The sequence below is a fragment of the Bacteroides caecigallinarum genome (assembly GCF_021531075.1).
Taxonomy (GTDB): Bacteria; Bacteroidota; Bacteroidia; order Bacteroidales; family Bacteroidaceae; genus Phocaeicola; species Phocaeicola caecigallinarum_B.
Genome location: NZ_JADYTJ010000017.1, coordinates 1 through 54,769, shown reverse-complemented (window position 1 = coordinate 54,769; position 54,769 = coordinate 1). Strand labels below are relative to the sequence as shown.

General features: G+C 41.5%; 54 protein-coding genes and 1 pseudogene. 27 read left to right on the top strand and 28 right to left on the bottom strand.

Features of this window, described 5'->3' with window-relative positions; translation table 11 throughout:
• Nucleotides 1–96 precede the first annotated feature (96 nt).
• The 3 genes from I6E11_RS06615 to rfbA all read left to right on the top strand — a co-directional run bounded on the left by I6E11_RS06615 (nucleotide 97) and on the right by rfbA (nucleotide 1,884).
• The gene (locus I6E11_RS06615; RefSeq protein ID WP_235337203.1) at nucleotides 97–252 is read left to right on the top strand and encodes a hypothetical protein; all 156 of its coding nucleotides are present in this window, start codon (nucleotides 97–99) and stop codon (nucleotides 250–252) included.
• A 187-nt stretch (nucleotides 253–439) separates the two neighbouring features.
• Entirely contained in the window at nucleotides 440–982 is a 543-nt protein-coding gene (gene rfbC / locus I6E11_RS06610; protein WP_235337200.1) for a dTDP-4-dehydrorhamnose 3,5-epimerase, read from the top strand.
• A 23-nt stretch (nucleotides 983–1,005) separates the two neighbouring features.
• A complete protein-coding gene (gene rfbA / locus I6E11_RS06605; protein ID WP_235337197.1) occupies nucleotides 1,006–1,884 on the top strand; it encodes a glucose-1-phosphate thymidylyltransferase RfbA in 879 nt (292 codons plus the stop codon).
• A gap of 50 nt (nucleotides 1,885–1,934) precedes the next feature.
• Here the strand turns inward: rfbA and I6E11_RS06600 are convergent, their stop codons facing one another.
• The gene (locus I6E11_RS06600) at nucleotides 1,935–2,354 is read right to left on the bottom strand and encodes a 2-amino-4-hydroxy-6-hydroxymethyldihydropteridine diphosphokinase (protein WP_235337195.1); all 420 of its coding nucleotides are present in this window, start codon (nucleotides 2,352–2,354) and stop codon (nucleotides 1,935–1,937) included.
• Between the two features lie 84 nt (nucleotides 2,355–2,438).
• Between I6E11_RS06600 and I6E11_RS06595 the strand changes: the two genes are divergently transcribed.
• The 7 genes from I6E11_RS06595 (at nucleotide 2,439) to I6E11_RS06565 (ending at nucleotide 11,662) form a co-directional block, all read left to right on the top strand.
• Entirely contained in the window at nucleotides 2,439–3,713 is a 1,275-nt protein-coding gene (locus tag I6E11_RS06595; protein ID WP_262911682.1) for a M16 family metallopeptidase, read from the top strand.
• Nucleotides 3,714–3,739: 26 nt separating this feature from the next.
• Nucleotides 3,740–4,864, top strand: coding sequence for an MORN repeat-containing protein (locus I6E11_RS06590; RefSeq protein WP_235337191.1), 1,125 nt, complete (start codon nucleotides 3,740–3,742; stop codon nucleotides 4,862–4,864).
• 144 nt (nucleotides 4,865–5,008) lie between these two features.
• Complete coding sequence (locus I6E11_RS06585) at nucleotides 5,009–7,033, top strand: alpha amylase C-terminal domain-containing protein (RefSeq protein ID WP_235337190.1); 2,025 nt, start codon at nucleotides 5,009–5,011, stop codon at nucleotides 7,031–7,033.
• A gap of 2 nt (nucleotides 7,034–7,035) precedes the next feature.
• On the top strand, nucleotides 7,036–8,208 hold the full coding sequence (locus I6E11_RS06580) for a DUF6057 family protein (RefSeq protein WP_235337189.1): 1,173 nt from the start codon (nucleotides 7,036–7,038) through the stop codon (nucleotides 8,206–8,208).
• Between the two features lie 79 nt (nucleotides 8,209–8,287).
• Nucleotides 8,288–9,778, top strand: coding sequence for a proline--tRNA ligase (gene proS, locus I6E11_RS06575; protein WP_235337187.1), 1,491 nt, complete (start codon nucleotides 8,288–8,290; stop codon nucleotides 9,776–9,778).
• 212 nt (nucleotides 9,779–9,990) lie between these two features.
• The gene (locus I6E11_RS06570; protein WP_235337186.1) at nucleotides 9,991–10,830 is read left to right on the top strand and encodes a Nif3-like dinuclear metal center hexameric protein; all 840 of its coding nucleotides are present in this window, start codon (nucleotides 9,991–9,993) and stop codon (nucleotides 10,828–10,830) included.
• A gap of 4 nt (nucleotides 10,831–10,834) precedes the next feature.
• Nucleotides 10,835–11,662, top strand: coding sequence for a zinc ribbon domain-containing protein (locus tag I6E11_RS06565; protein ID WP_235337185.1), 828 nt, complete (start codon nucleotides 10,835–10,837; stop codon nucleotides 11,660–11,662).
• An 83-nt stretch (nucleotides 11,663–11,745) separates the two neighbouring features.
• Here I6E11_RS06565 and I6E11_RS06560 read toward each other — a convergent pair whose 3' ends face one another.
• Nucleotides 11,746–12,195, bottom strand: a complete 450-nt coding sequence (locus I6E11_RS06560) for a type I restriction enzyme HsdR N-terminal domain-containing protein (RefSeq protein ID WP_235337184.1) — start codon at nucleotides 12,193–12,195, stop codon at nucleotides 11,746–11,748.
• Nucleotides 12,196–12,310: 115 nt separating this feature from the next.
• On the opposite strand from I6E11_RS06560, the gene holA reads away from it, so the two are divergent.
• The 4 genes from holA (at nucleotide 12,311) to I6E11_RS06540 (ending at nucleotide 16,328) form a co-directional block, all read left to right on the top strand.
• Nucleotides 12,311–13,315, top strand: coding sequence for a DNA polymerase III subunit delta (gene holA / locus I6E11_RS06555; protein WP_235337183.1), 1,005 nt, complete (start codon nucleotides 12,311–12,313; stop codon nucleotides 13,313–13,315).
• Between the two features lie 682 nt (nucleotides 13,316–13,997).
• Entirely contained in the window at nucleotides 13,998–14,459 is a 462-nt protein-coding gene (locus tag I6E11_RS06550) for a helix-turn-helix domain-containing protein (protein WP_235337181.1), read from the top strand.
• 193 nt (nucleotides 14,460–14,652) lie between these two features.
• Entirely contained in the window at nucleotides 14,653–15,429 is a 777-nt protein-coding gene (locus I6E11_RS06545) for a dihydroorotate dehydrogenase electron transfer subunit (protein WP_235337180.1), read from the top strand.
• On the top strand, nucleotides 15,417–16,328 hold the full coding sequence (locus I6E11_RS06540) for a dihydroorotate dehydrogenase (protein WP_235337179.1): 912 nt from the start codon (nucleotides 15,417–15,419) through the stop codon (nucleotides 16,326–16,328). Before I6E11_RS06545 ends, I6E11_RS06540 begins: the two co-directional genes overlap by 13 nt.
• Before the next feature lie 101 nt (nucleotides 16,329–16,429).
• Here the strand turns inward: I6E11_RS06540 and trmD are convergent, their stop codons facing one another.
• Nucleotides 16,430–17,107 (bottom strand): tRNA (guanosine(37)-N1)-methyltransferase TrmD, encoded by a 678-nt coding sequence (gene trmD, locus I6E11_RS06535; RefSeq protein WP_235337178.1) that lies wholly within the window; start codon nucleotides 17,105–17,107, stop codon nucleotides 16,430–16,432.
• A gap of 124 nt (nucleotides 17,108–17,231) precedes the next feature.
• On the opposite strand from trmD, the pseudogene ligA reads away from it, so the two are divergent.
• Nucleotides 17,232–19,229 (top strand): annotated as a pseudogene (ligA, locus tag I6E11_RS06530) (NAD-dependent DNA ligase LigA); the annotation flags it as partial.
• A gap of 230 nt (nucleotides 19,230–19,459) precedes the next feature.
• Entirely contained in the window at nucleotides 19,460–20,353 is an 894-nt protein-coding gene (gene dapA / locus I6E11_RS06525; protein WP_235337175.1) for a 4-hydroxy-tetrahydrodipicolinate synthase, read from the top strand.
• A 379-nt stretch (nucleotides 20,354–20,732) separates the two neighbouring features.
• Here dapA and I6E11_RS06520 read toward each other — a convergent pair whose 3' ends face one another.
• From I6E11_RS06520 to I6E11_RS06465, 12 genes are all read right to left on the bottom strand, one after another.
• Nucleotides 20,733–21,407 (bottom strand): MgtC/SapB family protein, encoded by a 675-nt coding sequence (locus tag I6E11_RS06520; protein WP_235337173.1) that lies wholly within the window; start codon nucleotides 21,405–21,407, stop codon nucleotides 20,733–20,735.
• A 73-nt stretch (nucleotides 21,408–21,480) separates the two neighbouring features.
• Nucleotides 21,481–23,472: a DUF4954 family protein gene (locus I6E11_RS06515; RefSeq protein WP_235337172.1), complete on the bottom strand. Its 1,992-nt coding sequence runs from the start codon at nucleotides 23,470–23,472 to the stop codon at nucleotides 21,481–21,483.
• Nucleotides 23,473–23,594: 122 nt separating this feature from the next.
• The gene (locus I6E11_RS06510) at nucleotides 23,595–24,050 is read right to left on the bottom strand and encodes an arsenate reductase ArsC (RefSeq protein ID WP_235337171.1); all 456 of its coding nucleotides are present in this window, start codon (nucleotides 24,048–24,050) and stop codon (nucleotides 23,595–23,597) included.
• Between the two features lie 43 nt (nucleotides 24,051–24,093).
• Nucleotides 24,094–25,062: a permease gene (locus I6E11_RS06505; protein WP_235337169.1), complete on the bottom strand. Its 969-nt coding sequence runs from the start codon at nucleotides 25,060–25,062 to the stop codon at nucleotides 24,094–24,096.
• A 4-nt stretch (nucleotides 25,063–25,066) separates the two neighbouring features.
• Nucleotides 25,067–25,300, bottom strand: a complete 234-nt coding sequence (locus I6E11_RS06500) for a thioredoxin family protein (RefSeq protein WP_235337167.1) — start codon at nucleotides 25,298–25,300, stop codon at nucleotides 25,067–25,069.
• Between the two features lie 12 nt (nucleotides 25,301–25,312).
• Nucleotides 25,313–26,026, bottom strand: coding sequence for an aromatic aminobenezylarsenical efflux permease ArsG family transporter (locus I6E11_RS06495; RefSeq protein ID WP_235337164.1), 714 nt, complete (start codon nucleotides 26,024–26,026; stop codon nucleotides 25,313–25,315).
• 9 nt (nucleotides 26,027–26,035) lie between these two features.
• Nucleotides 26,036–26,479, bottom strand: coding sequence for a nitrophenyl compound nitroreductase subunit ArsF family protein (locus tag I6E11_RS06490; protein ID WP_235337162.1), 444 nt, complete (start codon nucleotides 26,477–26,479; stop codon nucleotides 26,036–26,038).
• A 74-nt stretch (nucleotides 26,480–26,553) separates the two neighbouring features.
• A complete protein-coding gene (locus tag I6E11_RS06485; protein ID WP_235337159.1) occupies nucleotides 26,554–26,880 on the bottom strand; it encodes an ArsR/SmtB family transcription factor in 327 nt (108 codons plus the stop codon).
• A 108-nt stretch (nucleotides 26,881–26,988) separates the two neighbouring features.
• Complete coding sequence (locus I6E11_RS06480; RefSeq protein WP_235337157.1) at nucleotides 26,989–28,461, bottom strand: PepSY domain-containing protein; 1,473 nt, start codon at nucleotides 28,459–28,461, stop codon at nucleotides 26,989–26,991.
• Nucleotides 28,462–28,599: 138 nt separating this feature from the next.
• A complete protein-coding gene (locus I6E11_RS06475) occupies nucleotides 28,600–30,156 on the bottom strand; it encodes a sulfatase-like hydrolase/transferase (protein ID WP_235337155.1) in 1,557 nt (518 codons plus the stop codon).
• Nucleotides 30,157–30,370: 214 nt separating this feature from the next.
• Complete coding sequence (locus I6E11_RS06470; protein WP_235337153.1) at nucleotides 30,371–30,910, bottom strand: flavodoxin family protein; 540 nt, start codon at nucleotides 30,908–30,910, stop codon at nucleotides 30,371–30,373.
• A 2-nt stretch (nucleotides 30,911–30,912) separates the two neighbouring features.
• On the bottom strand, nucleotides 30,913–31,305 hold the full coding sequence (locus tag I6E11_RS06465; protein WP_204507368.1) for a nuclear transport factor 2 family protein: 393 nt from the start codon (nucleotides 31,303–31,305) through the stop codon (nucleotides 30,913–30,915).
• Between the two features lie 169 nt (nucleotides 31,306–31,474).
• On the opposite strand from I6E11_RS06465, the gene I6E11_RS06460 reads away from it, so the two are divergent.
• Entirely contained in the window at nucleotides 31,475–31,849 is a 375-nt protein-coding gene (locus I6E11_RS06460) for a winged helix-turn-helix transcriptional regulator (RefSeq protein WP_204507369.1), read from the top strand.
• Nucleotides 31,850–32,024: 175 nt separating this feature from the next.
• Here the strand turns inward: I6E11_RS06460 and I6E11_RS06455 are convergent, their stop codons facing one another.
• A complete protein-coding gene (locus tag I6E11_RS06455; protein WP_235337152.1) occupies nucleotides 32,025–32,804 on the bottom strand; it encodes a Cof-type HAD-IIB family hydrolase in 780 nt (259 codons plus the stop codon).
• 14 nt (nucleotides 32,805–32,818) lie between these two features.
• Nucleotides 32,819–34,753 (bottom strand): heavy metal translocating P-type ATPase, encoded by a 1,935-nt coding sequence (locus I6E11_RS06450; protein ID WP_394800107.1) that lies wholly within the window; start codon nucleotides 34,751–34,753, stop codon nucleotides 32,819–32,821.
• Between the two features lie 174 nt (nucleotides 34,754–34,927).
• Here I6E11_RS06450 and I6E11_RS06445 point away from each other — a divergent pair, with 174 nt between their 5' ends.
• Both I6E11_RS06445 and I6E11_RS06440 read left to right on the top strand, forming a co-directional pair.
• Nucleotides 34,928–35,362: a Fur family transcriptional regulator gene (locus I6E11_RS06445; protein WP_235337151.1), complete on the top strand. Its 435-nt coding sequence runs from the start codon at nucleotides 34,928–34,930 to the stop codon at nucleotides 35,360–35,362.
• Nucleotides 35,363–35,396: 34 nt separating this feature from the next.
• Nucleotides 35,397–36,311 carry a helix-turn-helix domain-containing protein gene (locus I6E11_RS06440; RefSeq protein ID WP_235337149.1) on the top strand — a complete coding sequence of 305 codons (915 nt, stop codon included), beginning with the start codon at nucleotides 35,397–35,399 and terminating at the stop codon, nucleotides 36,309–36,311.
• Nucleotides 36,312–36,317: 6 nt separating this feature from the next.
• Here the strand turns inward: I6E11_RS06440 and I6E11_RS06435 are convergent, their stop codons facing one another.
• The 3 genes from I6E11_RS06435 to I6E11_RS06425 all read right to left on the bottom strand — a co-directional run bounded on the left by I6E11_RS06435 (nucleotide 36,318) and on the right by I6E11_RS06425 (nucleotide 38,485).
• Complete coding sequence (locus I6E11_RS06435) at nucleotides 36,318–37,193, bottom strand: radical SAM mobile pair protein B (RefSeq protein ID WP_235337147.1); 876 nt, start codon at nucleotides 37,191–37,193, stop codon at nucleotides 36,318–36,320.
• Nucleotides 37,166–37,855 carry a radical SAM mobile pair protein A gene (locus I6E11_RS06430; protein WP_262911681.1) on the bottom strand — a complete coding sequence of 230 codons (690 nt, stop codon included), beginning with the start codon at nucleotides 37,853–37,855 and terminating at the stop codon, nucleotides 37,166–37,168. Before I6E11_RS06430 ends, I6E11_RS06435 begins: the two co-directional genes overlap by 28 nt.
• A gap of 186 nt (nucleotides 37,856–38,041) precedes the next feature.
• Complete coding sequence (locus I6E11_RS06425) at nucleotides 38,042–38,485, bottom strand: NanQ anomerase/TabA/YiaL family protein (RefSeq protein WP_235337143.1); 444 nt, start codon at nucleotides 38,483–38,485, stop codon at nucleotides 38,042–38,044.
• Between the two features lie 199 nt (nucleotides 38,486–38,684).
• On the opposite strand from I6E11_RS06425, the gene I6E11_RS06420 reads away from it, so the two are divergent.
• From I6E11_RS06420 to I6E11_RS06395, 6 genes are all read left to right on the top strand, one after another.
• A complete protein-coding gene (locus I6E11_RS06420; RefSeq protein ID WP_235337141.1) occupies nucleotides 38,685–39,659 on the top strand; it encodes a PGN_0703 family putative restriction endonuclease in 975 nt (324 codons plus the stop codon).
• 150 nt (nucleotides 39,660–39,809) lie between these two features.
• A complete protein-coding gene (locus I6E11_RS06415) occupies nucleotides 39,810–40,022 on the top strand; it encodes a DUF3791 domain-containing protein (protein WP_235337139.1) in 213 nt (70 codons plus the stop codon).
• Between the two features lie 2 nt (nucleotides 40,023–40,024).
• Nucleotides 40,025–40,495, top strand: a complete 471-nt coding sequence (locus I6E11_RS06410; RefSeq protein ID WP_235337138.1) for a DUF3990 domain-containing protein — start codon at nucleotides 40,025–40,027, stop codon at nucleotides 40,493–40,495.
• On the top strand, nucleotides 40,492–40,716 hold the full coding sequence (locus I6E11_RS06405; protein ID WP_154042759.1) for a DUF3791 domain-containing protein: 225 nt from the start codon (nucleotides 40,492–40,494) through the stop codon (nucleotides 40,714–40,716). Before I6E11_RS06410 ends, I6E11_RS06405 begins: the two co-directional genes overlap by 4 nt.
• 79 nt (nucleotides 40,717–40,795) lie before the next feature.
• Complete coding sequence (locus tag I6E11_RS06400) at nucleotides 40,796–41,230, top strand: NfeD family protein (RefSeq protein ID WP_235337137.1); 435 nt, start codon at nucleotides 40,796–40,798, stop codon at nucleotides 41,228–41,230.
• A gap of 41 nt (nucleotides 41,231–41,271) precedes the next feature.
• Nucleotides 41,272–42,249: an SPFH domain-containing protein gene (locus tag I6E11_RS06395; RefSeq protein ID WP_235337136.1), complete on the top strand. Its 978-nt coding sequence runs from the start codon at nucleotides 41,272–41,274 to the stop codon at nucleotides 42,247–42,249.
• Nucleotides 42,250–42,350: 101 nt separating this feature from the next.
• On the opposite strand, the gene I6E11_RS06390 is transcribed toward I6E11_RS06395, so the two are convergent.
• A complete protein-coding gene (locus tag I6E11_RS06390) occupies nucleotides 42,351–43,691 on the bottom strand; it encodes a cobyrinic acid a,c-diamide synthase CobB (protein ID WP_235337135.1) in 1,341 nt (446 codons plus the stop codon).
• Nucleotides 43,692–43,877: 186 nt separating this feature from the next.
• Here I6E11_RS06390 and I6E11_RS06385 point away from each other — a divergent pair, with 186 nt between their 5' ends.
• Nucleotides 43,878–44,681 carry an MBL fold metallo-hydrolase gene (locus tag I6E11_RS06385; protein WP_235337134.1) on the top strand — a complete coding sequence of 268 codons (804 nt, stop codon included), beginning with the start codon at nucleotides 43,878–43,880 and terminating at the stop codon, nucleotides 44,679–44,681.
• Nucleotides 44,682–44,685: 4 nt separating this feature from the next.
• On the opposite strand, the gene I6E11_RS06380 is transcribed toward I6E11_RS06385, so the two are convergent.
• Genes I6E11_RS06380 through I6E11_RS06370 form a run of 3 tightly spaced genes read right to left on the bottom strand, consistent with a single transcriptional unit; the run spans nucleotide 44,686 to nucleotide 48,006 of the window.
• On the bottom strand, nucleotides 44,686–45,099 hold the full coding sequence (locus I6E11_RS06380) for a DUF1893 domain-containing protein (RefSeq protein WP_394800109.1): 414 nt from the start codon (nucleotides 45,097–45,099) through the stop codon (nucleotides 44,686–44,688).
• A 20-nt stretch (nucleotides 45,100–45,119) separates the two neighbouring features.
• A complete protein-coding gene (locus I6E11_RS06375; protein ID WP_235337132.1) occupies nucleotides 45,120–46,496 on the bottom strand; it encodes an aldo/keto reductase in 1,377 nt (458 codons plus the stop codon).
• Nucleotides 46,497–46,512: 16 nt separating this feature from the next.
• On the bottom strand, nucleotides 46,513–48,006 hold the full coding sequence (locus I6E11_RS06370) for a 4Fe-4S binding protein (RefSeq protein ID WP_235337129.1): 1,494 nt from the start codon (nucleotides 48,004–48,006) through the stop codon (nucleotides 46,513–46,515).
• A gap of 195 nt (nucleotides 48,007–48,201) precedes the next feature.
• Between I6E11_RS06370 and I6E11_RS06365 the strand changes: the two genes are divergently transcribed.
• Entirely contained in the window at nucleotides 48,202–48,993 is a 792-nt protein-coding gene (locus I6E11_RS06365) for a M48 family metallopeptidase (RefSeq protein ID WP_235337127.1), read from the top strand.
• 372 nt (nucleotides 48,994–49,365) lie between these two features.
• Here I6E11_RS06365 and xylE read toward each other — a convergent pair whose 3' ends face one another.
• From xylE to I6E11_RS06345, 4 genes are all read right to left on the bottom strand, one after another.
• Complete coding sequence (gene xylE, locus I6E11_RS06360; RefSeq protein WP_235337124.1) at nucleotides 49,366–50,844, bottom strand: D-xylose transporter XylE; 1,479 nt, start codon at nucleotides 50,842–50,844, stop codon at nucleotides 49,366–49,368.
• Nucleotides 50,845–50,960: 116 nt separating this feature from the next.
• On the bottom strand, nucleotides 50,961–52,277 hold the full coding sequence (gene xylA, locus I6E11_RS06355; protein WP_235337122.1) for a xylose isomerase: 1,317 nt from the start codon (nucleotides 52,275–52,277) through the stop codon (nucleotides 50,961–50,963).
• A 65-nt stretch (nucleotides 52,278–52,342) separates the two neighbouring features.
• A complete protein-coding gene (locus tag I6E11_RS06350) occupies nucleotides 52,343–53,824 on the bottom strand; it encodes a xylulokinase (RefSeq protein ID WP_235337120.1) in 1,482 nt (493 codons plus the stop codon).
• A 17-nt stretch (nucleotides 53,825–53,841) separates the two neighbouring features.
• Nucleotides 53,842–54,564, bottom strand: coding sequence for an NUDIX hydrolase (locus I6E11_RS06345; RefSeq protein ID WP_235337118.1), 723 nt, complete (start codon nucleotides 54,562–54,564; stop codon nucleotides 53,842–53,844).
• Nucleotides 54,565–54,769 lie beyond the last annotated feature (205 nt).

Genomic DNA, 54,769 nt, shown 5'->3' with positions numbered 1-54,769 from the left:
TGTACTTTTGCTCATGGTTAAACTTTTAGTGTGGTGACTCAAAGATAACCAAAATAGGGCTGACTTCCAAAATCGGAGGACGGCCCTATCATTATAATGATGTATGAACTTTTAGCGGACAGTAATATAAAGAAATCGAGAATCCTGTTCAGAGGCGGCGAAACACTGAAGAATATGCAGAGCACGCTGAAGTTTGAAAAGGTGGAACAGAAACCGAAGAAGGAAGCTGAAGATGTGCAGGTGGGAGCGTAAGTATGGAGTGAAGTTAGAGAAGTTAATGGAGTTAATGAGGTCCATTTAACAGTACAATGAGAAAGACGGCCGGAGTCCTGATATCTCCTGAATGGGGATAGGGACTCCGGCTTTTTTGTGATATAAATTAGGTGTTTAATATTATTTTGCTAAATTTGCATTTGAATTTTTCATAAGAATACTGACAATGAATATTATTAAAACTGATATAGATGGTGTGGTGATTATAGAACCACGGATTTTCGAGGATGCGAGGGGGTATTTCTTCGAATCGTTCTCGGAAAGGGTGTTCTGCAAGGAAGTGTGTGACACAAGATTCGTACAGGACAACGAAAGCAAATCGCAATATGGTGTGGTGAGGGGACTGCATTTCCAGAAACCGCCTTACAGCCAGAGCAAACTGGTGAGGGTGATAAAAGGAGCGGTGCTGGATGTGGCTGTGGACATCAGGAAAGGCTCGCCCACATTCGGTAAGCATGTGGCTGTGGAACTGACTGAGGATAACCACAGGCAGCTGTTCATCCCAAGAGGATTTGCACATGGGTTTGCCGTACTGTCCGAAGAGGTGATTTTCCAGTATAAATGCGACAATTTCTATGCTCCTGAAGCGGAAGGGGCCATAGCATGGGATGATCCGGACTTGGGTATAGACTGGAGGATACCGGCTGATAAGGTTATCCTGTCGGACAAGGACAAGAAGCATCCAAGACTGAAGGAGATGGATATTTAAAACCAACAACTTAAAAAAATCATATGAAAGGAATCGTACTGGCAGGTGGTAGCGGAACAAGACTTTATCCCATCACCAAGGGAGTGAGCAAGCAGATGCTCCCTATCTTCGACAAACCGATGATTTATTATCCTATCTCCGTGCTTATGCTGGCAGGTATACGGGAGATACTGATTATATCGACTCCGCATGATCTTCCGGGGTTCAAGCGTCTGCTGGGTGACGGAACGGAATTCGGCGTGAGGTTCGAATATGCAGAACAGCCTTCGCCGGACGGACTGGCACAGGCTTTCATCATAGGCGAGGAGTTTATAGGCGATGACTCGGCCTGTCTGGTGCTGGGCGACAACATCTTCCACGGGGCTGGTTTCAGCGGAATGCTGAAGGAGGCTGTACGCATGGCAGAAGAGGAGAAGAAGGCTACGGTGTTCGGCTACTGGGTGAGCGACCCGGAACGTTACGGTGTGGCTGAATTCGACAAGCAGGGCAACTGCCTGAGCATAGAGGAGAAACCGGAGAATCCGAAGTCGAACTATGCTGTGGTGGGACTGTATTTCTATCCTAACAAGGTGGTGGAAGTGGCGAAGAACATCAAGCCGTCGGCACGTGGGGAGCTGGAAATAACGACTGTGAACCAGAAGTTCCTGGAGGACGGTGAGCTGAAGGTGCAGACGCTGGGACGTGGTTTCGCATGGCTGGATACGGGTACGCATGACTCGCTGAGCGAGGCTTCGACATATATAGAGGTGCTGGAAAAGCGTACTGGACTGAAAATAGCGTGTCTGGAAGGTATTGCCTATCGCAAGGGATGGATAGACGAGGAGCAGATGAGGAAGAATGCGCAGCCGATGCTGAAGAACCAGTACGGACAGTATCTGATGCAAATGATAAATAAGAGTTAAGAATTAAAAATTAAGAATTAGGAAGCGACGGAGAGGGGCGTTGGTTCCTATTACTTTATAAGTGAGGAAAGTGCCTGCCTGACGTGGGCGGTATTCATATCTTCGGGTTTAAGTATGGTTCCGTCGTATTGCAACAAGTCGATATCGATGGGAATCAGGCCTGTGGATTTGGATTCCGGTGTGCGTCCGCAGGCTTTTTCTGTTTCCTTGAGCAATGACCTGAGAGCAGGCAATGACATGGTGGTGGTGAATATGGCTGCCAGATTGTGATAGTCGGGGACAGGACGGGATACTCCGGTGGCCGGGGTGACAATGGTCTTGCCCCAACGTATGTGGGGAAAAGATGAAGTGAGAAGCCTGACAGCAAGGCTTATATTATGCTCGGGACAATAGTTGGACCCGAGACAGATGATGCAGGTGACTGATGACATAGTGTTGCTGAATAATCTTTGTATTGTATTCTTTTGCATTCTTTTGCATACAAAATTATGAATTTATTCGTATTTTTGCATATCAATGATTAATTTATATATAAAAGCGTGGACAGAAAGATAATGCCGGCCATAGAACATATAGCCGAAATCAAGATAAATAGACCTATAAGAAAAATCCTTCCAAACGGAATTGTACTGAATATCCTTGACCTGGGAAAAGAGGATGTGGTGAGAATGGACATTGTGACCGGAAGCGGACAGCTGGACCAGAAATATCCACTACAGGCCATGATGACAAACAGAATGCTGAGAGAGGGTACAAGGAATATGACATCGGCTGTAATAGCAGAGAAACTGGATTTCTACGGGGCATGGCTCGACCTGTCGTCGTCAGTGAAAAACGGATTCATAACTCTTTATTCGCTGAACAAATTCTTCGGGCAGACTATAGAGGTGCTGGAAGATATGGTAAAAAATCCTGTATTCCCGGAAAGGGAACTGAAGATTGTGACCGAATCGAACAAGCAGGTGTATATGGTGAACAGACAAAGAGTGGAAGTGATGGCCAGGAAAAGGCTGAACAAGGAACTGTTCGGAGAAAATCATCCGCTGGGGAGATTTGCTGAAGCACAGGATTACGACAACATGAACAGGGAGATGCTGGAAAGTTTCTACCAGGAGAACTACTATGCCGAAAACTGTACGATTTTCGTGGCAGGAAAGGTGACCGAAGAGGTGCTGAAAAAGATTGAAGAGTGTTTCGGCAAGGAAAAATGGGGCAGAAACAGGAGCAAAGGCATTATATGTATGCCGGAACCGGAAAAAGGAAACAGAAAAAGGGTGACGGTGGAGAAAAAGGATGCCCTGCAAAGCTCGGTAAAAATAGGATGCTTCATGCCGGACTGTCTGCACGATGACTTTATGGACAGCAAAGTGATGAATACCATACTGGGCGGATACTTCGGAAGCAGACTGATGAAGAATATCAGGGAGGACAAGGGGTATACGTACGGAATAGGTTCGGGTATAGTGACATATCCGGGAAAAAGCATCATGATTATAAGCACCGAGACTGCCAACGAGTATGTGGAGAATGTGGTGAAGGAAGTGAAGTATGAAATAGACAGACTGAAGAACGTGGAACCGCAGGAAGAAGAGATGGTGATGGTGAGAAACTATATGATGGGTGACATATGCAGGGCTTATGAAAACTCGCTGTCGATTTCGGAAGCATGGATTTATGTGTTGACGGCTGGGGTGGAAGATGATTTCTTCGACCGCTCGGTGGACTCGATAAGAAATATTTCAGGAAAGAGAATTATGGAACTGGCCAACAAATACCTGAACTGGGATGATATGGTGGAGGTTGTGGCCGGAAATGTGGAACATTCTTAAATTGACAAATAACGATTATAATGGATATGAGAAAATATGGCATAGCACTGGGCGTGATGATGATATGTGCAGCCACGGAAATGGAGGCGCAGCTCTCAGTGGGATATTACAAGTTTAAAAACGGGGCAGAATACTCCGGACAGCTGAAAAGGAGAAGACCTAACGGAATGGGGAGGACTGTATATCCTAACGGAGACATGTACGAAGGAGAGTACCTGAAAGGCAAAAGAGACGGTGAGGGTACAATGATGCTGAACATAGGAGAAAGGTACATAGGTGAGTGGAAGGATGATATGAAACAGGGTGAAGGAACATATTACTTCACAAACAACAATATGTACAAGGGAGAATGGAAATGGGACCGCCAGGAGGGTAAAGGAACTATGGAATACTTTAACGGCGACTGGTACTCGGGAGAATGGAGCGAAAACAAGAGAAACGGAAACGGAAAATATATATGGAAAGGTGGAGCTGTGTATGACGGAACATGGAAAGACGACCTGAAAGAAGGACAGGGAAAGATGACATGGGAAGACGGCTCGTACTACGAAGGTGAATGGAAAAAAGGTTTCAGACACGGAAAAGGTACATTCGTTTATACAAACGGTGACAAGTATACAGGTGAATGGAAGAACGATGTACAGGACGGAAAGGGTGTATATGCATTCCATAACGGAGAAAGGTATGAAGGTGAATATTCCAACAGCGAAAGAACCGGGAAAGGGGTATATATGTATCCTAACGGTGATGTGTACAAAGGGGAGTTCAAGAACGGTAAGCAGCACGGCAAAGGAGAATTCGTATGGGCCAACGGAGCATCGTATACGGGAGACTGGAAAGACAATGTGAGAAACGGATACGGAAAATACGTATGGGCCAACGGGGATATTTACGAGGGTGAATGGAAGAACAACATGGCAGAAGGAAAAGGGAAACTGGTCATGGCAAGCGGGGATGTGTATGAAGGAGAATTCGTGAAAGGAAAAGAGCATGGAAAAGGAACCCTTACGGACAAAGACGGAACAATATTTGAAGGAGAATTCAAGAACGGAAAGAAAGACGGAGAATTCGTGGAGAAAGACGCTTCGGGAAAGATTATAAGAAAAGGGAATTTTAAGAATGGAAGACTTCTTGATGACAAAAAAATGTGAAACGATATAAAATAACAACCTTGCACGGTTTTTTTTTATATCAATATTTCCTTTTCTAAAAAAAATAATCTATTTTTGTCTTAGACAGTCATTTATTGAGTGTCATAATTGATAACTTTTGAACTTAATAACTTGCTTAATAACATGAACGAAGTTTTGAACATTATTAAAAATGACCCCTGGTTGGAGCCATATGCAAATGCCATTAACGGAAGACACGAAATGGTAATCAACAAAGAAAAGGAACTGACTAAAAGATGCTCGCTGGAAGACTTTGCATCAGGGTACCTGTACTTCGGATTGCATAAAATCAAAGAGGGTAAAGAAACCAAATGGGTTCTGAGAGAATGGGCTCCTAATGCTACCGCCATATATCTGGTGGGAGACTTTAACGGATGGAAAGAAACTCCGGAATTTAAGCTTGAAAGAGTTAAAAGAACCGAAAACTGGGAGATACAACTGCCGGCTAAAGCCATAAAACACGGAGACCTGTACAAACTGAAAGTGTACTGGAGCAACGGATGCGGCGAACGTATACCGGCATGGGCCACAAGAGTGGTTCAGGATGAAAATACAAAAATATTCAGCGCACAGGTTTGGGATCCTGCCAAACCGTATAAGTTCAAAAAGAAAGTGTTTATCCCTAATGTGGGACCTCTGATGATATATGAATGTCATATCGGTATGGCCCAGGATGAGGAAAAGGTGGGTACGTACAACGAATTCAGGGAAAAGATACTTCCCAGAATTGCAGAGGACGGATATAACTGCATACAGATTATGGCTATTCAGGAGCATCCGTATTACGGAAGCTTCGGATATCATGTGTCGAGCTTCTTCGCCCCATCGTCAAGATTCGGTACTCCGGACGAACTGAAACAGCTGATTGACACTGCACACCAGATGGGTATAGCGGTGATAATGGATATAGTACACTCGCACGCAGTGAAAAACGAGGTGGAAGGTCTGGGCAACTTTGCGGGCGACCCGAACCAATATTTCTATCAGGGAGACAGAAGAGAACATCCGGCATGGGACTCGCTGTGCTTTGACTACGGAAAGAATCAGGTGCTGCACTTCCTGCTATCGAACTGTAAATACTGGATGGAAGAATTCAAATTCGACGGATTCAGATTCGACGGAGTGACTTCGATGCTGTACTACAGCCACGGACTGGGAGAGGCTTTCTGCAACTATGGAGATTATTATAACGGACACCAGGACGATAATGCTATATGCTATCTGACACTTGCCAACAAACTGATTCATACAGTAAATCCGAGGGCTATCACCATAGCGGAAGAGGTGTCGGGTATGCCGGGACTGGCTGCTCCGATACAGGATGGCGGTTACGGATTCGACTACAGAATGGCAATGAACATCCCTGACTACTGGATTAAGATAATAAAGGAAAGAAGGGATGAGGACTGGAAACCGTCGAGCCTGTTCTGGGAAGTGACAAACAGAAGAAAGGATGAAAAAACCATTTCGTACTGCGAAAGTCATGACCAGGCTCTGGTGGGAGACAAGACAATTATATTCAGACTGTGTGACGCCGATATGTACTGGCACTTCAAAAAAGGTGACGAAAACGGAGTGGTACAGAGAGGTATGGCACTGCACAAGATGATAAGACTTCTAACTGCATCGACTATCAACGGCGGTTACCTGAACTTCATGGGTAATGAATTCGGACATCCGGAATGGATAGACTTCCCAAGAGAAGGCAACGGATGGTCGCACAAATATGCAAGAAGACAATGGAACCTGGTGGATAACAAAGAATTGTGTTACCATTATCTAGGCGACTTCGACCAAAAGATGGTAGAGACAATAAAAAGCGTGAAAAACATCCAGAAAACGGATGTGGTGGAAATATGGCACAATGATGGCGACCAAGTACTGGCATACAGACGAAAAGATCTGGTATTTGTGTTCAACTTCAACCCGACAAGATCGTTTACAGACTACGGATTCCTTGTTCCTAAGGGAGCATATCAGGTGGTACTGAATACCGACAGCAAGGATTTCGGTGGATTTGGATTCAACGACGACTCTATTACCCACTATACATGTGCTGACCCACTGTATGCCAAAGAAAGAAAAGAATGGCTTAAACTTTACTTACCGGCAAGGACTGCGGTGGTACTGAAAAGGGTAATGAAATAATTATGGGCTGGAACAACTATAAGGACTATAGCAGATATAACAGATATAACAATGCAGCTGCACGCCTAAGTATCATGGTGTGCAGCCTGATGTTTATAATATTTTCAGCCGTATATCTGGCTGTGATGCAGAAGGACCTGCTGGGAGCCATGCATATGTCGATGTCGAAAGGGACTTCGGAATTCCATGTGGTGCCTGCTACGATTATCATTATCGTGATTCTGATGATTCTGAAATGGAGCCTGAACCTGATAATGAGACTTAAAGGGGCTGCTCACGGACTGGCTTATGTGCCTTCGTTCATGGGACTGATAACCATGACGGCATTCGAAAGGGATGTGTACATGAACGGGGCAAGTTACGCATGGTGGTGGATTATGCCTACCGTTACTGCACTGTATGTGACAATAGTGGCCTTGATAAGGAAAAACACGAGGAGAACCGCACAGAAACCTGATATGATGGGGACCTTGATGTGGAACGTAGGCACAATGCTTATCCTCTCTGTGGCAACTGTGTGTCTGGGCAACACAAACAGATATCTGCACAATGAACTGAGAATGGAGACCCTGATGGACAAGGGCAACTATAACGAGGTGCTGAAGGTGGCGGAAAAATCGCTTAGAACGACAAAAACCATGACCGCACTGAGAATGATGGCCATGACGAAAGAGGGGATAGCCGGGGAGATGATTTTCAGATATCCACAGTATTATAAGGAAAACGGACTGTTCTTTGATTATGACTCTACAAAAACACTGAGGTATACGAACGACTCTGTGTATGCAATGCTGGGAGAAAAGCCTGAGCCGGGGGAAACGAAAATGGATTATCTGAAACGACTGGCCGGGAAAAACGACAGCTGCAGCTTTGTGAAAGACTATTACATGGCCGGACTGATGCTTGATAAGAATCTGAAAACACTGGCCGCAGAGATAGAAAAGACAAAGAACGATTCGCTGCAAAGATATCTGAAAGAAGCTGCCATAATGTATAAAGAGATGTGTCCGGAATGGAAATTCGAAATACATGACACTGACAGCATCTGCACAAAACGAAGAATGGAGTACGTGAAGAGGCAAAAGGAAACGTACAAAAGCCCAAATGAGGAAAGAAACAAAATGAGACTGGAGTTCGGAGATACTTTTTGGTGGTATTACGACTATCAGGAATAACTTTTTTAGCGTACAGCATACTACTGTACGCTTTTTTTATTACTTTTGCGCACTAATAAAAAACAAATTTAAAATAGCTATGGCTAAAGAACTTAAAGAACTTACCAAAAGAAGTGAAAACTATTCACAATGGTATAACGACCTAGTGGTAAAGGCTGACTTGGCTGAACAGTCGCCTGTAAGAGGATGTATGGTGATTAAACCTTACGGATATGCTATATGGGAGAAAATGCAGAGACAACTGGATGACATGTTCAAAGCTACAGGACATGTGAACGCATACTTCCCATTGCTAATCCCAAAATCATACCTGAGCCGTGAAGCTGAACACGTGGAAGGTTTTGCCAAGGAATGTGCAGTAGTGACTCACTACAGACTGAAAAACGCAGAAGACGGTTCGGGAGTAATTGTGGACCCTAACGCAAAACTGGAAGAGGAACTTATAATCAGACCTACTTCGGAAACTATCATATGGAGTACATACAAGAACTGGATAAACTCATACAGAGACCTGCCTATCCTGTGTAACCAGTGGGCCAACGTAATGAGATGGGAAATGCGTACACGCCTGTTCCTGCGTACTGCAGAGTTCCTGTGGCAGGAAGGTCACACAGCTCACGCTACCAGAGAAGAAGCTGAAGCTGAAGCTCAGAAGATGCTGCACGTGTATGGCGAATTTGCTGAAAAATATATGGCTGTACCTGTAGTGAAGGGTGTGAAATCGGCTAACGAACGTTTTGCCGGTGCACTGGACACTTACACTATTGAAGGATTGATGCAGGACGGTAAGGCACTGCAGTGCGGTACTTCACACTTCCTGGGACAGAACTTCGCAAAGGCATTCAACGTACAGTTCGTAGACAAGAACAACAAGCTGGATTATGTATGGGCTACTTCATGGGGTGTCTCTACACGTCTGATGGGTGCACTTATCATGACTCACTCTGATGATAACGGATTGGTACTTCCTCCACACTTGGCTCCTATACAGGTGGTTATCGTGCCTATCTACAAGAACGAAGAACAGTTGAACCAGATTAACGAGAAGGTGGACGGCATAGTGAACAAGCTGCGCAGCATGGGTATCTCCGTGAAATATGACAATGCTGACAACAAGCGTCCGGGATTCAAATTTGCCGACTACGAGCTGAAGGGTGTACCTGTGAGACTAGTAATGGGTGGACGCGATCTGGAAAACAATACAATGGAAATCATGCGCCGTGACACTCTGGAAAAAGAGACACGCTCTTGCGACGGCATAGAAGAATATGTAAAGAATCTGCTTGAAGAAATTCAGGAAAATATCTACCAGAAGGCTCTGAAGTACAGAAACGAGCACATCGTGAAAGTGGATACATACGATGAATTCAAGGAACAGATAGAAAAGGGTGGTTTCATCCTGGCTCACTGGGACGGTACTACTGAAACTGAAGAAAGAATCAAGGAAGAAACAAAGGCTACCATCAGATGTCTGCCTTTCGAAGCTGACGAAGAGAGTCTGACTCCGGGCGTGGATATGGTGACAGGCAAACCTTCGGCAAGAAGAGTATTGTTTGCAAGAGCATATTGATTCTTTGGGTAGCAAAAAAAAGAAGGTAAAATAATAAAGGAGGTAAAGGAGGTGAGTAAGTTATTGCCTGCTTTACCTTCTCTATATTATAATACTTTCTCTCTAACTTCGCAACGCATTCCAATCTCTGTGAAAAAATCCTAATTTTTCACTCTCCATTACGCCTACAAGCTTCTTTGTTTTTATTTTTGCACAGAATTTTATTCGCAAATATGAAAATTAAGGAAATTATTGATGCCCTTGAGATATTCGCGCCTCTGCCCCTGCAAGACGGATTTGACAATGCCGGACTGCAAGTGGGATTGACAGACGTGGAAGCTACAGGGGCTTTGTTGTGTCTGGACGTCACTGAAGATGTGGTGGAAGAGGCTATAAATCAGGGAATAAACCTGATTATATCGCATCACCCGCTTATGTTCAGAGGGTATAAATCGATTACAGGAAAGGATTATACTGAAAGATGTATAATGACTGCCATAAAAAACGAAATCGCCATATACTCGATGCATACCAATCTGGATAATGCTCCTAACGGCGTGAACTACAAGATAGCTGAAAAAATAGGGCTGACTAATGTAAGGGTGATAGACCCGAAAGAGTACATGACGCAGGATGTGGAGGAAAACGTAAAGGCGGAAGATATAAAGGGAATGCCTAAATGGCTTACTGCAGGCGCAGGAGCCATAGGAGAACTGGAAGAACCTATGACGGAAACCGAATTCCTGAAACATGTGAAGAAAACGTTCGAAGCAGGCTGCGTAAAGCACACCAGACTGACGGGAAGACTGATACAGAAAGTTGCCGTGTGTGGCGGAGCAGGTGCTTTCCTAATGGAAAAGGCTGTAAAAGAACATGCTGACGCATTCGTGACAGGTGAAATAAAATATCATGACTATTTCTACTATGAAGACAGTATTCTGGCTACGGAAATAGGACATTACGAAAGCGAACAATTCACAAAGGAAATACTAAGGGATGTGCTGAACAGAAAATTCCCTACATTGAGAACTGAAATAACAAGAATAAATACAAACCCAATAAAATATTTGTAAAACTATGGCTAAAGATATCAAGAAAGACAACGCGGAAGTAAGCGTTGAGCAGAAACTTACAACTCTGTATAAACTGCAGACTATTCTTTCTGAAATGGACAAAATCAAAACTCTTAGAGGAGAGTTGCCACTTGAAGTAAGAGATCTTGAAGATGAAATTACAGGATTGAATACACGTATAGAAAAAATCAAAAACGAGATAGAAGAACTGAAGCAGAACGTTGCAACAAGAAAAATAGACATCGAATCGGCTAAGGCTTCTATCGAAAAATATAAGGCTCAGCAGGACAACGTAAGAAACAACAGAGAGTATGACGTGCTGACAAAGGAAATAGAATTCCAGTCGCTGGAAGTAGAATTGAACGAAAAGAGAATCAAGGAAGCTAACGCTTCAATCAAAGCTAAAGAAGAGGAAATAGTTAAAAGCCAGAACGTACTGGAAGAAAGAAGCAAGGACCTTGAGGACAAGAAAAACGAACTGAACGAAATTGTAGCCGAAACAAAACAGGAAGAAGAAAAACTGAGAGAAAGTGCAAAAGCACTGGAAAGCGGTATCGAACCAAGATTGCTTCAGGCTTTCAAACGTATCAGAAGCAATTCCAGAAACGGATTGGGAATTACATACGTGCAAAGAGGTGCTTGCGGTGGTTGCTTTAACAAAATACCGGCTCAGAGACAGCTTGACATCAGAATGAGAAAGAAAATCATCGTGTGCGAGTATTGCGGTAGAATCATGGTGGACCCTGAACTGGCAGGTGTAGTACCGGCTGAAACTGAAGTTAAGGAAACCAAGCCAAGAAGATCAAGACTATCGGCATCATCGGCTGAATAAAGAGACTCATTCTATATTTTCATTCTATTTAAAGGCAGTAGCGTAAAAATGTTTGACAAAAACATTATGGCTATTGCCTTTTTTCATAATGCCTGGTAAGGGGGAACGGATGAGAGATAATGACACTGGCCCGTGGAATAATCTACCTTACAGCAATAATGGGTGATACCGTTGGTGACGATGAGATAGTCTACACGGAGAACTATATTGTAACGGCTTATCTGCTCGAACACCTTTGAGGTGATTCTGACATCGGGCGCCTTGTATTCCACAATCATGCGGGGAGACAGTGACTGGGAATAGAGAACTGTGTCGCAACGCTTGGATGTGCCATTAAGGGAGATGCTCACTTCATTTGCCAACAGACCGGTGGGATAGCCAAGATGACCGGTAAGGAAATGAACAAAATGCTGACGGACCCATTCCTCGGGAGTGAGAGCCACGTATTTCTTCCTGAGAACATCGAATATATACTTCTTGCCATTCCTGTCGGCAATTTTAAGAGGCGCTGAAGGGAGGTTTAATGATAACATTTCGTATATTTGCATTTAAAAGTAAGGTTCCGACAACAATTTGTAACGGAAATTTATCAGTACAAAAGTAGTAAAACGACCTGAAAAGCTGAAATCATAACATAAGAAAATAAAGATGACGTACGAAGATATTGCCAAGAACATAAAAAACGGAAAGTTTGAACCGGTATACCTGCTGATGGGCGAGGAAGATTACTATATAGACAGGATTGCTGACTATATAGCCGACAATGCCCTGGACGAAAACGAGAAGGAATTCAACCTGACAGTGGTGTATGGCATGGATACGGACATGGCCAGCATAGTGAACAATGCAAAGAGATATCCGATGATGTCGGAAAGGCAGGTGGTGATGGTGAAGGAAGCACAGAACCTGAGATCGTGGGACGAACTGGGATTCTACCTGCAGAAGCCTTTAAATTCGACTGTACTGGTGTTCTGCTATAAGCATGGTGCAATGGACAAGAGAAAGAAAATCGTGGCGGAAATAGAAAAAAACGGCGTGGTTTTTGAATCGAAAAAACTAAAGGAGAATATGCTGCCGGGATTTATCTCGTCGTACCTGAAAAGAAGAAAGATGGAAATTGAAGACAAGGCAGCCGAGATGATGGCCGACTTTGTGGGCAATGACCTGAACAGAATGGCAGGGGAACTGGAAAAACTAATCATAACAATGCCTAAAGGCAAAAACAGAATAACTCCTGACGAGATTGAAAGAAACATAGGAATAAGCAAGGATTATAACAACTTCGAACTGAAAAGTGCACTGATAGCAAAGGATACACTGAAGGCTAACAAAATAGTGAAATACTTCAACGATAACCCGAAGAACAATCCGCTACAACCGACTCTGGCAATTCTTTTCAACTATTTCTCGAACCTTATGGTGGCATATTATGCTCCTGAAAGATCGGAGAATGGTGTAGCTGCATATCTGGGGCTGAAATCGCCGTGGCTGGCAAAAGAATATCTGGAAGGTATGAGAAGATATTCAGGAGTAAAGGTGATGAACATAATAACGCAAATAAGGCTCTGTGACGCACGTTCTAAAGGAATAGGTAATGTATCACTATCGGCAGGAGAACTGCTGAGAGAGCTCGTCTATTTCATTCTACACTGATATTACACACATATATCACATGAAGGAAGCTTTATCCGATGAGGGTAAGGCTTTTTTTATGCACAAATGTATGATGGTGCGAGATTTTAAAATTTACAGCCATCTGTACATTTGGACGAAAATTTTCAATTCTCAGCGATTTGTGTGTAGAACAGGAAATCTGTTTATATATGTATGGAAAAATCTGATTTAGTTTTGTAAATTACAATTGTAATAAGATTACATGTGTATTATCAAGAGACAAAAAATATCCATTTATAAACAGATATACAATTGTAATAGGGTAGAGGGGACAACTGTAATACAACACTTATGTATCTATTTATTTCTGTAAATGTATATATTTTCATTGCATATAATAATAAATAATCTGCTGTTTACCAAGGTATTAAAATACTTAACCTAGAATATACTAGAATATTTATGCGGACAAATGCTGATAAAGGCAGCAAAACGAGCAATACAGGCATATATGATATGATAATATACACATAATCAAATATTTACGCAATATTTACAAAGTTAATATTTAAACGAGATACAGATGTAAATTACAGAATCGTTCTACAGTTGACAACTGTAATTACATTTGTATACTTTACATTTATTCTTGTAAGTTTGTTTTTGTAAAATCTATTGATTACTTTTGTAACGTCATATAAAACAGTAAATACATTTGTAAATGAAGGACAGAATAATCCAAATCATGCGTTCGGCAGGCTTAAGCAATGCTGAGTTTGCCGATAAGATAGGAATTTCTACGTCATCGCTATCGCATATATTCAGCGGAAGGAATAACCCAAGCCTTGACATGGTGAAACGTCTGCACAAATCATTCCCGGACATCAGCCTGAACTGGATACTGTATGGCGAAGGTGATATGTATGCAGGAGGCGCCTCCAGTACCGAAGATTATGAAAATGGAACAGAAGGCAAAAGCGACGAGAATCTGCAAAATACGGACAACGGGCAGTTTTATTTTGATTTTCGCAAGGAGAAGCCGTCAGAAGAGCCTGTTTATACCCCTCAAATACCTGAAAAGGAGCAGATTAAGTATATAGAAAAGCCTGCACCAAAAATAACTGAAATAAGAATTTTCTATGATAACGGTACATTCGAGGTGTTCAAACCGGAAAATAAGTGATGAGTAGAACTGATTCTTTAGTCAAAAGATGGATTCGCTATTTCAGGACTCCTTATATATTATAAGGTAAATTAGTATCTTTGGATAAGATAGGCTGCACCTCGGAATTAAAAGTCGAAAACCATGTTTTCACTTTGTACTTCATTCGGTTTGCACTATCTTTGCATAACAAAACGATTTTATCCGGTTTTTTATGAAAAAATACATTTTAGATTTGACTGTAACAGAGAACGTACGTCTGCACAACAACTATGTTCTCATAAAGCTGACACAGGACAAGCCACTTCCTGAAATGCTTCCCGGACAATTTGCGGAAATAAGAATTGATGGTTCAAATACTACTTTCCTGCGACGTCCGATATCGATTAACTACGTAGACCGCACTACAAACGAAGTTTGGTTCCTGGTGCAGCTGGTTGGCGACGGAACAAGACAACTGGCTACAGTGAAAAAAGGTGATACAGTGAACGTGGTTCTTCCATTGGGCAACGGTTTCTCAATGCCTGAAAAATCAGACAAAAAACTTCTGCTGGTGGGTGGCGGTGTAGGTACTGCTCCTATGCTGTACATGGGCGAAGCTCTGAAGAAAATGGGATGCAAACCTGTATTCCTGCTTGGAGCAAGATCGGCCAACGACCTGCTTCAGCTGGACCAGTTTGAAAAATTGGGTGAAGTGTATACCACTACTGAAGACGGTTCGGCAGGCGAAAAGGGATATGTTACTATGCACAGCATCCTGAAGACTACAAAATTCGACATGATATATACCTGCGGACCTAAACCAATGATGATGGCTGTGGCAAAATATGCCAAGGAAAACGACATAGAATGTGAAGTGTCGCTTGAGAACACTATGGCGTGTGGTGTGGGTGCATGTCTGTGCTGTGTGGAGAACACTCAGGAAGGACACGTGTGTGTATGTAAAGAAGGTCCTGTATTTAATTATAAGAAGTTATTATGGCAGATTTAAGCGTAAACATAGGAAAGCTGAATATGGCTAATCCGGTGATGACTGCATCGGGCACATTCGGCTACGGTCTGGAATTCGAGGATTTCGTAGACCTGGAAAAGATTGGAGGTATAATAGTAAAAGGTACTACTCTGCATCATCGTGAGGGTAACCCTTATCCGCGTATGGCAGAAACTCCTATGGGTATGCTGAATGCCGTGGGACTGCAGAACAAAGGTGTTCACTATTTCGTGGAAAACATCTATCCGAAAATCAAGGATATCAAGACTAATATGATAGTGAACGTGTCTGGTTCGCAGATTGAAGACTATGCCGAAACTGCACGTATCATAAACGAACTGGAAAACATTCCGGCTATCGAACTTAATATTTCATGCCCTAACGTGAAACAGGGCGGTATGGCTTTCGGTGTAACAGCGAAAGGTGCAGAAGAGGTGGTGAAAGCAGTAAGAGATGTTTACAAGAAGACTCTTATCGTGAAGTTGTCGCCTAATGTAACGGACATCACTGAAATAGCACGTGCGGCAGAAGGTGCAGGAGCTGACAGTGTTTCACTTATCAATACTCTGCTGGGTATGGCTATCAATGCCGAAAAACGCAAACCGGTTCTTTCTACCATCACTGGCGGTATGAGTGGTGCAGCTGTGAAACCTATAGCTCTGAGAATGGTATGGCAGGTGGCTAAGGCTGTGAACATCCCTGTTATCGGACTTGGTGGTATCATGAACTGGAGAGATGCTGTAGAATTCATGCTGGCTGGTGCTACTGCCATTCAGATTGGTACAGCAAACTTCATCGACCCTGCCGTAACAGTGAAAGTGGCAGAAGGTATCAACGACTATCTGGAACGTCACGGTTATTCTTCAGTGCGTGATATTATCGGAGCGCTGGAGGTATAAAGATTAGATAAAGAAGTTTATCTGAAAACAATAAGAAATCCCGTGAAGCATCACTGAGTGCTTCACGGGATTTCTGTTTTCAAATATCTTTTTTCACAAAATCAGTCTTCCAACAAATCAGGACGCAAACGTTTAGTTCTTTCAAGCGACTGCTGGAACTCCCATTCACGTATTTTTGCCTCATGACCTGAAAGAAGGATATCAGGAACTTTCCAACCATTGTATTCGGCAGGACGGGTATATACAGGAGGAGCAAGAAGATTGTCCTGGAACGAATCGGACAAGGCTGACTGCTCATCGGATATCACTCCCGGAATGATGCGCACCACTGCATCAGCAATGACAGCTGCAGCCAGTTCACCACCGGTGAGGACATAATCGCCTATACTGATTTCCTTGGTTATGAGATGTTCGCGGATACGATAGTCTATCCCTTTGAAATGTCCGCAAAGTATCATCAGATTCTCTTTAAGAGAGAGAGAGTTTGCCATAGGCTGATCAAACTTCTCGCCATCTGGACTTGTAAAGATTATTTCATCATAATGGCGCTGTTCCTTCAGAGCTGTGATGCAACGGTCGATAGGTTCAATCTTCATCACCATACCTGCACAACCGCCAAATGGATAGTCATCTACACGGCGGTATTTGTCAGTAGTATAATCGCGCAGATTATGTATATGTATCTCGGCTATTCCTTTCTTCTGTGCACGGCTCATGATGGAGCAGTTGAAAAAGCCTTCTATCATCTCAGGCAGAACTGTTATTATGTCTATTCTCATATATAATTTGGGAGTTTTTTGTTTTTAGTTGTTAGTAGTTGCAAAAATACATATTATCCCCGGTACTTATGGCTGAAGGATAAGTTTTTTTGCTAAATTTGCATATCTAACATTCATAAATCATATGACAAATCCCGAAATAGAAAGAATATACAAGCTGCGTGAGGAACTTCACACGCACAACCACAATTATTATGTACTCAACGCTCCGGTGATAGGAGACATAGAGTTTGACCACCTTATGCGCGAACTGCAGGATCTGGAGGCCAAACATCCGGAAGTATACGACGAGAACTCGCCTACGATGAGAGTAGGCAGCGATATCAGCAAAGATTTCGTACAGGTGGAGCATAAATACCCCATGCTTTCGCTTGGTAATACTTACTCGGAGGAGGAAGTTACAGACTTCTATGAAAGGGTAAGGAAATCGCTGAACGAGGATTTCGAGATATGCTGCGAAATGAAATTCGACGGAACTTCAATCTCGCTGACATATGAAGACGGAAAACTGGTGAGAGCCGTAACCAGAGGAGATGGAGTGAAAGGCGACGATGTGACTGACAATGTGAAGACCATACGCACAATTCCACTAGTTCTGAAAGGCGATAATTATCCGCAGAGTTTTGAGATAAGAGGAGAAATACTGATGCCGTGGGATGTGTTCGAAATGCTGAACAAGGAACGCGAGGCAAGAGAAGAGCCACTGTTTGCAAACCCTAGAAATGCCGCTTCGGGTACACTGAAACTGCAAAATTCATCGGTTGTGGCATCCAGAAAGCTTGATGCCTACCTTTATTACCTGCTGGGAGACAATCTGCCATGCGACGGACATTACGAAAATCTGCAAGAAGCACGGAAATGGGGATTCAAGATCTCGGACACCACAAGAAAGGTAAAGACACTGCAGGAGGTGTTCGACTTCATAAAGTATTGGGATACGGAAAGAAAGAACCTGCCTGTAGCTACAGACGGTATCGTGCTGAAGGTAAATTCGCTGAGACAACAGAAAAATCTGGGATATACAGCAAAATCACCACGATGGGCAATAGCATATAAATTCCAAGCGGAAAAGGCTCTCACACGACTTCAGAAAGTGACATATCAGGTAGGGCGAACAGGAGCCATAACACCGGTGGCAAACCTTGACCCTGTACAGCTTTCGGGAACCATCGTAAAACGTGCATCGCTGCATAATGCCGATATCATAGCTAGTCTGGACCTGCATGAAGGCGACATGGTGTATGTGGAAAAAGGCGGCGAGATAATACCTAAAATAACAGGAGTAGACACAGCATCGAGAATGGCAGACAGCAAACCGGTGGAATTCATCACACACTGCCCGGAGTGCGGAGAACCGCTCACAAGATTCGAGGACGAAGCTGCACACTACTGCACAAACGAAGACTCATGTCCTCCACAGATAAAGGGCAAAATAGAACACTTCATAAGCAGAAAGGCTATGAATATAGAAGGGTTGGGACCGGAAACAGTAGATTTGTTCTATCAGGAAGGAATGATAGACAATGCTGCCGATCTGTACGAGCTGAAAGAGGAGGAAATAGCCAGACTGGAAAGGTTCGGCGAGAAATCGGCACAGAACATAATGGCAGGGCTCGAAGCTTCGAAACAAGTGGGTTTTGAACGCGTTATATTCGCTCTTGGAATAAGATTTGTGGGTGAAACCGTAGCGAAAAAGCTGGCAAAATCAGTAAAAAATATAGACACACTAATGTCTGCCACCAAAGAACAGCTGGTTGCCATAGACGAAATAGGAGAGAAAATAGCAGAAAGCATAATACATTTCTTCAGCAGCGAAAAAAACAGAACGCTGGTAGAAAGACTCAAGGCGGCAGGTTTGAAAATGGAGATGAATGCAGAACAGACAGCAAATGTATCAAACCTGCTGGAAGGGCAATCGGTGGTAATAAGCGGTGTATTTTCAGTCCATTCACGCGACGAATATAAGGATATCATAGAAAAGCACGGCGGCAAAAATGTGGGCAGTATTTCTAAGAAAACAAGCTTCATACTGGCAGGAGAGAATATGGGCCCCAGCAAGCTTGAGAAAGCTCAGGCACTAGGTATAAAAATCATGAGCGAAACAGAGTTTCTTAGTATGATTGAATCACAACCAGCTAGTCAGGAAGCAGAAACCAAGGAAGAAAGTGTAGAAAAGACAGAATCTCCGACAACGGCTGATACTGACAAGAAGAAGAAATCAAACAAAAACATACAATTGGAATTGTTCTGATTCAAAAATATATCAACTTATCCAAAAAAAGTGATAGAAAAATAGGTTTAAAAGAAAATATTAGTACTTTTGTAACTAATAAACGCGTATATAATTAAATTATGATACAAAAAAGATTGAAAGGAATGGGAGTGGCTCTAATCACGCCATTCAAGGAAGACGGAAGCGTGGACTACGATTCACTACTTAGACTTGTGGAATATCAGGTACAGAACGGCATAGACTTTCTATGTGTACTTGGAACCACAGCAGAAACTCCAACACTGACAGCAGAAGAGAAAAGAAAGATAAAATCCCTTGTAATAGAGAGAGTTAACGGAAGAGTACCAATCCTTCTTGGAGTGGGAAGCAACTGTACACAAACGGTTATAGACACTATAAAGAACGATGATATGACCGGAGTGGATGCATTGCTCATTGCAGTGCCATACTACAACAAACCTTCGCAGGAAGGAATATATCAGCATTACAAGGCTATAGCACAGTCTACTAATCTTCCTATAGTGCTGTACAACGTACCGGGACGTACGGGTGTAAACATGACAGCAGCAACAACACTCAGACTGGCACACGATTTCGACAATATAGTAGCCATAAAGGAAGCATCGGGCGATATCTCGCAGATGGACGAAATCATCAAGAAAAAACCTGCAAATTTCGATGTCATATCAGGTGACGACGGAATTACATTCCCTCTGATAACACTGGGAGCTGTAGGTGTGATTTCCGTAATTGGAAACGCATTCCCACGCGAATTCAGCCGTATGACTAGACTTGCACTGGCAGGCGACTATAACAGCGCACTGACAATTCATCATCAGTTTACGGAATTATTCAAGCTGCTGTTCGTCGACGGTAATCCAGCCGGCGTAAAAGCTATGCTCAGCATGATGGGAATGATAGAAAACAGACTGAGACTTCCACTTGTGCCAACAAGAATCACAACTTACGAAGAGATGCGCAAAGTTCTGGAAGGATTAAAAGTAAAATGCTAGAATCATAACCAAACTCAATAAAATAATTTTTTCAGATATCCGGCTTGCAGAGATTTCAAAATTTGCAAGCCGGATATCTTTTTATCTCAAATTTTGAAATCTCAGCCATCAGAAATAATATAAGAATACAGTTATTCTAATAAAACCAATAAATTATTGCGAGTATTGATGAACAATAGTGCCAAAAGGGAAGTAATAAAACCCAAATTTCTAATTAAACATAATACTGATTATATAAAAACTATACTTTCTAAAACCAACGAATAAAAACAGCTTCACACGTAGCATGATACCATAGAAAAAACGTCAAGACATTTTATTCAAAACGCTTTGATGTTTCGATTAAAATGTCCTGACGTTTTAAAAATCTATTCTGTCATTAAATAATTCTATGCACAGTAATCTCAGGAAAATCATGAAGCAACATCAGCAATATGCCTTCTTCATTCATCTTCTTAGCCTTTACTACCATTGTCACATAATATATAATGTTTCCGCTGGCATCAGTCTTTTCTTCCATTTCATACGAGCTTATGATGAAATTCTTGGAACTGAACAATGCTGATATATCTTTCAAAGAGTCCTGGTTACAAGTGGAAAATTCCACAATCATACTTCGCAGACTTATTCCCTTGAAGAAATAATTCAGAACCTCAACGCCTATAAGGAAAAGCACCGTGGCAGTAATTCCCATGACATACATACCGGCACCGATTGCAAGTCCTATACCCGAAGTGGCCCATATCCCTGCAGCGGTGGTCAGTCCGCGTACAATCTGCTTCTGAAGCAGTATTATAGTACCGGCTCCTATAAAACCTATGCCGCTTACCACCTGTGCAGCCAAACGGCTTGGATCAAGCCTTACAAGGTCTGTTTCAAGAACTTCCGAAAAACCGTATTGCGATACTATCATCAGCAAGGCACTGCCCAAAGCCACAAGAAAATGAGTCCTGTAGCCGGCTTCCTTTGAACGATATTCCCTCTCTAGGCCTATTATTACTCCCATAAGGCTGGCCACAACCAGCCTTAATATGAATTCCATATACATTTCCATAATCCAATATGCTTATACACAAATATAAGCATTTTTTATGAAAAAAACAAGCCTACAGACGGGCTATCTGTGTTTATCCCACTCTGCCCATTCTAGATATCAGTTCGTCGCCCAATTCGCCTTTCACCTTAATATGTTCAAGGACAGCCTTAACGAACGGATTGCTTTCAAAATCTCCTCTAACCTGCTCGAAATCAAGTCTTTGTTCTTCTCTCGTTCCATCAGCTCCGAAACCTGTCATGGCAGAAAGGGAGAATTCCTTCTTGGCATCTTCGTAGACCATTCTGTCAAGTCCTATTACGGCTTCTTTCCACTTTTCCACTATACGGATAATATCCTCTTTGGTTATTTCGTCGGCATTCAGTCCAAAGAACTCAAGCATCTTTTCGTAAGCCCAAGTCCATTCGTAGGTATAATAATTATTGTGCATCTCTGTAAGGCGTGCATCAATCTTCTCAACCGAATCAAGCACACCACATTCAATGTCTGCCATCAGACGGTCTATCTCACTGCGTGGAGCAATAAGTCCCGAAACGTCTACCCACTCGCCTGTTCCTATGGCAGTGTCCGGCTTTAGCCTTGCACGTATTTCCTCGTCATTCTTGAATTCTGTTATTTCCAGACGCTTGATAACGGAGTTTCCCAGGAACTTGGTAATACCTGTCTCATAGAACTTTATACCCTTGTTCAGCGATGAATTCTTGATTTTCGCACTCTGATATGAATATGTTTCGGATGTTTCGCCCGATACCCTCGCAAGGTCTTTCAGAATCTCACGGCCCTTGAACATCTTCTGTATGGTATATGGACTGAGGAGATTGTAGTTCACCTTATCCATGCGGCAAGGGTCTTTTCTGTTGTCACGCTTAGGCCACTTCTGAGCATCGCGAATGGTTCCCACACTGCGGAGGTTTACACCGGGCATAAGGTATGTGGTATTCTTCTCTTCTATAAGATATGAGAAAGGCAGATTTGTGGTGTCAGGATGAGCCACATGGCGTCCCATAACAAGCGAGAAAGCTCCGATGCGTGCAGGCCACAGGATATAAGAATCCGAAGCAGTCTTGGCACCTCTCTCCATGATACCCTGGTGGATAGGTCCCAACTTATACATATGGTTACTCTGGTTCGAACCAGAACCGGCATTCATGAACGAGAACATTCCGGCTATAAGGAGTGTCGACTTATGGTGAGTGACGGTGAAGGGCCCTGCAAAGATGGCACAAGCCTCGCCGTTCTCTTCCTGACAGTTGCAGAAGAAAAGAGAATCGGAAGCAGAGTAGTTATGTCCCATATGGCAGGCCTGTCCTACGAAACATCTGGTGAGCATGGTACCGTCCTCAATGTGCGAACCGCTGGAAACAATGAAATCGTCGCAGATTACGCCATAACCGATATGTATAGGAGCACTTTCGTTACTGTTCAGACTACCGTTTTTCAGTCGTCCTGCACCTTCTATCTTGCAGAAACTGCCTATACGTACATTCTTGATGTATCCGGTATCTACAATCATGGCATTATTGCCCACATATCCGTATTCCGAAGCTATCTCGTCGGCATATTTCATGACAAGCGATTTCATCATGGCTGCCAGGTCCGGACGATGTCTGTACATGGCAGCTATATAAGCCTCATGGGCAGATAATTTGTCATGAATTATTACCTCTCTTCCACCAGTTTCACTCAATACGGACACCTCTGTACCATTTCCGAAAGTGGAACGTTTGTCCACTATCATGCAGTCTACATTTTCTATAAAAACCTTGTCGGATATAATGTAATTGGCAATGTAGTTCTTTACATTCTCAATACAGCAACCATCGCCTATAGTCACATTGTGCAATGTGGCGTTCCTTATTCCGGAAGATTTCTTTACTCCACCGGCAAGGGTAAATTCGCCGTTAAGCTCCCCTATCCTTATCTTGCCGGACATTCTTACATTCCAGACCTTCAAGGCATTAAAGCCTTCGGCCACTGTTACGTCCGACCAATTGTCGGCACAACATCCCTGTGCAATGAGTGTATCAATCTCGGCTACTGTGAGATTTCTAAAAGTATGTTCCATAAAATTCATTTCACTTGTTTTTCATTCTTTTATGGCAAAGATAATGACATATTTCTTTGTTTACAATAGTGGAACTATACATTTTAACACATCTGCACCGTAACACAATGTTTTTATCTTTATCAGCATTTACCTCCGCAGGAGCATTTAGGCAGTTCCTGCTTCTTGATCTCCGTAATATAGAAACGGGCGAAACCGTTCTTTATCTCATCGCGCACTCTGCGGAATTCGGAGTTAATGAATTCCTCTGTACCGGTTGCATGCGACGGATCGTCGAAACCTATGTGGAGACGTTTTCCTACCTTACCGGTAAATGCAGGGCAACTCTCGTTTGCTCCTCCACATACGGTTATCACATAGTCCCATTCGCTGTCAAGGTAAGTATTTACATGAGTGGGTACGTGATTGCTGATGTCTATCCCTACTTCCTTCATCACCTCTACTGCCTTTGGGTTAACCTGTGCAGCTGGTTCAGTGCCTCCGGAATAGACTTCCAATGTATCATCAAACGATTGGAGAAAACCATGTGCCATCTGACTGCGGCAACTGTTTCCTGTACAAAGAATCAATATTTTCATGTGAGTTTATGAGTTTTTAAGTTTGTTGGTTTGTTATTTCATACTACAGTATATAATTGAACAGATAGCCCGACAAAATTATAAAAAAGGCTACAGTTCCGAAAAATATACCTATCAACCGCCATGTCATTACTTTCTTGAGCAGTGTGGCTTCGGGCAGTGACAGACCTACCACAGCCATCATAAATGCTATGGCTGTTCCCATAGGTACTCCCTTGGCAACGAACACCCCTATCATAGGAACTATTCCTGCAGCATTGGCATACATAGGCACTGCTAGTATCACAGAAAGCGGAACGGCATACCAGTTGTCTTTCGACATATACTGCTCGAAAAATCCTTCAGGAACGAAACCGTGCATAAAGGCTCCTATACCGATACCTATAATGATATAAATCAGCACCCCGCTCACTATCTTCCATGCATCGCGTACTATAGAAGGCAAGCGCTTGAAAAATGTAGTGTGGTCCTTCTCCCACTCCTCAGCCTGTGCGGACGAGTTGGCCTGTATCTGCCTTACCCACTCGCTGAGATATGGAGAAAGGTTCATCTTACCCAATACGAAACCGCCTATCACTCCAAGCAATATACCGCTGATGACATAAATCAAAGTAACTTTCAGCCCGAATGAGCCGAAGAACATGGCTACTGCCACTTCATTGACCAACGGCGATGTTATCAGAAAGGCAAATGTCACTCCCAAAGGTATTCCTCCCTTGACGAAACCGATGAACAATGGTATCGAGGAGCAGGAACAGAACGGGGTCATTGCTCCGAATATAGATGCCAGCAGATACTGAAGTCCGTACATCTTGTGTGTGACAAGATAGTTTCTCAAACGCTCGATAGGGAAATATGCGTTTATTATGCCCATCAGTACGCTGATAAAGAACAGTAGAATAAGTATCTTTATGGTGTCGTAGAAAAAGAAGTTTACAGCCACACCAAGAGATGTTCCGGCATCAAGGCCGAATATACCATAAACCAGCCAGTCGGCAAAATCCTGTATCATATTTTTAAATACCTAAAATTTCTTTTACTTCGCTTTCTGTAGGAACCTTACCCTTAATCTTCACTACCTCGTCCACAACTATGGCAGGAGTAGTCATGATATTGTAGTTCATCATTTCCATGATATCTTCCACCTTGGTGAGTTTCACATCCAGATTGTTTTCCTTTATTACTTTCTCTACCACCTGATAGGTTGTCTTACACTTGCTGCAACCCGGTCCTAATACTTTAATTTCCATACTTCTATAAGTTTATTTATCAAAAAACATTACAAAACAATAGTATATACCTATTACGATGAATAGTATCCCAACGATTATGTTCAGCCACTTCTGTACGGTTTTTATGCGTCCGTAGAAACTGCTCATCTGCTGAACACTGAAAGCCAGTATCCACGCCACTACAAGAACCGGAATGGCTGTAGCAACGGCAAATACAGCCGGAAGCAGATAGCCTGCTGTAGCAGTGGCAGACATCGGTATGAGCATACCGAAATAGAACACACCGCTTGTGGGGCAGAAAGCCAGTGCGAACAGCACTCCGATGAGCAATGCCCCTACACCACCCTTTCTGGCAAGACCTTCGGCATTACCGTTAAAACCGAACTTAGGCAGATTGAGCCTGTCGCCCCAAAGCATGAACAATCCTATAATGAGGAGCATCGGTCCGATAAGAAGTTCGCCCCACGTACCTATGGTTTTCTGTATGCCGAACATACTGGAACCTTCTCTTAGAATCATTATCAGCACTACTCCGAGCAGAGTATACGAAAGCACACGCCCCAGCGTATACAGCAGTCCGTTGATGAAAACGCGTTTCCTATTCTCGATATTTCGGCCAATAAATCCTACAGCCGCTATATTGGTGGCAAGCGGACAAGGCGAAATGGCTGTAAGAAGTCCGAGAAGGAAAGCCGTCAGAACGGGAGTCGAACTATTGTCAAGCAAATTCTGTAGCCAATCCATAACGGCCGGTTATTTAAGCATTTCCCTAACTGTGGCTACTACACCGTTCTTGAACTCATCAGGCGACTGTCTGGCATTATTGAATGCGAAATCTGTCATATTCTCCACACTTTCCTTGCCATCCTTATGTCCTACCACAAAGAGTGACGACCATGTTACCTCATACTTCTCTGCTATAGCCTCATTCTCTTCCTTTGTGATATCTATCACCCTGAACACCACATCGCCTTTCTTAATCTCCTCGGCAAACTCTTTTGATACTGCTTCTGAGGCATTCTTTTCAATCGCCATACATGTGGCACATCTTTGTTTGCCATGAAAATACAACACTTCCACACAGTCGCGGGCAGGTACTCCCACTTCCACTCCCTGTGCAGACGATTCGTTCTTTGTGCCCATTCCGCACGAAGCCAAAGTTAGGCAGGCTACGGCCATTAATACAATTTTCTTCATATAACTTTTCAGTTTATTGACGTTATTAGTATTTCGTCAAATTACGAACAAAGAAAGCAAAAAAAAGATGCTGCTTATCCGCAGCAACTCTCTTTCTTGCACACAGACTGACCGAAGAACGCAGAAAACATCTTTCCTGCAAGCTCCCAGCTCTCTCTGTTGATGCAGTATTTCACCTTCGGAGTCTCTATCTCTCCCTGTATCAGTCCGGCCTCCTTAAGTTCCTTAAGATGCTGTGACACTGTGGCTTTGGCTATAGGCAGTTCTTCGTGGATATCGCCAAAAAAGCATGTTTCCTGACGCAAAAGGAACTCCAGAATAGCCATACGTGCAGGATGCCCCATTGCCTTGGCAAAACGTGCCATTTTCTCCTGCTCTTCTGTATAGTTTTTGTTCGCCATTAATAGTATGTTTGAATATTGTTCGCAAAATTACGAATAATATTCAAACAAACAAATCTTTTTCTTGATTTATGAGAAAAAAATAAACATTTTCCTATAAGACATTTATTACTCACGCTTTTTCCTTCTGATAACGAAACCCGTATAGATGCACCACAATGCTGCCAGTCCGGCAAAGAAGATATAAATAAGAGTACCTTGTCCGAGGATGGTATATATACGTCCCGTATGTATCTCCTGGGCAAAGTTCCATAAAGACATAGGCAGAGAAGAAAGATTTTCGGGCATATATAGTGCTGACGTACCCTTGTAATACTCAACTACGAAAGGCTTTTCTCCTATATTATCGCAATAGCCCGATACGGCATATTTCCCGAACGGAGGACCTGCAACATCTTCTGCCTTTTCTCCGGTGAAATAATCAGTAGAAACCTGTCTGCTTCTGTCCCACACATACATTCCGCTGAAAGAACCCGTAAGCCAGTTGCCACAGGAATCTTTCTGCCAAACATTAAGTCCCATAACACTGACAGGAGGTGTCTTCTCCAATTTCACAGGAACAGACCGGAGTGTTGCTAAAGAGAAAATACCTTCGGATGAAGACAGTAGCCAATCGCCATATTCGGCATCATAGCGAAGCATACGCAGTCTGTCATTCCAGGCATTATCACTGTCTGCAACGGTATATGGGATAGCGGAAGTACGGAAAGAAACAAGTGCTATTAGTACAGGCGGACGAAGGCACCATCCGGTAAAAGATACGAACATGAGTATTACGAAAGTATATCTGCCAAGTTTGTCATGCCAGTTAATCGACGACTTCATTAGCTGAGTACTCCCTTTGGCCGTTTTACCTCTCCTGCGGATTCTCCTTATATATTTAGGCAAAAGCCAGTATGCAATCCCGGTAAGACACAGCACTATCAGTATAACAGCTACAGCATCCATAATCAGTTTCCCAACAGTACCGAACATCTCTCCGCTATGCATCAGCCATACGGTTCGGAAAAGCGAAACCTTACCGTCATAGCCTTCAGGAGTCTTTAATTCCAATCTGCTGAATTCATTATAAGGACTGACAGAAGTATAGAGATACGAACGTCCCACCACAACCATGGTATCCTCTTTCAATACAAGGTCGGAGATACGTTCGTGAGCCGAAAGTACAAGAGGGGTACTCTCCCATCCTTTTCCATCGTTCCTATACAGGCCAAACTGTCCTGCTACAAAAAGAGAGCCGTCCGGAACCTGAACCATAGCCTTTATGTTACGGAAATCGGCACCTTCAGGCAGCCCTTTATTGAAATCAGAAACAGAATGTCCGGTTGAATCAGTCTTCCAGACTCCACTGTTTCCATAGATAAATACATTATTATCATTACATCTTACAGAGCCACGAAGAAGTCCAAGATTCCAGTCCTTATACTTATAATCATCCGGCAGGTAATCTCTGCCTACATTTATATCTGCCACCAGCTCACGATGATTGAGCACTATCCCGCTCAGGCAGAACATAAGCATGAAGAAAGCGAATATTATGCCGAACCATTTATGATGTTTTTTCCAGGTTATGCGTTTCATTATACAATATCAATATTGAAATCCGGTACAAAAATATGCATAATCATACTTTCATACAACATTGAAATACAACGAACGCCCGACAAACATTCATTATACGTTCATCGGGCGCTACTATCTTAGTATTAAAAGATTGTTTTACATCTTAGTCTTTTCAAACTTGTTCTTTTCTGCCATCAGCAGTTTCTCAAGTTCCAGTGTCATTTCAGGATTTTCCTTTGCTACATTCTTCTTTTCAGAGGGGTCGTCAACTACATTATAAAGCTGTACATTCTTGCTGTTGCCGAGTTCAGTCTTGGTCCAATACTCCAACGCAGGCTTATCGCTTGTTTCGATATATTTCCAACCGTCTTTCAGGATTGAAAGCGTATTGTGCAGATTCTGCTGGATTACATAGTCGCATCCCTTTGTATCCGCTCCGATAAGAGTGTTCAGATAATTGCGGCTGTCAGGAGCCTGTCCTTCAGGTATTTCATAACCCAACAGTCCTGCGAATGACGCAAAGAAATCGACAGTAGAATAAAGTCCTTCCTGTACGGCAGGCTTAATCTTCTCCGGCCATCTTACGAGCAATGGAGTACGTGTACCGGCTTCGTATGCACTATACTTACCACCGCGATAATTCAACATAGGAGTATGTCCGTTCAGCAGTTCACGAGCCTGGTCCTGATAACCGTCGTCAATCACGGCACCATTATCACTCAGGAATACGAAGATAGTATTGTCGGCAATATTCAGACTGTCAAGGGTATTCATTATCTCGCCCACTGTCCAGTCCAACTGAAGGATAACATCTCCACGAGTACCCATACCACTCTTTCCTGCAAATCTCGGATGCGGTACACGAGGTACGTGTACATCCTGAGTTCCCATATAAAGGAAGAATGTAGTGTCCTTGTTGCTTACTATGAAGTCCTTAGCCTTCTGAGTAATGATATCAGCAATCTTTTCATCATCCCACAGTGCAGACTTACCGCCTGTCATCCATCCTATGCGAGGAATACCGTTGATGATGGTATTATTGTGTCCCTGACTTGGTTTAAGCTTGACAAGTTCAGGATTTTCCTTACCTGTAGGCCAGTCTCCTACCTTATGGTCATAGCTGACAGTTATAGGGTCATTAGGGTCAAGTCCGTCCACGCGTCCGTTTTCTACAAACACGCATGGCACACGGTCAACCGTAGCCGGAATAATGTATTCATAATCGAAACCTATATCCTGAGTATTAGGCTTGATAAGTCCGTTGAAATCTGTTCCTCCCTTAGGGCCAAGTCCGAGATGCCATTTACCTACGGCTGCAGTAGCATAACCTTCTGCCTTGAACATATCGGCCATAGTTGTACATTCTGTATTGATAATCAATTCAGAGTTACCCGGTGCGATACCTGTATTTTCCTGACGCCAAGGGTACATACCGGTAAGAATACCAAAACGAGTAGGTGTACTTGTAGAAGAAGTAGTGTAAGCATTTGCGAACTGAAGTCCCTGACTTGCCAGACGGTCGATGTTTGGAGTCTGGATTTTTGTCGCACCGTAGCAACTCAAATCGCCAATACCAAGGTCGTCAGCTATAAGGAATACTACGTTAGGATTCTTCTGTTTGTTTTCCGATTGATTTTTAGAACCGCCACCTGAACATGCACTGAGCAATGCCGCAGCTGAAATCAATCCCAAGTGAAAAGTGTTTTTTTCCATAAGGTAAGATTTAGTTTAAAATGATATATGTGTACAAAGATACGAAATATTATGAAAAATACATTAATCACGCAAAGAAAATAATATATTTTATTTATACTGACATAATAAATAAGAATATTTCCATTAGTTCTAATCAGAATTCAAATCTTACTTCATATAAAAAGGTAAATGTTATCCCTTCTTTAGGATTCCATTTACCTTTAATATACAATCAAAATTTATGGGCAAGTTCTGTAGCCAAACGACATCCATCAGTATTCTCAATCTCACCTTCATTTAAGACATCCGGTATCAGAACTTCACCTGCAAGATTCCATTTCAACAAGGAAGCAGTCTTCTCCATTGGTATTCTTACACCATCCATTACAGACATATCATTTTCCTCGCAACAAGTAATCAGGCCCCACTTCTTTCCGGATACATTCTTCTCCCTAGCTACAAGCGAGAATAAGCAATCAATTACTCCTTTTATTTGTGCCGGAATAGAATACCAATAGACAGGCATGGCAAACAGAACTCCATCCGAATCAAGAATAGAAGATGCTATAGCATCAAAATCTTTATTGAATGTGCATGCTCTCCCGGTCTTATAACAAGTCATGCACGCATGACAACCACTTATATTCATTGAAACAGCATCATAAAGATTAATAGTATGACCGCACTTTTCAGCTTCTTTTATAAACGCACGTGTCATGGCAAGGCTATTTCCATTCTTCCTCGGACTACCTGTAATAACAGTAATTTTCATATTTACTTCTCCTTATTTTTTATTGTATTTGAATTCTGATTATAGGCTTTTGCCACACATTTCCATTCACCGCCAATCTTCATAAGTAGAAGATAATCAGTAAAATCTATACGTCCACCCCAGTTTTCCTCCAAAACACGAACTACAGCAAGTGTCTCTTCCACATCGATTACGTCTATACGCGCCTTGAAACCGCTGTCCGGACCAACATTGTCTACATTCCTGTAGAATTGTTCTATACTGCCATGTTCCAACTGACCGTCTAAATATCCGAACAGGACAGCTTCATCTATAAAAAGATGTTTAGCATACGAACTGTTGCCTTCTGCAACACTCCTCACAAAATTCATGGCCGCAAGTTCTACAGCCTTGTATTCCTCTATATTCGCTCTCATAATTATAGGTTTATGTGTCAGTAATCATAATGGCACAAAGTTAGAGGGTAGTTGTTATTTCCACAAGTACCGAAAAATTTTTCGGTATATGAAAATTTTTTCATCATATCATAGTTTTGTAATTTTACGCTTGTTTTTGAGTGATAATAAATTTCAGTTCCATAGACTTATGTACGAAAGAAAAATACCGGTAGACTTGGATTGTCCTTTAAGGCTGACAATCAGCCTTATAGGTTCAAAGTGGAAATCATGCATCCTGGATGAATTGCGAAACAAATCATTACGTCCGAGCGAACTTCATAAAATATTTCCTGAAGCCACTCCACGTGTACTTGATTTACAGTTAAAAGAACTGGTGGAAGACGGATTGGTCACGAAAACCATATACCCTGAATTACCTCCACGTTCGGAATATACCATCTCATCATTAGGCCTGACATTGATACCAATTATTGATGCCATGATTGAATGGGGTAATAAGAATGAAAATTTATTTATCAGAAAATATGGGAAAGCTATTTCAAATGATATAACAGAGAATTAGCCTGACAGAAGTTTATTCTACAGGCTCGACAAGTGCAAAATTCCTTTTCATTTTCTCTAAATACAACCTATATTTAGAGAAATACAAGTTATATTTTTATATAAACAATCTATATATATAAAAACACAATCTGTATATAGAGAAAATGTAAGGTCATTCATGATTTTATTCAAGCTTAAAATACAAATCTCTTCATGGCATTATACACACCGTCTTCATCTACAGATGACGTAACATAGTCTGCCACATCTATAAGGACCTGATTAGCATTTCCCATAGCAATACCTAATCCCGCCTTTTTTATAATCGTAACATCATTACCTCCATCACCGAAAGCCATTGTTTCATCTATGCTAATGCCTTCGTGCGATATAATATCCAGAAGTCCGTTACCCTTATTGGCATTAGTCGCAGTTATATCGGCAAAGTCCGGATACCAACGTGATGAAACACATCCGGAGAGGTACGGCATAATCTGCTTTTCCTCGGCTACAGAAATGACAGGCGTAAGCTGCAATATTCTTTGTTGCAGAATCTGTTCCACATTATTGTCTTCCCTCATATTGTGTACATTCAGCATCTGGCGGAATATCCGGTCTGTCCTCTCGTCGCTATTGTACATGGTAAGGGCCTTCTCGCCTACCACCATACACGGGAATTTCATATCGTCTGAAAACCTCAACACCGTCAATACATCTTCTTTCGGGATAGGTGTACATGATATTATCTTGCCGTCTGAAAAGCACAATGCTCCATTGGCTGTGATATATCCGTCTATCAGATGCTTTATTTCGTCAAGGTTGTTTATAAGAGATAAAGGACGTCCGGTGGAGATATAAATTCTGACACCTTTTGCCTTTGCCATTGAAATAGCATCTATGGCAGACTGTGGAATACGATGGGTGTTAAAACTCACCAGTGTTCCGTCAATATCGAAGAATATAGCTTTTATCATATGTTATATCAAAATTAATTACGCAATGCACGCATGGCATTGAATACGGCAAGAACCGTAACACCCACATCAGCGAATACAGCCATCCACATGGTGCTGAGACCTACAGAGGCTAGTACAAGGACTGCTATCTTCACTCCTATCGCAAACCAGACATTCTCGCGGGCTATCCTTATCGTACGCCTTGAGATACTTATCGCCTCGGCTATTTTTGAAGGTTTGTCGTCCATCAGAACAACATCGGACGCCTCTATGGCAGCATCGCTTCCCAGTCCGCCCATAGCTATACCCACATCGGCACGTTTAAGCACAGGAGCGTCGTTTATTCCGTCGCCCACGAAGGCCAGAGTCTTTCCTTTATCTACAGACGAGAGAAGAGCCTCCACATGCTCCACTTTGTCTGCCGGAAGGAGTTCCGCATGGCAGATATCTATTCCAAGCTTGCCAGCCACATCCATAGCCACTTCTTTACGGTCACCGGTAAGCATCACAGTTTTACTTATTTCCAGCCTTTTCAGTGAAGCTATCGCCTCAGGGCTATCTTCCTTTATACGGTCGTTTATTACGATATGGCCGGCATATTCTCCATCTACAGCCACATGTATTATAGTACCTATCCTATGACAATCATGCCATTTCACACCGATACTGTCCATCATCTTCTGATTGCCCACACACACCGTACGTCCTGCCACATTTGCCTTTATTCCATGTCCGGCTATTTCTTCCACGTCAGTTACCGGGCAACCGTCGTGCGCCTCGTTTGGAAAAGCCGAACGAAGGGCTTCACCTATGGGATGTGTAGAGAAATGTTCCACATGTGCGGCAAGATGCAGCAACTCCTGTTCGTTGAACCTGTCCGAATGGACAGCCTCAACGGCAAATTCTCCTCGTGTGAGTGTTCCGGTCTTGTCGAATACCACAGTACCAATCTTTGAAAGTGTGTCCATATAATTGCTTCCTTTTATAAGGATACCACGGCGTGAAGCTCCGCCAAGTCCACCGAAAAATGTAAGAGGGACACTGATTACCAACGCACAAGGACAGGACACAACCAGAAATATCAGGGCACGATGGAGCCATAATGGGAACGATTCCATAAAGGCCGACGGTGAAAACAGCGGCGGAATAACGGCAAGAAACAGTGCGGCTATAACCACTATAGGAGTATATACACGTGCAAAACGTGTTATAAACGATTCGCTGCGCGACTTGCTGGCATCGGCATTTTCCATGAGACTGATGATTTTCGACACAGTGCTTTCTCCGAAACTCTTTGTGGTCTTAACACGGATAACTCCCGTAAGGTTTATGCAACCGGACATAACCTCATCGTTAACCGACAATTCGCGCGGCATACTCTCGCCTGTCAACGCTATGGTGTTAAGTGACGATGTACCCTCTACAACTATTCCGTCCAAAGGAACTTTCTCTCCTGGTCTGATAACAATTGTTTCGCCTACATTGACCTCCTGAGGAGAAACTGTAACGATTTTTCCATTTCTCTCCACATTTGCCACATCCGGACGTATGTCCATAAGATGCGAAATGCTGTCGCGGCTCTTTCCTTCGGCATAACTCTCAAACAACTCGCCTACCTGAAAGAAAAGCATAACGAATACAGCCTCCGGATACTCAGTCTCAGCACCGGGGAGGAAACCTATACATAAGGCTCCTATGGTAGCGACAGCCATAAGAAAATGTTCATTAAACACATCTCCTCCGGCTATGCCTTCGCATGCCTCTTTTAATGTCCCGTATCCGACAATAAGATAAGGCACTAGATAAACAAACAGTAACTGCAAGGTTGACAAGTTACCATGTTTCTCAATTATTGCCGCCACTATGAGCAACAACGAGGTGATTACGATAAGAGTAATCTTTCCTCTCAGACCACTATGCGCATGATTGTGCTTATGGTCGTGTACATGTTCATTATTCTCTGTCATAATTCAAATCTTTCTGTTTCGTGACGCAAATATAAAATGGATTTTATAAAACCTGGTTGCATAAAAACTTTGCGGGAGTATATGCAACCGGGTTGCATAAAAACGGACAGGCGTACAAATGTACTTATTTTTTTATATCTTTGCCGCGATGAAAACAAACAATCAGAAAAGACGATGGAAACTAATGATTTAGCTGACAGTCTGGAGCTTAAGGGAGTAAAACCGACAGCAAACAGAATACTTGTTCTGAAAGCCCTGAAAGAGCAGGCCTGCCCCGTGAGCCTTACCGACCTGGAGGACATACTTGCCACTATGGATAAATCGAGCATATTCCGTGTACTGACACTGTTTCTGGAACACGACATAGTACATTCGTTCGAGGACGGACGCGGAATACTAAACTATGAGCTGTGTACAAGCAAAACGGTTTGCAATCTGTCCGACGCTCATATACATTTCTACTGCGAGTCATGCAGAAAATCATTCTGCATGGATGATATTCCTTTACCCGAATTCGAGCTGAAACCTGGATTTACAATGCGCTCCGTATCGTTTGTAATCAAGGGCGAATGTCCTGAATGCGGCAGGAAGCACAAGAACATCATATAAATTTCTTTACTAATAAAAGATTAAACCAAGTATTATGAAGTATAAAGAATCATATGGCATTTATCCGGCAGAAACGGCTGAGCACATTTCTCTGCTGAAATACTCCAAAAGCTCATGTGGAGTAGATTTCCTTCTTAATTCGGCCGAAAGTTCAGAAAAGCCGGGATGGTTCAATCTTGAAAAACGGTATAAAACTGATTTCTTTGAGTTTTATTTCTTTCGTAAAGCAGAAGGCTATATGATTTTGTCGGGCAGAAAGATAGAGTTGCACCCTAATATGGTACTTGTAGTATCCCCTTTCCTGATTCAGGAATGGCATGTCAGCCTGGACAAGTTGGACTATACATTCTTAATATTTCAGGAGGAGTTCATCAGCAATTTCCTGTCCGACAAATATTTCATGTACAGACTACTGTATTGCTACCAGCATGACTATCCAACTTTTTTCGATATGCCGAATAAAGAAATGGCGACATATCTCTCAATCTTGCAACAAATGAAAAGAGAACTGCATAATCCTGTAGCTGACAGTTATCATATGATTGTAGCCTGTCTGTATCAGTTTCTTCTATTACTGAACAGATTCTACGCCAGGCATTTCAACCTTCCTTTCGCACCTCCGCAGAACAATTACGCATACCAATACAAAGAACTGCTGGAAAAACATATTTCCGAGAAGACACGGGTCACGGACTATTCTGAAATGATGAACATAAGCAGGGTAACTCTAAATAAGGCTGTCATGCGTGAGTTCGGTCTGTCGGCCGTACACCTGCTGAAACAGCGGTTGCTACAGGAGGTGAAAAACGATATTCTTTTCTCCGATATGTCTGTAAAAGAGATAGCCTTCCGCCTGCATTTCTCTGAGCCGAACCATCTGATGCGTTTCTTCAAGCAGATGACAGGACAGACCATCAGTGAATTTGTGACATCTGTCAAGCCAATATAACTAGTTTCACGGTTTCAACTTTATTCTCTCGTGATAAAAATAATTTACTATAACAGGCTTCCCTTTCTCAGAACGCCCGTAAGGCAGGTCGTTAACCATATAAGGGAAACCATTTTGTTTTGCGAACATTGAGATTTCTTTTTCGAGGGACTCCCAATAGTTCATCCGTTTCTTATTGTAAATTTCATCATACAAGTCATAAACATCCGGATGATTGTCTTTAATGTAACTCATGACAGTACACTTGAATTGTCCCCGAAGATTAAGATTTTCAAGCCATATCAAATCGGCAAAATCCCTGACACGCTCGATAATAGCTTTCACATCGGTAATCCCCGGAAATATAGGCGACACGAAGCATACTGTACGTATCCCTGCTTCATACACCTTTCTCATGGCCGCAATTCTCTGCTCGATACTTACGGCGCGATCCATATCCTTACGGAACTGTTCATCCAAGGTATTTATAGACCATGAAACAGTAACCTTCGGGAAATTCTTCAGCAAGTCAAGGTCACGCAAGACAAGATCGGATTTGGTACATATCATTATCTCGGCATTTGTACCTTTCAGCTCTTCCAGAAGTCTGCGAGTCCTGCAAAACTCCTCTTCGTATGGATTATATCCGTCTGTAACAGAACCGATAACAATCCTCTGGCCATCGTATTTATGTGGATTGGCTATAGGTTTCCAGTTTTTCACATCAAGAAAAGTTCCCCACGGTTCCGTGTGCCCGGTAAAACGTTTCATGAACGATGCATAACAATACTTACATGCATGAGGACATCCCACGTACGGATTGACAGAAAATCCTCCAACCGGCAAAGACGATTTTGTCATCACGCTTTGCACATCTATTTCTTTGACAATTTCTTTTTCCATGTTTTTTGTATAAACTGTTCAGGTAATTCTTGGATCATGTTATCTTCCCCCATAATAGGCAAGAGATCTTCTTTCATAAAAACAGGAATATTACATTTTTTTGCTTGTTCAGCTATATGTAATACCCACTCTGGCCTGGCATCAACTTTTCCTTTTCTTTTTCCTGTTTCTGTTCCTATAACAACCCAGTCAAACCCTCTAAAATCAATTTCGCCTATATCCTCAAAAAGAGGTTCAAATGTGGCATGATAATGTCTGGCTTTAATGTATTTCTTTAAATCTGTAAGACGTTTTTTCTCTGACGCTCTGGTTACAGTCACACCCATCCACGCATTTTCATCGTCTGTTCTGAAATCAATAAGTTCAGGTCGCTTGGTCAATAATATGTAAGAATGCTGAGGATTAATAGATATACGATTGAATATTTCATTATTCCATTCTGTTTTCCAATCAGAGAAATCGCTCATTCCCGTAAGAAACCATACATGTGATACAGGATTATCCATAAGATATAATTTCCTGCCCAAATATTCCGGCTTTGAGAAGTCATCAGTCATATGAAACCTGTTGCAGTTACACCTGGCATAACAGTAGCTACACCCTATAGTACAACCTATAACAATATTCATATTCTGAATCAGAGACTTAATACAAACAGTCATATAACTTATATTTTTCAGCAAAATTAATCCTTATTATACACTAAAGATGTACCATAATAGTTGCGAAAAATACCAATTTGATAAAGAGACGAAGATATATTATAACATAAATGGAAGAATAGGCAAACAGCTGAATTCTTGCCTATTCTTCCGTTATCAAATGGTCCGTAAATAAAAACCGATATCTTATTTCACTCTAACTTTAACAATAACTTTCTTCAGTTCCACTTCTGTCACACCAGGTGCGTGAGCATCTTCAGGGAAGAAAATAGCGAACATCCCAGGTTTCACAGTCAGATAGTCAGTAGCATGTCCGGGATAGAAAGTTACATCCTTTTCTGCATTATATTCAGCCTCAGCAAGGTCTTTTCTCGGCATATATCCCATAAGTTCAGTGCCTGTGAGAGGAATCTGGATGTCGATGAAGTTATTGTGTGTCTCTATTTTTGCATCATCCTTAGTCTTTGGTCTGGCAGCAGCAAAGTTAACGAACAGTTCGCCTTCTTTCAGCACTACCTTACCAAGTTCGTGAGCATTAAGGTCTGTCGATTTCAAAAATTCAATAGCCTGAGCAAACAGCGGATTTACAGAGGCATACATTCCAATGTTTTCAAGTTTGTCGATAATCATAATCGTAAAATTAAAAATTAATACTACGCAAAGGTATGAAAAATGAATGGAAAACCATTAATTTAACAATGTGAATATTATCCATGTTTTAACCTCCCAATTAACTATATCTACCAAAAATTAAATGTATTGATATCGCAACATAATAATTAATAAATTATTATTGCTAATTTTGTCATATAGTACTGGATTTTAAAATATGGATCAATTAGAAAAACTTATATTATTAAAGCAGAAAGCCGCATGTCAAGGACCTCCACAAGATGCCAGTGAGCCAGCATTCAAAGCACATGCGAGGAAAAAGCAGTCACTTTTCCGTCAGATGGTGTTAGGTATTCCATACGATCCTAAACACAAGTTCGGTAAGTATGGTGCTTTCCTTATGGAGCCATTCGCTTCATTAGGATATAATTTCTGTGAGGTTTATAGAAACGAAATACTTAATGGTATAAAGGAGCGATACGGTAAGTTAAATATGGCTCTCCATGAAGGACTTATGGGCAATATGCTAAGGAGTGAACATATTCCTTGGAATGTATTTTATCCAATGAAATCTGATCTGCAAGCCACATCTGCTCTATTAAAAGAAATCCTGAAAACAGATAAGATAGATAAGGTAACAGATATTCGTATTGAGTGGGCTCCTAAAAAAGAGGACGCACTTGACGACAATACTTCATTCGATACATATATTGAATATATTTATAATGGGAAAAAGTGTGGTGTAGGTATTGAAGTGAAATATACTGAGGAAGGATATCCTTTTGGGAAACTAGAAAGGAAGAGAGTTATGGAGCAGGAAGATTCTCTATACGCTACCAAGACTCGCCAATGTGGACTATACACAAATGAGATAAGCAACAACCGTCTGAGTGAAACATCGCTCTGCAAAAATGAATATCGCCAGATATGGAGAAACCATTTGTTAGGTGTGACAATGGTTATGAACGGACAAATTGACAGATTCCATAGTATCACACTTTATCCAAAAGGGAATACTCATTTCAAGAAAGTACTTCCGGAATATGAAAAATTACTGTCAGAATATGGAAAATCGACATTCGGATATATTACTATTGAGAAACTAATTCTCCTTATAAGTAAACATTTTGAGATGAACGAAAAGAACAGGCTATGGGTAGATTATCTGAATACAAGATATCCTTTTATATAGTCATAAACGGTATTTAATAGTGTTCAAACACTGTTTGAATACTATTTAAACTAAATCAATGAATAAAAAACATCATTCAATTGTTTATAATAACCAAGTAATTTGTAACTTTGTTATAATTCGTGCGAACTATTAAAATCTCAAATGATTATGGATAAAAAAGTTCTGGATTTTGTTACATTTTGCATTAGCACATTGGCAGTACATCTTCATCTGTCGCAGAGAGAAGTTTATAAACGGCTTAAAGATTCAGGGATACTGTATGGATACATTGTCCCCTCATACGATGTACTGCATACATTTGGTTCGCGTTATCTGATGGAAGACCTGACAGATTATATGAAAGAGAAAGGAGTTCTATAATTATGAAAGTATATCATGCTTCAAGTGTTATAGTAGAAAATCCGGACACGATACATTCAAGGGAGTATCTTGATTTCGGACAGGGATTTTACATTACAACAATACGTGAGCAGGCTGAAAAATACGCACAACGTTTCCTGCGTAGAGGTAAACCTGCTTGGCTTAATATTTATGAGTTAAGTTATAATATTGATAAATGGAAATTACTTCGTTTTGATTCATATAACAGTGAATGGTTGGATTATGTCGCAAATTGCCGTATAGGGGAACCTGTAGAACTTTATGATATGGTCATTGGAGGTATTGCCAACGACCGTGTTATTTTAACATTAGACAGATATTTCGCAGGTGAATTATCCAAAGAACAAGCATTAGGTTTATTGAAATACGAAAAGCCAAATATACAATTATGTATTCGGTCACAACAAATGATAGATGAATGTTTAACTTACATTGAAAGTATTAAATTATGACAGGAGTTTCAAAACAGATATATAAAGGAGTAAAATGCTCAAACATAATATCAAGCTTGAGTGAGATGTATCATATAACAATTGAAGAAGCTACAGATATATATTATAGTTCTGAAATAGCAGACCTTATAGACGAGGGTATTGCTGACCTACATTGCAGAAGTGACAAATATCTTGCTACAGAAATCTGGAATGATTATATCGCTCAAAATCATAATTAAGAATATCTCATATTCTCCTTTGAAAACCCGAAAACTTTTAATATCTTGACAACATAAATCTTTAAAAAACACTTATTTTATGGAAATCTGGCAAATATGGCTTGCCATAGCACTGGCACTTGTAATAATAGAAATAATTACCGTAGGTTTTGCAGCATTATGTTTAGCTATTGGAGCCGTTGGCGCAGCGGTGGCATCTTGTTTCACCGACTCTTTGGTATGGCAGATTACGGTCTTTGCCGTTTTCACTTTAATATCATTCATCTATGTACGCCCGTTCATGCTCAAATTTCTTTCAAGGAAGAAAGATTCGCCTAAAAGCGGAGTGGAAGCTCTTATCGGACGAACCGCCATCGTTGAGGAAGATATCGTACCGGAAACAAACAGCGGACGCGTAGCCATTGACGGGGACAGGTGGAAGGCTGTATCGGAAGACGGAAACAATATTATGAAAGGTGAGAAAGTTGTCGTTCTTAAAGTGGACAGCATCATACTTACCGTCAGAAAAGCATGATAAATATCTTTATTATAAACATCTAAAAACACACATTCATTATGGGAGCTTTGATTATTGTAGGGCTTGTGGCGCTTGTTGTAATAGTTTTTGCTGTGCAGGGGCTTAAAATCATCCGCCAGGGGGAAACAAAAGTTATTGAAAGACTGGGAAGATACCACAGTACGTTGTCTTCCGGTATAAATATCATATGGCCTATTCTCGACAGACCGAGGAAGGTTTATACAAGGTATGTGGTAACCAGAATGAATGGAACTACACAGACACTTATAAGGATGTCGGATGTAATAGACCTTCGTGAACAGGTTTACGATTTCCCGGAACAGAGCGTGATTACCAAAGATAACGTAACCACCAGCATTAACGCATTGCTGTATTTCCAGATTACAGACCCGTTCAAATCGGTATATGAGATAGAGAACCTGCCAAACGCAATAGAGAAACTTACTCAGACAACCCTTCGTAACATTATCGGCGAGCTGGAACTGGACGAAACTCTTACATCGCGCGACACAATCAACTCCCGTCTCCGAGAAGTACTTGACGAGGCAACAAACAAATGGGGAGTGAAAGTGAACCGTGTGGAACTGCAGGATATAACTCCTCCCGAAAGTGTACGCCGTGCAATGGAACAGCAGATGCAGGCAGAACGAGAACGTCGTGCAAAAATTCTGAAGGCTGAAGGTGACAAGACATCGAAGATTCTTTATTCCGAAGGTGAGAAGGAAGCGCAGATAAACCAGGCCAAAGCGCAGAAAGAATCGCAGATTCTGATGGCACAGGGTGAAGCGGAAGCTAAAATACTTCAGGCCAAAGCAGAGGCTGAAGCTATTGAAAAACTGGCTGAAGCCATCAAAGGCTCAAACTCAGATCCGGCATCTTATCAGATTGCACTTAAATACATAGAGACTCTGAAGGAAATGGCAAGCGGAAAGGATAACAAGACCGTTTACATACCGTACGAGGCTACTTCCCTACTAGGTTCTTTAGGAGGCATTAAGGAGATATTGAAGGGATGAGTCCGAACATAATTTTAAACTTGCCCGCATTCGAATTAAAACTTGCCCGCGTTTTACTTTAAATGCGGGCAAGTTTTTTTATAAAATGAGTGGTTCTAAACTTAATCCCACAAACGAAGCACATCGGTCTCTCCCCAATACCAATGGGTAAAACCGGCTATCGCATTCCTGTAACGATATATGTATGAGTCTGCTTTTTCTCCACGCGTATTCCTGACGGGAATAACTCTCACATCAGATGGTAACTGAGATTTCTCAGTATCTATGGAAAGGAAACGGAACTCATGTCCTCTGAGTAACTTATCGGACATTTCAATAATACGATATCCTGTATGCAGATGCGAGTCAACCATTGTGCAGCCAAAAGGCATGACTCCGCTCATCTCGTATGCGCTCCCCCCTTCACGAACAGTCAGCGAACGCGACAGAAGCACCATTCCTCCTCCTTCGGCTATAATCCTTCCACCTTTGTCGGCATAATTCTTAAGCTGTTTCATCAATGATTTCCTACGATGCAACTGACGGGCAAACATTTCAGGGAAACCTCCCGGTATATATATGATATCTGCTTCAGGGAGATTATTGGAGTACAGAGGACTGAAGTATGTGATACGTCCAATTGCTGAAAGCCTGTCAATGTTTTCCTTATATATAAGGTTAAATGCAGAATCACGAGCAACAGCTATTTTCAAAGATTTATGTATTACATCATAATTACCTGTTCCTTCTACGTCTGATGTATATGGAAGAGTATACTCGCATGGGAATATACGTGTACACATCTTCAGAATACGGTCTATATCGATATTCTGCTCTACATAATAAGCTGCTTTCTCTGCCACTTCCTCTATTTCTGAGCGTACAGACAGTGTAAGTGCTGTGTGGCGCTGTGGGAGTTTCAGACTTTCATCAAAAGGAATATAGCCAAGACTGTTCAAACCGGCATCATTACAGGCATCCTTGAGATACGAAAAATGTGTAGACGATGATACATGAGTGAATACCACTCCTGCTATTTTCACCTGAGGGCGGAATAATTTATAACCATAAAGCATGGGAGCAACAGAATATGCTGCCGATCGGGCATTCACAACCAGTATAACAGGAACTGAAACCACTTGCGACATCTCTGCACTACTCCCCTGCATCCTTCTATAGCCGTCGAACAGTGCCGAATTGCCCTCTATCACACATACATCTGATTTCTCGCCATATTTGTTGTACACGTATTGAAGATGTGTACGTCCTGCAAACCATGAATCAAGGTTTACAGAGTCTGTTCCTGAAGATATGGAATGCAGCTGTGTATCCATAAATCCCGGACCACATTTATAAGGCTGAACCTTTATTCCACGTTTCTTCAGGGCACGAAGAAGTCCTAAAGCGAAAATAGTCTTTCCGCTCCCCGATGTTGCTCCTCCTATCAGAAATTGTGGTTTCATCCTTGTGTTACAGTCTTTATAATGCCGATACAAAAGTACAAAAAATATCTTTTCGGCATAGTATCGAACAATTTCTATACCTACAAAATCATGGTAGAAATAGTTTTTTCAGGCTATTTTTTGTAATTTCGCACAACTTTTTTCCGACAATGGAAAGTTTTGAAACACAAAATAAGAAATAACGATATGAATATAAAGTTTTTAAGCCTTGCAAGCGGAAGTAGCGGAAATTGTTACTTTCTGAGCAACGGCAACACATCTATTCTCATAGACGGAGGATTGGGAATACGTACAGTGAAAAAGATTTTCAAGGATCACTGCCTGAATCTGGGCGATGTGAAAGCTGTATTCGTAACTCACGATCATGCCGACCACATAAAGGCTGTAGGGCACCTTGCAGGAAAACACAATATACCCGTATATGCAACAGCAGAAGTACACGAGGGTATAAAAAGAAGTTACTGTATGACAGAGAAGCTGGCAGACAATATGAAAAGGTTTATCAGTAAAGGTGAGACTATAAAACTGAATGACCTTGAGATAACATGTTTTGAAGTTCCGCACGACTCGACTGACAATGTGGGTTACAGCATAAAGATATGCGACAAAGTGTTCACGTTCATAACAGACATTGGACGAATCACTCCCATTGTGGCCCAATATGTAAGTATTTCCGACTATCTGGTTATGGAAGCCAATTACGACAAGAGTATGCTAGACAGTGGTCCATACCCCACTCACCTGAAAGAAAGAATTGCAAGCGGCAATGGTCATCTGTGCAACAGGGAACTGGCAGAATTTATTTCATGCAATTTCCCTTCACAACTGAAGTACCTGTGGCTATGCCATTTAAGCAAAGACAACAATCACCCTGAACTGGCTTTGAAGACAGTAGAAACAGCTTTAAAATCAAAAGATATAATTGTAGGAAGAGATCTGGAGGTAGTTCCATTAAGAAGGACGTCACCAACAGGAATTTTCGAACTATAATATTTCAGGAACGCATTTTCGAAAGGAAATCTGATATAAGAGGCAACATCTTTTCCGGCTCAGACAATCCGTCGCACAATGTTTCGACAGGGCAACGTCCTGTACCGTCACGGTTTATAATATAATCTGTCTTTATATCAAAATCTGTAATTACTCCGGCACTGCGTAATAAGCTCAATGCCGGAGTACTTATTATGTGTGTATGAAGTCTTGAAACTTTTCCCAAAACCATAAGGGCAGCAGCTCCCCTCCCTACCACTTTATCTGCTATGGTAGCTCCATTGAGCAACTGGGGCTCATTTATAAGTATATTATACAGATCTGCTACACCTCTGCGTGAGAATGTCCGCATCTCAACGCCATTACCTATGACGCAAGACCAGCCTCCTTTCTGCAACTCGTCTTTCAATGACGACACCTCACCATTCCAAGATTGAATCATAATTTGTTCTGCTTTAACGACTCAACAAAACTGTCTATACGATGAAGTTCACGAGGAATATTTATATCCTGTGGACAATGTTCTATACACTGTTTGCAACCGATACAATGACTTGCCTGTCTCAGTTTCGGAACACTTCTGTCGTAACCTATGAGATATGCCCTACGTGCCTTATCGTAATTCTCATCCTTGCTTGACTTTGGTACATTACCCTCGTTAACACACTTGTTATAGTGTACCAATATGGCAGGTATATCAATACCATACGGACACGGCATACAGTATTTGCAGTCATTGCAAGGCACTGTAGGATATTTCTTTATAAGTTGTGCTGTCTCTTCAAGGAATTCCTTATCCTCGTCTGTAAGATGAATTAATGGAGAATATGTACGGATATTATCCTGCAAATGCTCCATGTATGTCATTCCGCTTAAAACTGTCAGCACCTTATCCCAAGTACCGGCAAATCGGAATGCCCAAGATGCGACACTGTCCGAAGGACGCTGTTGCTTGAATCTGTCAACAATATGCTGTGGTACGTTCGACAATCGTCCTCCCAAAAGAGGTTCCATTATAATGGCCTGTATGTTACGTTTTTCAAGCTCTGCATATAGATATTCGGCATTTACATTTCTGCCTGAAGCATGACGCCAGTCAACATAATTCAGCTGTATCTGTACAAAATCCCAATGAACCTTGTCGTGCATGGCAAGAACTTCGTCGAACACATCCTGTGTGCCGTGAAATGAGAAGCCAAGGTTACGGATTCTTCCAGCCTTTCTTTCTTCAATAAGGTAGTCTAACATACCATTATCTATATATCTGGCACGGAAAGTCTTCATCCCTCCATTACCGATGGAATGAAGGAGATAATAGTCAATATAGTCCACCTGAAGTTCTTCGAATGACCTCTTATACATCTTTATGGAATTCTCGCGCGTGTAGTTTGAGAAATTGGATAACTTTGTCGCTACATAGAATTTATCCCTCGGATGACGTTTAAGAGCTATACCTGTAGATTTTTCCGACCATCCCTGTACATAAACCGGAGATGTATCGTAATAATTCACTCCATGAGCCATTGCATAATCAATAAGCTCATTCACAGCATCCTGATCTATCACATTACCGTCACCTGCAGGAGATGGAAGTGTAGGCCAGCGCATACAGCCATATCCCAACAATGAAACCTTGTCACCACGATCGGAAGTACGATAAGTCATCTTATCTACAGGAACGGGCGAAGTAGGGTCTGAAGATGTATTCTCATCAGATTTACCTTTTCCGCATCCATAAAACAGTCCGCTAACCGTAGCTGTACTTATTCCTACAATCTTAATAAAATCCCTTCGATTTATATTTTTCTTTTCCATACTACAATCTTTATTATTAAATCATTCTATGGCGTTCATGTCCTTCCACATAAATTGTACTGAAAGGACGTGACGGACAAAGGTTTTCGCATGCTCCACAACCTATACATCTTTCTACATTGACCGATGGTATTCTAGGGGCATTCTTGTCTTCTTTATCTATGCTTATCATCTTTATGGCAGCTGATGGACAATGACGCGCACAGTTTCCGCATTCCACTTTATCTTTTACTGCTACACAGTTCTCCATTATAAATACCGCATGACCTATCTGTGTAGAAGCCTTGTCGGCCAGTGAAATAAGATTTATTGCACCTGTAGGGCATACCTCGGAACACTTGGTACACTCCGGACGGCAATAACCTTTCTCATACGACATTTCAGGCTGCATAAGTCTCATCAAGTCCGTTGAAGGACGCAGCACCTGATTAGGACATACAGAAACACACAACTGACATCCGGTACATTTCTTGGCAAAACTGTTTTTGTTCAACGCTCCCGGAGGAAGTATATGTGTATTTCTATGAGGCACTTTCTTGTCTATAATTTCTGCCAATCCTCCGTCTACTTTCATTTCCTGTGCTTTCAATGCGCTTCCTGCAGTAATCATGGCAGCTGTTGCAAGGAATGCCCTTCTGGAATTATCCGCTTCTGCATGACTAATGGTCTTCACATCATTCACTTTGTTCTTACGGAAACGCGATACATAATGTATAGCATCATACTTACACGAATCAAGACAATTCATACATGTCACACAACGGGTATAATCTATATTATGATTTTTAATGTCTATACATGACGACTTGCACTGACGGGCACAAAGGCGACAGTTTTTGCATTTATCCCTATCTATCTCTATTCTGAAGAAAGAGAAACGTGATATACAGCCTAAGATTGTACCTACCGGACAAATAGTATTGCAGTAAGTACGTCCGTTACGCCACGCCAGAATAAATATTGCGATAAAAGTAACTATAGCTATAACAAATGTAGGAAGACTCTTTATCCACACCTCGGTAGAATAAAAGGCATAACTTTCAGCACGTTCTGCAAAATATGCAAGAATATTGTTTCCTGCTTGCCATATCGGAGTCAAAAGATTTGAAGCTATTCTCCCGTACGAACTATATGGCGACAGTAATGCTACCACCGAACCGGCTCCAAGGAAAAAAGCTGCAATGAATATTGCCAGAACTATATATCTTAAATAAAAGAGTGCCGGCGAATACGTGAATCTGTTTTTCTTACGCATTCCACTAAAACGTGAAATGACATCCTGCATAACACCCAAAGGGCAAATTACGGAGCAGTATACACGTCCGAATATCAATGTAAGCAGGAACAAGAAAACCAATATTGCTGTATTTACGGCAAATAAGGCAGGCATGAACTGAATTTTTGCCATCCAACCCAACCAGGAATGTATCGTCCCGGTGAAGTCAAGAAACAATAGTGTTATACAAAGAAAAAACACTAATGCAAGAATCTGTCTAACTTTTCTCAACATAATATAATAATGTCATTTATATACATATTCACACAAAAGTATAGAAAATATGAATATTTTTAAAGAATTATGCCGGATAGATATCAATACTGACTATTAATTAGAACGATTATAGATAATTCAATTGCAATTGCTACACTTTGAATAATCATTTTTTTTTACCATATTTGCCTATACAATCATTTTATAAATCTTATGAGAAGAAAATACATCTTTATATACGTTCTATCATGCCTGCTTATGAGTTGCGGTTCTGTACCACTGACAGGACGTAAGCAGTTATTACTTGTTTCTGATTCGGAAGTTCTTTCATCAAGTCTAACCCAATATAATGATTATATCAAAACTGCCAGGAAATCAACATCTTCATCGCAGACGGCAATGGTCAAACGTGTAGGCCAGAAAATAGCTGTAGCTACAGAAGAATATCTCAGACAGAACGGAATGTCAAACGAAATCAAGAACTTCTCATGGGAATTCAATCTTGTAGCCGACAAACAGGTAAATGCTTTCTGTATGCCCGGAGGAAAGATTGTGGTATACGAAGGGCTTATGGAACTTGTTTCATCGGACGACGAACTGGCTGTAGTAATAGGACATGAAGTGGCACATGCAGTTGCCAAGCACAGTAATGAGAGAATGAGCCAACAGATAGCAGCTCAATATGGTTCACAAATTCTTTCGGCCGCATTATCAGAAAAAAGCACTATGGTAAAGAACGTAGCCGGAACAGTATACGGAATAGGTGCTCAATACGGTGTAATGCTACCATTTTCAAGAACACACGAGCTTGAAGCAGACTATATGGGACTTATATTGATGACAATTGCAGGATATAATCCTGAAGTGGCGGTAAATTTCTGGCAGAAGATGTCGGCACAGTCAGAAGGAGGTGTTCCAGAATTCATGAGCACGCATCCCAGCGACACACACAGAATAAATGAAATAAACAAAATATTGCCTGAATTGAAAAAGTATAAAAGATAATCCAATAATATCTATGATATACATAGCACTGAAATCCATACCGACAGAAAAAGTGTAGTATTTCATGACTTCGCATACATGAGAAATCTAACAGCCAGACTTATAAGGATATATGCTAAAATAGTTGACATAGAAGGCGGATGGATTTTCCTGGATGAAATTGTCGTCAAATAGAGCATAAGCTTCATCATATAAAAATATAAGCCCTAAAGATCATTGCGAACTTTAGGGCTTTATTGATGACCGTAATCACACTTTATCTGCTGACTGATAAAACGACAAGTCGTTTCACTGCAAACGACAGTTCATTTCATAAAAAAAGACAGTACGTATTTACACCTCTAGGCAAACAAAGTATGCCGGATAATTGAATTACTTATTCTTTTTCCAAAGTCTTGTCATATCCTCGAGTGTCTTACCCTTGGTTTCAGGAACCATTTTCCATACGAATACCGCAGCAAGAACACAAATCACTCCATATAGTCCATACACGAACATATGGCCGAATTTAACTCCCATATCTCCGGCACTCATATTGTACATAGGAAGGAATGTAGACGAAACGATAAAGTTGAATATCCACTGGAATGCTACTGCAATTGCCACAGCACCGCCACGGATGGTATTTGGGAAAATTTCTGCTATAAGAACCCAGCAGATAGGTCCCCAACTGAACATGAACGAAGCACTATATATCATAATGCTAACAACCGGAACAATAGCAGGAAGCCCTGTCACAGCGTTGCTTAATGCTACTCCCAATGCTCCAATAGCCATACCTATTGATCCCCATATCAGAAGAGGTTTTCTACCAAGACGTTCAACAGTGAATATAGCAAGCAAAGTAAATAGAATATTTACAACACCCATAAATACTGTTTGAACCATCGGGTTACCCATACCCATACTTTCGAAAATACGAGGAGCAAAATACAATACTGCGTTGATACCTACAGCTTGCTGGAAAACACTCAGCATTATACCTACGAATATAACAGTCCAGCCGTAAGTAAACAGTTTCTCAGTTTTTTCTTCTGCTGTAGCTTTAATATCCTGAAGTATTGCCTTAGCCTGAGTAAGACCATTAATTCTACTAAGAACAAACAATGCCTTTTCGTCCTTACCCACCATTGCAAGGTATCTAGGAGTTTCAGGCACAAGCAAGACAAGCAGTGTGAAAAGACCTGCAGGAACGGCCTCGCTGACAAACATCAGTCTCCATCCGGTCTCTATAGTCCATGCAGCTTCTCCAGGATTAATAATCTGGTTTACACCCTCTACTGCTTTAATAACAGGATTTATATTATCACCAAGTATGAGGAAATTAACGAAATAAACTACCAGCTGACCAAATATAATAGCGAACTGGTTCCATGACACCAATGTTCCACGAATATTGCTAGGTGCAATTTCTGCAATATACATAGGACAAATAGCAGAAGCCAAACCTACACCTACTCCCCCTAATACACGATAGAAATTAAAAGCAATCAATAATGAATATGTAGGTTTTCCATAATCAAAGAAGAGAAACTCAGGCCAGTATGAGCCCAGTGCTGAAAGAAAGAACATAATACCTGCCATGAATAGCGAATTCTTACGTCCGAATCTTGAAGCAAAGAAACCTGATATGGCACTACCGATGATACAACCTATAAGTGCACTGGAAGAAGTAATGCCATGCCACGCATCTGTATAAGCAAAATCACTTGCACCCATAAAAAATGCCTGTAGTCCTTTTTCTGCTCCTGATATAACTGCAGTATCGTATCCGAACAATAATCCTCCCAACACAGCAACGAGGACTATGGAAAAGAGATAGGCTTTGCTGCCTTTTTCTGTATTATTCATAATAACAAGATTCTTAATTAATGAAAAAACGAAATAAGCCGACACACTGCTGTCATAGGTAAAATACCACCGACAACCGTGCGCCGACCATGTTCTGACTATTTATTAATCAGATATTAGCAATACATATTTACAATAGCCTCGTAAAGTTCCTGCTTACCGCTAGTCTGTTTTGGTTCGCCATTAGCCTTAGCATAAGCAACAACATCTTCAAGAGTAAGTTTACCTTCTTCGAACTCTTTACCCTTACCGCTATCGAATGAAGAATAACGGTCAGCAAGCATCTTCTTGTATGGAGATTCTTCGAGCAAACGAGCTGCATTTTCAAGAGCACGAGCCATAGCATCCATACCAGCGATGTGAGCGATGAAAATATCATCAAGGTCTGTAGAGTTACGACGAGTCTTAGCATCGAAGTTTGTACCACCGTTTCCAAGACCACCGCCACGGATAATCTGCATCATAGCCTGGATCAATTCGTAGTTGTCAATTGGGAACTGGTCTGTATCCCATCCGTTCTGATAGTCACCACGGTTAGCATCGATAGAACCAAGCATACCGTTGTCAACAGCTACAGCAAGTTCGTGTTCGAATGTGTGACCAGCAAGAGTAGCATGGTTTACTTCGATATTAACTTTGAAGTCCTTGTCAAGGTTGTGAGCTTTCAAGAAACCAATAACTGTTTCAGTGTCAACATCATACTGGTGCTTAGATGGCTCCATTGGTTTTGGTTCGATAAGGAATGTACCAGTAAATCCTTTAGAACGTGCATAGTCACGAGCAAGAGTCAACATCTGAGCCAAGTGGTCTTTTTCACGTTTCTGGTCTGTGTTAAGAAGTGACATGTAACCTTCACGTCCACCCCAGAATACATAGTTCATACCACCAAGTTCGATAGTAGCATCGATAGCATTCTTAACCTGAACAGCAGCACGAGCTACAACGTCGAAATCAGGGTTTGTAGCAGCACCGTTCATATAACGAGCGTGTCCGAATACGTTTGCAGTACCCCACAACAGTTTGATACCAGTTTCAGCCTGTTTCTGTTTCAAGTAAGCAACAACTTCTTTCAAGTTTGCTTCATATTCTTCGATTGTTTCAGCTTCATCACAAAGGTCAACATCGTGGAAGCAGTAATATTCGATACCCAATTTCTGCATGATTTCGAATCCTGCATCAGCTTTATCTTTAGCAGCCTGAACTTTGTCAGCACTAGTCTTCCATGGGAAAGATTTTGTACCGCCACCAAACTGGTCGCCACCTTCAGCACACAAAGTATGCCACCATGCCATAGAGAACTTCAACCAGTCTTTCATTTTTTTGCCCAAAACTACTTTTTCAGCGTCATAATAACGGAAAGCCATAGGGTTTTTGCTTTCTACACCTTCAAATTTGATTTTCTCAATTCCAGGAAAATACTCTTTTGTTGCCATAATATTCAAAATTTAAAAAGTTAATATTAAAGTTGACAATTAATCTATTATATTGTTTATTTTTATTATAGTTTCTCCAAATATTCTACCCAACGTCCGTAAGCGTCAGCATAAGCAGCGGCATCACTCTGTTTTGGTTCAATAACCTCAAGTTTTTCAAGTGTAGCAAATGCTTCGTTATTGTCTTTATAAATTCCAGCTCCCATTCCTGCACCCTTAGCAGCACCTACAGAGCCGTCAGTATCATAAAGTTCAATTGTTGCACCTGTCACACCAGCCAGTGTTTCGCGGAAGATTGGGCTGAGGAACATGTTTGCATGTCCTGCATGAATCTTATGTACGTCCATACCCATACCTTTCATGATGTCGATACCGTATTTAAACGAGAACACGATTCCTTCCTGTGCTGCACGGATAATGTGATTGCGTGTATGAAGATTGAAGTTCACGCCATTGATAGAGCATCCCACTTCTCTGTTCTGAAGCATACGTTCAGCTCCATTGCCAAAAGGCAATATGCTTACTCCGCCCGCCCCGATAGGTGCTTGTGCGGCAAGGTCATTCATTTCGGCATATGAAACGCCTTCAGGAACGACTGTACGCTTAATCCATGAGTTCAGGATACCTGTACCATTTATACAGAGCAACACTCCAAGACGTGTCTGTTCCTCAGTGTGATTTACATGAGCAAATGTATTTACTCTTGATTTTGGATCGTAGTTTACTTTTCCGTTTACTCCATATACCACACCTGATGTACCTGCTGTTGATGCAATTTCGCCAGGATTGAACACATTCAATGACAATGCATTGTTAGGCTGGTCACCAGCACGATATGTTACAGGTATACCCTCTTTAAGGCCTAATTCCTCTGCTGCTGGAGCCGTAACTCTACCCTGTTCCGAGAAAGTCGGTTTGATATCTGCTATGATAGACTTGTCGAAACCGTAATAATCCATCAGGAAGTCAGCTACACAGTTATTCTTGAAGTCCCAAAACATTCCTTCAGACAATCCTGACACTGTAGTACATATTTCGCCTGTCAACTTCATTGCGATATAGTCGCCAGGAAGCATAATCTTATATATCTTCTCGAAAATCTCAGGTTCGTTTTCTTTTATCCATGCAAGCTTTGACGCTGTAAAGTTTCCAGGAGAGTTCAACAAATGAGACAAACATTTCTCTTCACCTAAAGTCTGGAAAGCCTTCTGTCCATACGGTACAGCTCTTGAGTCACACCAGATAATGGCAGGACGAAGCACATTATGATTTTTATCTACGCATACGAGTCCGTGCATCTGATATGAAATACCTATAGCCTTGATATCTTCAGCCTTTACACCTGACTCTGTCATTATAGCTTTAGTGGAAAGTTTTAGATTCTCCCACCAGTTTGAAGGTTCCTGCTCTGCCCATCCTTGTTTTACAGCTATGATAGCTGCTTCAGTTTTTGGATAAAAAGCAGAAGCCACACACTTGCCTGTAACGGCATTAACCAAACTCGCCTTTACTGACGAACTACCAATATCATATCCTAATAAATACATGTTATTATAGTTTTAGATTACCTTCTTGTTTTATTATATATTTTTTTATCGAACCTATAGTATCTTGCCGCTCTATGCGAAACTCCCTGCTGGAACTCGTCCATTGGTATCACATAATCCATCATCATTATTTTTTTATGGAAATTCCTTACATCAATCTGTTTACCATACAACACTTCATATAAAACCCTTAACTGTAGTGCAGTAAACTTTCTTGGCAACAAATCGAACAAGCATGAAGGATTAAATTCAACATATTGACGTATGAATTTCATCGCCTCTTCTATTATAAGATTATGATCGAAAGCCAAATCTTTTATTTCATCCAGTGGGACCCATTCAGCCTGGAAATTATCAAGATTTTTATTTAGCGCTCTATCAATTTTAACCAGAGAAAGATAAGCTATCGTTACAATACGTTCCACTTTTGCCTTTTCTGCCCTTTCAAGCCATCTGACATCTTTAGGATTCTTTGTTCTATCTTTAGAACCGAATGCCTTGAACTGCATAAGATTTACATTCTTAAAGCCGGTATGTTCGTTCAAAACACGTTTGGCAGCTCCATCCAAATCTTCGTCCATATATATAAGACTACCCGGCAATTTCATATCATGAAAGACTTCTCCACTGTCTTCGCCAATACGTCTTACAAGGAGTACACGTATACGTTCGCCATCGAACCCTACGACTACGCAGTCTACTGAAATGTGATTGTTAGCCAAAGGCATTTTGTGTTCCATATTATATGTGTTTATCTGTTTTCCGAGTGCAAATAAAAAGCATTATTTCGAATTATGCAAGAAATAGAAGAAAAAATATTTCAATCATACAATATTAATTTTCAACACAATACATATCATAGATAATACAATATCCACATATAACCTTTTCATAAAAAATACAATATGTAAATTACGTAAATTTAATAACAATAGCAGACTATAT

Coding starts and splice junctions, on each gene's coding strand:
- I6E11_RS06385 (WP_235337134.1), top strand. CDS start 43,878: ATGAATATAAAGTTTTTAAGCCTTGCAAGCGGAAGTAGCGGAAATTGT.
- trmD (WP_235337178.1), bottom strand. CDS start 17,107: ATGAGAATAGACATAATAACAGTTCTGCCTGAGATGATAGAAGGCTTT.
- I6E11_RS06420 (WP_235337141.1), top strand. CDS start 38,685: ATGGATCAATTAGAAAAACTTATATTATTAAAGCAGAAAGCCGCATGT.
- I6E11_RS06495 (WP_235337164.1), bottom strand. CDS start 26,026: ATGGATTGGCTACAGAATTTGCTTGACAATAGTTCGACTCCCGTTCTG.
- I6E11_RS06455 (WP_235337152.1), bottom strand. CDS start 32,804: ATGATAAAAGCTATATTCTTCGATATTGACGGAACACTGGTGAGTTTT.
- I6E11_RS06375 (WP_235337132.1), bottom strand. CDS start 46,496: ATGGAAAAGAAAAATATAAATCGAAGGGATTTTATTAAGATTGTAGGA.
- I6E11_RS06435 (WP_235337147.1), bottom strand. CDS start 37,193: ATGGAAAAAGAAATTGTCAAAGAAATAGATGTGCAAAGCGTGATGACA.
- I6E11_RS06365 (WP_235337127.1), top strand. CDS start 48,202: ATGAGAAGAAAATACATCTTTATATACGTTCTATCATGCCTGCTTATG.
- I6E11_RS06500 (WP_235337167.1), bottom strand. CDS start 25,300: ATGGAAATTAAAGTATTAGGACCGGGTTGCAGCAAGTGTAAGACAACC.
- I6E11_RS06515 (WP_235337172.1), bottom strand. CDS start 23,472: ATGGAACATACTTTTAGAAATCTCACAGTAGCCGAGATTGATACACTC.
- I6E11_RS06350 (WP_235337120.1), bottom strand. CDS start 53,824: ATGTATTTATTAGGATATGATATTGGTAGTTCGTCAGTAAAGGCGAGT.
- I6E11_RS06550 (WP_235337181.1), top strand. CDS start 13,998: ATGAAGGACAGAATAATCCAAATCATGCGTTCGGCAGGCTTAAGCAAT.
- I6E11_RS06405 (WP_154042759.1), top strand. CDS start 40,492: ATGACAGGAGTTTCAAAACAGATATATAAAGGAGTAAAATGCTCAAAC.
- I6E11_RS06510 (WP_235337171.1), bottom strand. CDS start 24,050: ATGAAAATATTGATTCTTTGTACAGGAAACAGTTGCCGCAGTCAGATG.
- I6E11_RS06390 (WP_235337135.1), bottom strand. CDS start 43,691: ATGAAACCACAATTTCTGATAGGAGGAGCAACATCGGGGAGCGGAAAG.
- I6E11_RS06445 (WP_235337151.1), top strand. CDS start 34,928: ATGGAAACTAATGATTTAGCTGACAGTCTGGAGCTTAAGGGAGTAAAA.
- I6E11_RS06395 (WP_235337136.1), top strand. CDS start 41,272: ATGGGAGCTTTGATTATTGTAGGGCTTGTGGCGCTTGTTGTAATAGTT.
- I6E11_RS06370 (WP_235337129.1), bottom strand. CDS start 48,006: ATGTTGAGAAAAGTTAGACAGATTCTTGCATTAGTGTTTTTTCTTTGT.
- I6E11_RS06410 (WP_235337138.1), top strand. CDS start 40,025: ATGAAAGTATATCATGCTTCAAGTGTTATAGTAGAAAATCCGGACACG.
- I6E11_RS06440 (WP_235337149.1), top strand. CDS start 35,397: ATGAAGTATAAAGAATCATATGGCATTTATCCGGCAGAAACGGCTGAG.
- I6E11_RS06570 (WP_235337186.1), top strand. CDS start 9,991: ATGAAAATTAAGGAAATTATTGATGCCCTTGAGATATTCGCGCCTCTG.
- I6E11_RS06415 (WP_235337139.1), top strand. CDS start 39,810: ATGGATAAAAAAGTTCTGGATTTTGTTACATTTTGCATTAGCACATTG.
- I6E11_RS06460 (WP_204507369.1), top strand. CDS start 31,475: ATGTACGAAAGAAAAATACCGGTAGACTTGGATTGTCCTTTAAGGCTG.
- I6E11_RS06345 (WP_235337118.1), bottom strand. CDS start 54,564: ATGGAACACAAAATGCCTTTGGCTAACAATCACATTTCAGTAGACTGC.
- xylA (WP_235337122.1), bottom strand. CDS start 52,277: ATGGCAACAAAAGAGTATTTTCCTGGAATTGAGAAAATCAAATTTGAA.
- dapA (WP_235337175.1), top strand. CDS start 19,460: ATGATACAAAAAAGATTGAAAGGAATGGGAGTGGCTCTAATCACGCCA.
- I6E11_RS06470 (WP_235337153.1), bottom strand. CDS start 30,910: ATGAAAATTACTGTTATTACAGGTAGTCCGAGGAAGAATGGAAATAGC.
- rfbA (WP_235337197.1), top strand. CDS start 1,006: ATGAAAGGAATCGTACTGGCAGGTGGTAGCGGAACAAGACTTTATCCC.
- I6E11_RS06600 (WP_235337195.1), bottom strand. CDS start 2,354: ATGCAAAAGAATACAATACAAAGATTATTCAGCAACACTATGTCATCA.
- I6E11_RS06450 (WP_394800107.1), bottom strand. CDS start 34,753: ATGACAGAGAATAATGAACATGTACACGACCATAAGCACAATCATGCG.
- I6E11_RS06430 (WP_262911681.1), bottom strand. CDS start 37,855: ATGACTGTTTGTATTAAGTCTCTGATTCAGAATATGAATATTGTTATA.
- I6E11_RS06505 (WP_235337169.1), bottom strand. CDS start 25,062: ATGATACAGGATTTTGCCGACTGGCTGGTTTATGGTATATTCGGCCTT.
- I6E11_RS06560 (WP_235337184.1), bottom strand. CDS start 12,195: ATGTTATCATTAAACCTCCCTTCAGCGCCTCTTAAAATTGCCGACAGG.
- I6E11_RS06585 (WP_235337190.1), top strand. CDS start 5,009: ATGAACGAAGTTTTGAACATTATTAAAAATGACCCCTGGTTGGAGCCA.
- I6E11_RS06480 (WP_235337157.1), bottom strand. CDS start 28,461: ATGAAACGCATAACCTGGAAAAAACATCATAAATGGTTCGGCATAATA.
- I6E11_RS06545 (WP_235337180.1), top strand. CDS start 14,653: ATGAAAAAATACATTTTAGATTTGACTGTAACAGAGAACGTACGTCTG.
- I6E11_RS06520 (WP_235337173.1), bottom strand. CDS start 21,407: ATGGAAATGTATATGGAATTCATATTAAGGCTGGTTGTGGCCAGCCTT.
- I6E11_RS06400 (WP_235337137.1), top strand. CDS start 40,796: ATGGAAATCTGGCAAATATGGCTTGCCATAGCACTGGCACTTGTAATA.
- I6E11_RS06595 (WP_262911682.1), top strand. CDS start 2,439: ATGCCGGCCATAGAACATATAGCCGAAATCAAGATAAATAGACCTATA.
- I6E11_RS06485 (WP_235337159.1), bottom strand. CDS start 26,880: ATGGCGAACAAAAACTATACAGAAGAGCAGGAGAAAATGGCACGTTTT.
- rfbC (WP_235337200.1), top strand. CDS start 440: ATGAATATTATTAAAACTGATATAGATGGTGTGGTGATTATAGAACCA.
- I6E11_RS06490 (WP_235337162.1), bottom strand. CDS start 26,479: ATGAAGAAAATTGTATTAATGGCCGTAGCCTGCCTAACTTTGGCTTCG.
- I6E11_RS06475 (WP_235337155.1), bottom strand. CDS start 30,156: ATGGAAAAAAACACTTTTCACTTGGGATTGATTTCAGCTGCGGCATTG.
- I6E11_RS06580 (WP_235337189.1), top strand. CDS start 7,036: ATGGGCTGGAACAACTATAAGGACTATAGCAGATATAACAGATATAAC.
- I6E11_RS06425 (WP_235337143.1), bottom strand. CDS start 38,485: ATGATTATCGACAAACTTGAAAACATTGGAATGTATGCCTCTGTAAAT.
- I6E11_RS06590 (WP_235337191.1), top strand. CDS start 3,740: ATGAGAAAATATGGCATAGCACTGGGCGTGATGATGATATGTGCAGCC.
- I6E11_RS06565 (WP_235337185.1), top strand. CDS start 10,835: ATGGCTAAAGATATCAAGAAAGACAACGCGGAAGTAAGCGTTGAGCAG.
- I6E11_RS06465 (WP_204507368.1), bottom strand. CDS start 31,305: ATGAGAGCGAATATAGAGGAATACAAGGCTGTAGAACTTGCGGCCATG.
- xylE (WP_235337124.1), bottom strand. CDS start 50,844: ATGAATAATACAGAAAAAGGCAGCAAAGCCTATCTCTTTTCCATAGTC.
- holA (WP_235337183.1), top strand. CDS start 12,311: ATGACGTACGAAGATATTGCCAAGAACATAAAAAACGGAAAGTTTGAA.
- I6E11_RS06615 (WP_235337203.1), top strand. CDS start 97: ATGATGTATGAACTTTTAGCGGACAGTAATATAAAGAAATCGAGAATC.
- I6E11_RS06540 (WP_235337179.1), top strand. CDS start 15,417: ATGGCAGATTTAAGCGTAAACATAGGAAAGCTGAATATGGCTAATCCG.
- proS (WP_235337187.1), top strand. CDS start 8,288: ATGGCTAAAGAACTTAAAGAACTTACCAAAAGAAGTGAAAACTATTCA.